58 protein-coding genes, 1 pseudogene and 1 riboswitch (1 of these 60 running past the window's edge) are annotated in these 57,671 nt (G+C 42.9%); of the genes and pseudogenes, 27 read left to right on the top strand and 32 right to left on the bottom strand.

The features are described from left to right. Positions 1 to 51 precede the first annotated feature (51 nt). From ybeD to lipA, 3 genes are all read left to right on the top strand, one after another. The gene (ybeD, locus tag EL144_RS11065; RefSeq protein WP_005704543.1) at positions 52 to 354 is read left to right on the top strand and encodes a DUF493 family protein YbeD; all 303 of its coding nucleotides are present in this window, start codon (positions 52 to 54) and stop codon (positions 352 to 354) included. Between the two features lie 45 nt (positions 355 to 399). Next, positions 400 to 1,038 (top strand): lipoyl(octanoyl) transferase LipB, encoded by a 639-nt coding sequence (gene lipB / locus EL144_RS11060; RefSeq protein ID WP_005704545.1) that lies wholly within the window; start codon positions 400 to 402, stop codon positions 1,036 to 1,038. A 66-nt stretch (positions 1,039 to 1,104) separates the two neighbouring features. Then, positions 1,105 to 2,067, top strand: coding sequence for a lipoyl synthase (gene lipA, locus EL144_RS11055; RefSeq protein ID WP_032995322.1), 963 nt, complete (start codon positions 1,105 to 1,107; stop codon positions 2,065 to 2,067). Between the two features lie 137 nt (positions 2,068 to 2,204). Here lipA and cysS read toward each other — a convergent pair whose 3' ends face one another. Beyond that, positions 2,205 to 3,584 (bottom strand): cysteine--tRNA ligase, encoded by a 1,380-nt coding sequence (cysS, locus tag EL144_RS11050; RefSeq protein WP_032995337.1) that lies wholly within the window; start codon positions 3,582 to 3,584, stop codon positions 2,205 to 2,207. Between the two features lie 99 nt (positions 3,585 to 3,683). On the opposite strand from cysS, the gene EL144_RS11045 reads away from it, so the two are divergent. The 11 genes from EL144_RS11045 to EL144_RS10995 all read left to right on the top strand — a co-directional run bounded on the left by EL144_RS11045 (position 3,684) and on the right by EL144_RS10995 (position 16,246). Beyond that, positions 3,684 to 4,196 carry a peptidylprolyl isomerase gene (locus EL144_RS11045; RefSeq protein WP_005704548.1) on the top strand — a complete coding sequence of 171 codons (513 nt, stop codon included), beginning with the start codon at positions 3,684 to 3,686 and terminating at the stop codon, positions 4,194 to 4,196. 43 nt (positions 4,197 to 4,239) lie between these two features. Beyond that, positions 4,240 to 5,031, top strand: a complete 792-nt coding sequence (locus EL144_RS11040; RefSeq protein WP_005704549.1) for a TatD family hydrolase — start codon at positions 4,240 to 4,242, stop codon at positions 5,029 to 5,031. A 135-nt stretch (positions 5,032 to 5,166) separates the two neighbouring features. Beyond that, the gene (locus EL144_RS11035; RefSeq protein WP_005704550.1) at positions 5,167 to 6,606 is read left to right on the top strand and encodes a surface lipoprotein assembly modifier; all 1,440 of its coding nucleotides are present in this window, start codon (positions 5,167 to 5,169) and stop codon (positions 6,604 to 6,606) included. Between the two features lie 23 nt (positions 6,607 to 6,629). Beyond that, positions 6,630 to 6,905 carry a YhdT family protein gene (locus EL144_RS11030; RefSeq protein ID WP_005704551.1) on the top strand — a complete coding sequence of 92 codons (276 nt, stop codon included), beginning with the start codon at positions 6,630 to 6,632 and terminating at the stop codon, positions 6,903 to 6,905. Beyond that, the gene (gene panF, locus EL144_RS11025; RefSeq protein ID WP_005704552.1) at positions 6,902 to 8,353 is read left to right on the top strand and encodes a sodium/pantothenate symporter; all 1,452 of its coding nucleotides are present in this window, start codon (positions 6,902 to 6,904) and stop codon (positions 8,351 to 8,353) included. The genes EL144_RS11030 and panF overlap by 4 nt, the downstream gene beginning before the upstream one ends. After that, the gene (gene fic, locus EL144_RS11020; protein ID WP_005704553.1) at positions 8,343 to 8,903 is read left to right on the top strand and encodes a protein adenylyltransferase Fic; all 561 of its coding nucleotides are present in this window, start codon (positions 8,343 to 8,345) and stop codon (positions 8,901 to 8,903) included. Before panF ends, fic begins: the two co-directional genes overlap by 11 nt. Positions 8,904 to 8,915: 12 nt before the next feature. Next, positions 8,916 to 9,800, top strand: coding sequence for a 50S ribosomal protein L11 methyltransferase (prmA, locus tag EL144_RS11015; protein ID WP_005704554.1), 885 nt, complete (start codon positions 8,916 to 8,918; stop codon positions 9,798 to 9,800). A gap of 295 nt (positions 9,801 to 10,095) precedes the next feature. After that, positions 10,096 to 11,058 (top strand): tRNA dihydrouridine synthase DusB, encoded by a 963-nt coding sequence (dusB, locus tag EL144_RS11010; RefSeq protein WP_005704556.1) that lies wholly within the window; start codon positions 10,096 to 10,098, stop codon positions 11,056 to 11,058. A gap of 20 nt (positions 11,059 to 11,078) precedes the next feature. After that, positions 11,079 to 11,375, top strand: coding sequence for a DNA-binding transcriptional regulator Fis (fis, locus tag EL144_RS11005; protein WP_005701282.1), 297 nt, complete (start codon positions 11,079 to 11,081; stop codon positions 11,373 to 11,375). Positions 11,376 to 11,662: 287 nt separating this feature from the next. Beyond that, a complete protein-coding gene (gene purL, locus EL144_RS11000; RefSeq protein ID WP_005704558.1) occupies positions 11,663 to 15,556 on the top strand; it encodes a phosphoribosylformylglycinamidine synthase in 3,894 nt (1,297 codons plus the stop codon). Positions 15,557 to 15,613: 57 nt separating this feature from the next. Beyond that, positions 15,614 to 16,246: a DUF6037 family protein gene (locus EL144_RS10995; protein WP_005704559.1), complete on the top strand. Its 633-nt coding sequence runs from the start codon at positions 15,614 to 15,616 to the stop codon at positions 16,244 to 16,246. A gap of 798 nt (positions 16,247 to 17,044) precedes the next feature. On the opposite strand, the pseudogene EL144_RS10985 reads toward EL144_RS10995, so the two are convergent. The 12 genes and pseudogenes from EL144_RS10985 to EL144_RS10930 form a co-directional block, all read right to left on the bottom strand. Continuing rightward, positions 17,045 to 17,938 (bottom strand): annotated as a pseudogene (locus tag EL144_RS10985) (5'-nucleotidase C-terminal domain-containing protein); the annotation flags it as partial. 136 nt (positions 17,939 to 18,074) lie between these two features. Beyond that, positions 18,075 to 18,638, bottom strand: coding sequence for a DUF5358 domain-containing protein (locus EL144_RS10980; RefSeq protein ID WP_005704561.1), 564 nt, complete (start codon positions 18,636 to 18,638; stop codon positions 18,075 to 18,077). A gap of 174 nt (positions 18,639 to 18,812) precedes the next feature. Next, positions 18,813 to 21,062 (bottom strand): nitric-oxide reductase large subunit, encoded by a 2,250-nt coding sequence (locus EL144_RS10975; RefSeq protein ID WP_032995325.1) that lies wholly within the window; start codon positions 21,060 to 21,062, stop codon positions 18,813 to 18,815. 339 nt (positions 21,063 to 21,401) lie between these two features. Next, entirely contained in the window at positions 21,402 to 21,725 is a 324-nt protein-coding gene (gene raiA, locus EL144_RS10970; RefSeq protein ID WP_005704563.1) for a ribosome-associated translation inhibitor RaiA, read from the bottom strand. Positions 21,726 to 21,951: 226 nt separating this feature from the next. Then, the gene (locus tag EL144_RS10965; protein ID WP_032995327.1) at positions 21,952 to 23,325 is read right to left on the bottom strand and encodes an alanine/glycine:cation symporter family protein; all 1,374 of its coding nucleotides are present in this window, start codon (positions 23,323 to 23,325) and stop codon (positions 21,952 to 21,954) included. Positions 23,326 to 23,428: 103 nt separating this feature from the next. Beyond that, positions 23,429 to 23,545: riboswitch (glycine riboswitch) on the bottom strand. Positions 23,546 to 23,692: 147 nt separating this feature from the next. Then, complete coding sequence (locus EL144_RS10960; RefSeq protein ID WP_005704566.1) at positions 23,693 to 23,959, bottom strand: GNAT family N-acetyltransferase; 267 nt, start codon at positions 23,957 to 23,959, stop codon at positions 23,693 to 23,695. Continuing rightward, a complete protein-coding gene (gene yacG / locus EL144_RS10955; RefSeq protein ID WP_005701268.1) occupies positions 23,959 to 24,171 on the bottom strand; it encodes a DNA gyrase inhibitor YacG in 213 nt (70 codons plus the stop codon). Before yacG ends, EL144_RS10960 begins: the two co-directional genes overlap by 1 nt. Beyond that, positions 24,164 to 24,784: a dephospho-CoA kinase gene (gene coaE / locus EL144_RS10950; protein ID WP_005704567.1), complete on the bottom strand. Its 621-nt coding sequence runs from the start codon at positions 24,782 to 24,784 to the stop codon at positions 24,164 to 24,166. The genes yacG and coaE overlap by 8 nt, the downstream gene beginning before the upstream one ends. 52 nt (positions 24,785 to 24,836) lie before the next feature. Further along, positions 24,837 to 25,529 carry a prepilin peptidase gene (locus EL144_RS10945; RefSeq protein ID WP_032995328.1) on the bottom strand — a complete coding sequence of 231 codons (693 nt, stop codon included), beginning with the start codon at positions 25,527 to 25,529 and terminating at the stop codon, positions 24,837 to 24,839. Then, positions 25,526 to 26,764 carry a type II secretion system F family protein gene (locus EL144_RS10940; RefSeq protein WP_005704569.1) on the bottom strand — a complete coding sequence of 413 codons (1,239 nt, stop codon included), beginning with the start codon at positions 26,762 to 26,764 and terminating at the stop codon, positions 25,526 to 25,528. The genes EL144_RS10945 and EL144_RS10940 overlap by 4 nt, the downstream gene beginning before the upstream one ends. Continuing rightward, positions 26,757 to 28,166, bottom strand: a complete 1,410-nt coding sequence (locus EL144_RS10935; RefSeq protein WP_005704570.1) for a GspE/PulE family protein — start codon at positions 28,164 to 28,166, stop codon at positions 26,757 to 26,759. The genes EL144_RS10940 and EL144_RS10935 overlap by 8 nt, the downstream gene beginning before the upstream one ends. Before the next feature lie 25 nt (positions 28,167 to 28,191). Beyond that, entirely contained in the window at positions 28,192 to 28,641 is a 450-nt protein-coding gene (locus EL144_RS10930; protein ID WP_005704571.1) for a pilin, read from the bottom strand. Positions 28,642 to 28,765: 124 nt separating this feature from the next. On the opposite strand from EL144_RS10930, the gene ampD reads away from it, so the two are divergent. Beyond that, complete coding sequence (gene ampD / locus EL144_RS10925; RefSeq protein WP_032995339.1) at positions 28,766 to 29,320, top strand: 1,6-anhydro-N-acetylmuramyl-L-alanine amidase AmpD; 555 nt, start codon at positions 28,766 to 28,768, stop codon at positions 29,318 to 29,320. 472 nt (positions 29,321 to 29,792) lie between these two features. Here the strand turns inward: ampD and nanQ are convergent, their stop codons facing one another. Further along, positions 29,793 to 30,263, bottom strand: a complete 471-nt coding sequence (nanQ, locus tag EL144_RS10920) for an N-acetylneuraminate anomerase (protein ID WP_005704573.1) — start codon at positions 30,261 to 30,263, stop codon at positions 29,793 to 29,795. Positions 30,264 to 30,532: 269 nt separating this feature from the next. On the opposite strand from nanQ, the gene pnp reads away from it, so the two are divergent. The 3 genes from pnp to EL144_RS10905 all read left to right on the top strand — a co-directional run bounded on the left by pnp (position 30,533) and on the right by EL144_RS10905 (position 35,564). Next, positions 30,533 to 32,662: a polyribonucleotide nucleotidyltransferase gene (pnp, locus tag EL144_RS10915; RefSeq protein ID WP_032995329.1), complete on the top strand. Its 2,130-nt coding sequence runs from the start codon at positions 30,533 to 30,535 to the stop codon at positions 32,660 to 32,662. 91 nt (positions 32,663 to 32,753) lie between these two features. Further along, entirely contained in the window at positions 32,754 to 33,656 is a 903-nt protein-coding gene (nlpI, locus tag EL144_RS10910) for a lipoprotein NlpI (protein WP_050332909.1), read from the top strand. A gap of 105 nt (positions 33,657 to 33,761) precedes the next feature. Continuing rightward, positions 33,762 to 35,564: a DEAD/DEAH box helicase gene (locus tag EL144_RS10905; protein ID WP_005704578.1), complete on the top strand. Its 1,803-nt coding sequence runs from the start codon at positions 33,762 to 33,764 to the stop codon at positions 35,562 to 35,564. 84 nt (positions 35,565 to 35,648) lie between these two features. On the opposite strand, the gene EL144_RS10900 is transcribed toward EL144_RS10905, so the two are convergent. The 9 genes from EL144_RS10900 to EL144_RS11615 all read right to left on the bottom strand — a co-directional run bounded on the left by EL144_RS10900 (position 35,649) and on the right by EL144_RS11615 (position 42,754). Beyond that, positions 35,649 to 36,125 carry a UDP binding domain-containing protein gene (locus EL144_RS10900; RefSeq protein WP_032995330.1) on the bottom strand — a complete coding sequence of 159 codons (477 nt, stop codon included), beginning with the start codon at positions 36,123 to 36,125 and terminating at the stop codon, positions 35,649 to 35,651. A gap of 570 nt (positions 36,126 to 36,695) precedes the next feature. Then, positions 36,696 to 38,066 carry a phosphotransferase family protein gene (locus tag EL144_RS10895; RefSeq protein WP_158004306.1) on the bottom strand — a complete coding sequence of 457 codons (1,371 nt, stop codon included), beginning with the start codon at positions 38,064 to 38,066 and terminating at the stop codon, positions 36,696 to 36,698. A 40-nt stretch (positions 38,067 to 38,106) separates the two neighbouring features. Continuing rightward, on the bottom strand, positions 38,107 to 38,274 hold the full coding sequence (locus EL144_RS11645; protein WP_005704582.1) for an ABC transporter ATP-binding protein/permease: 168 nt from the start codon (positions 38,272 to 38,274) through the stop codon (positions 38,107 to 38,109). 39 nt (positions 38,275 to 38,313) lie between these two features. After that, entirely contained in the window at positions 38,314 to 38,922 is a 609-nt protein-coding gene (locus EL144_RS11640) for an ABC transporter ATP-binding protein (protein ID WP_005704583.1), read from the bottom strand. Beyond that, positions 38,885 to 39,961: an ABC transporter ATP-binding protein gene (locus EL144_RS11635; protein ID WP_232010622.1), complete on the bottom strand. Its 1,077-nt coding sequence runs from the start codon at positions 39,959 to 39,961 to the stop codon at positions 38,885 to 38,887. Before EL144_RS11635 ends, EL144_RS11640 begins: the two co-directional genes overlap by 38 nt. A 336-nt stretch (positions 39,962 to 40,297) precedes the next feature. Continuing rightward, the gene (locus tag EL144_RS11630; protein ID WP_005704587.1) at positions 40,298 to 40,816 is read right to left on the bottom strand and encodes a glycosyltransferase family 4 protein; all 519 of its coding nucleotides are present in this window, start codon (positions 40,814 to 40,816) and stop codon (positions 40,298 to 40,300) included. A 4-nt stretch (positions 40,817 to 40,820) separates the two neighbouring features. After that, positions 40,821 to 41,534: a glycosyltransferase gene (locus tag EL144_RS11625; RefSeq protein WP_005704588.1), complete on the bottom strand. Its 714-nt coding sequence runs from the start codon at positions 41,532 to 41,534 to the stop codon at positions 40,821 to 40,823. A 38-nt stretch (positions 41,535 to 41,572) separates the two neighbouring features. After that, positions 41,573 to 42,142, bottom strand: coding sequence for a glycosyltransferase family protein (locus tag EL144_RS11620; RefSeq protein ID WP_232010621.1), 570 nt, complete (start codon positions 42,140 to 42,142; stop codon positions 41,573 to 41,575). A 369-nt stretch (positions 42,143 to 42,511) separates the two neighbouring features. After that, a complete protein-coding gene (locus EL144_RS11615; RefSeq protein WP_232010620.1) occupies positions 42,512 to 42,754 on the bottom strand; it encodes a hypothetical protein in 243 nt (80 codons plus the stop codon). Positions 42,755 to 42,942: 188 nt separating this feature from the next. Here EL144_RS11615 and EL144_RS10870 point away from each other — a divergent pair, with 188 nt between their 5' ends. From EL144_RS10870 to EL144_RS10860, 3 genes are all read left to right on the top strand, one after another. Next, positions 42,943 to 44,046: a sugar diacid recognition domain-containing protein gene (locus EL144_RS10870; RefSeq protein WP_032995331.1), complete on the top strand. Its 1,104-nt coding sequence runs from the start codon at positions 42,943 to 42,945 to the stop codon at positions 44,044 to 44,046. A 124-nt stretch (positions 44,047 to 44,170) separates the two neighbouring features. Continuing rightward, complete coding sequence (locus EL144_RS10865; protein ID WP_005704593.1) at positions 44,171 to 45,427, top strand: GntP family permease; 1,257 nt, start codon at positions 44,171 to 44,173, stop codon at positions 45,425 to 45,427. Positions 45,428 to 45,451: 24 nt separating this feature from the next. Further along, positions 45,452 to 46,591 carry a glycerate kinase gene (locus EL144_RS10860; RefSeq protein WP_005704594.1) on the top strand — a complete coding sequence of 380 codons (1,140 nt, stop codon included), beginning with the start codon at positions 45,452 to 45,454 and terminating at the stop codon, positions 46,589 to 46,591. A gap of 74 nt (positions 46,592 to 46,665) precedes the next feature. On the opposite strand, the gene hpt is transcribed toward EL144_RS10860, so the two are convergent. Beyond that, positions 46,666 to 47,208: a hypoxanthine phosphoribosyltransferase gene (gene hpt / locus EL144_RS10855; protein ID WP_005704595.1), complete on the bottom strand. Its 543-nt coding sequence runs from the start codon at positions 47,206 to 47,208 to the stop codon at positions 46,666 to 46,668. Between the two features lie 243 nt (positions 47,209 to 47,451). Then, a complete protein-coding gene (gene pmbA, locus EL144_RS10850; protein ID WP_005704596.1) occupies positions 47,452 to 48,813 on the bottom strand; it encodes a metalloprotease PmbA in 1,362 nt (453 codons plus the stop codon). A gap of 119 nt (positions 48,814 to 48,932) precedes the next feature. Between pmbA and yjgA the strand changes: the two genes are divergently transcribed. After that, the gene (gene yjgA / locus EL144_RS10845; RefSeq protein WP_005704598.1) at positions 48,933 to 49,466 is read left to right on the top strand and encodes a ribosome biogenesis factor YjgA; all 534 of its coding nucleotides are present in this window, start codon (positions 48,933 to 48,935) and stop codon (positions 49,464 to 49,466) included. A 74-nt stretch (positions 49,467 to 49,540) separates the two neighbouring features. On the opposite strand, the gene murA is transcribed toward yjgA, so the two are convergent. Genes murA through mlaF form a run of 7 tightly spaced genes read right to left on the bottom strand, consistent with a single transcriptional unit; the run spans position 49,541 to position 54,235 of the window. Then, positions 49,541 to 50,818, bottom strand: a complete 1,278-nt coding sequence (gene murA / locus EL144_RS10840; protein WP_005704600.1) for a UDP-N-acetylglucosamine 1-carboxyvinyltransferase — start codon at positions 50,816 to 50,818, stop codon at positions 49,541 to 49,543. Between the two features lie 19 nt (positions 50,819 to 50,837). Continuing rightward, positions 50,838 to 51,095 carry a BolA family protein gene (locus EL144_RS10835; protein ID WP_005701240.1) on the bottom strand — a complete coding sequence of 86 codons (258 nt, stop codon included), beginning with the start codon at positions 51,093 to 51,095 and terminating at the stop codon, positions 50,838 to 50,840. After that, positions 51,095 to 51,454 (bottom strand): STAS domain-containing protein, encoded by a 360-nt coding sequence (locus EL144_RS10830; RefSeq protein ID WP_005704602.1) that lies wholly within the window; start codon positions 51,452 to 51,454, stop codon positions 51,095 to 51,097. Before EL144_RS10830 ends, EL144_RS10835 begins: the two co-directional genes overlap by 1 nt. A gap of 3 nt (positions 51,455 to 51,457) precedes the next feature. After that, positions 51,458 to 52,099, bottom strand: a complete 642-nt coding sequence (gene mlaC / locus EL144_RS10825) for a phospholipid-binding protein MlaC (protein WP_005704604.1) — start codon at positions 52,097 to 52,099, stop codon at positions 51,458 to 51,460. A gap of 27 nt (positions 52,100 to 52,126) precedes the next feature. Beyond that, entirely contained in the window at positions 52,127 to 52,636 is a 510-nt protein-coding gene (gene mlaD, locus EL144_RS10820; protein ID WP_005704605.1) for an outer membrane lipid asymmetry maintenance protein MlaD, read from the bottom strand. A gap of 22 nt (positions 52,637 to 52,658) precedes the next feature. Further along, positions 52,659 to 53,444 (bottom strand): lipid asymmetry maintenance ABC transporter permease subunit MlaE, encoded by a 786-nt coding sequence (gene mlaE, locus EL144_RS10815; protein ID WP_005704606.1) that lies wholly within the window; start codon positions 53,442 to 53,444, stop codon positions 52,659 to 52,661. Next, entirely contained in the window at positions 53,438 to 54,235 is a 798-nt protein-coding gene (gene mlaF / locus EL144_RS10810) for a phospholipid ABC transporter ATP-binding protein MlaF (RefSeq protein ID WP_032995332.1), read from the bottom strand. Before mlaF ends, mlaE begins: the two co-directional genes overlap by 7 nt. Before the next feature lie 230 nt (positions 54,236 to 54,465). Between mlaF and lptC the strand changes: the two genes are divergently transcribed. The 5 genes in view from lptC to rapZ are tightly spaced (at most 21 nt apart) and all read left to right on the top strand, a layout consistent with a single transcriptional unit that may run on beyond the window. Further along, the gene (lptC, locus tag EL144_RS10805; protein WP_005704608.1) at positions 54,466 to 55,050 is read left to right on the top strand and encodes an LPS export ABC transporter periplasmic protein LptC; all 585 of its coding nucleotides are present in this window, start codon (positions 54,466 to 54,468) and stop codon (positions 55,048 to 55,050) included. Then, positions 55,031 to 55,552 (top strand): lipopolysaccharide transport periplasmic protein LptA, encoded by a 522-nt coding sequence (gene lptA, locus EL144_RS10800; RefSeq protein ID WP_005701233.1) that lies wholly within the window; start codon positions 55,031 to 55,033, stop codon positions 55,550 to 55,552. The genes lptC and lptA overlap by 20 nt, the downstream gene beginning before the upstream one ends. Positions 55,553 to 55,560: 8 nt before the next feature. Beyond that, a complete protein-coding gene (lptB, locus tag EL144_RS10795; RefSeq protein WP_005701231.1) occupies positions 55,561 to 56,286 on the top strand; it encodes an LPS export ABC transporter ATP-binding protein in 726 nt (241 codons plus the stop codon). 3 nt (positions 56,287 to 56,289) lie between these two features. Next, positions 56,290 to 56,817 (top strand): PTS IIA-like nitrogen regulatory protein PtsN, encoded by a 528-nt coding sequence (ptsN, locus tag EL144_RS10790; protein WP_005704610.1) that lies wholly within the window; start codon positions 56,290 to 56,292, stop codon positions 56,815 to 56,817. 21 nt (positions 56,818 to 56,838) lie between these two features. Continuing rightward, positions 56,839 to 57,671, top strand: partial view of an RNase adapter RapZ gene (gene rapZ, locus EL144_RS10785; protein WP_005704611.1) — the 5' portion only. 22 nt of this gene lie beyond the right edge of the window; only the first 833 of its 855 coding nucleotides appear in the window; its start codon is at positions 56,839 to 56,841; the stop codon falls past the right edge of the window.

The following is a 57,671-nucleotide window of genomic DNA, read 5'->3' as shown; positions in this document are numbered from 1 at the left end:
AACCGACCGCACTTTTCTAGGAAAGTGCGGTTAAATTTTTAGGAAAAAACAATGACTGATAAAAAAACGGTAAATTTAACCGACCTTGCACATGATAAAAAATTAAAAGATCTACTTGAATTCCCGTGTAATTTCACTTTTAAAGTAGTAGGCGCCGCACGCCCTGATTTAGTGGACGATGTGGTTCGGACAGTTCATAAAACTATCAAAGGCGATTATACGCCGACAACCAAAGAAAGTGGTAAAGGCACCTATCATTCCGTATCTATCAATGTCCGTGCAGAAAATATCGAACAAATCGAAACTCTGTATAAGGAACTGGCGGAAATTAAAGGCGTGCGCATGGTGTTGTAATCACCAAAGTGCGGTCACAAAACACAACGTTTTTAGGAAATTATCATGCAACCCCAATTAATTGTACGTCAGCTTGGTATTCGTGATTACGAGAGCGTTTGGCACGAGATGCAGGCTTTTACCGATAATCGTACGGAAGATACCACTGATGAAATTTGGTTGGTGCAACATCCGTCGGTATTTACCCAAGGCCAAGCAGGCAAGCCAGAGCATTTGTTGCAGCATACGGATATTCCGGTGGTGCAATCGGATCGTGGCGGACAAATTACCTATCATGGTTTGGGGCAGCAAATTATGTACGTGCTGATTGATATTAAACGCCATGAGAATTTAAATGTGCGTCAATTAGTGACCGCACTTGAACAATCTGTGGTGAAAACGCTGGCGGATTATGACATTGAAGGCTACCCGAAACCGGATGCGCCCGGTGTGTATATTGATGGCAGAAAAATTTGTTCTCTCGGTTTGCGTATTCGTCATGGTCGTTCTTTTCACGGCTTGGCGTTTAATATCAATATGGATTTAGCGCCTTTCCATCACATTAATCCTTGCGGCTATGCGGGGCTAGAAATGTGTCAACTGGCGGATTTTGTTAGCAACGAACAGGCGGATTGCCACAAAGTTTCCCTACAATTAGTTAAGCATTTTTCCACACTGTTAGGGTATAATGTAACAAATCATTAACACTCTCAGTTAATCACAGTTTAATCTCGTTACCCTTGCCATTTACTCGCTACATAAGGAATTTCAATGGGAACACCTTTTAAGATGGAGCGTGGCGTTAAATATCGTGACGCCGCGAAAACGTCTATTATTCCGGTAAAAAATATCGATCCTGAACAGGAATTACTTAAAAAACCGGAATGGATGAAAATCAAAATTCCCGCCAACGGAGCGCGAATTCAAAGTATTAAATCCGGTATGCGTCGTCACGGATTGCATTCTGTATGCGAAGAAGCCTCTTGTCCGAACCTGCACGAATGTTTTAATCACGGTACGGCAACCTTTATGATTCTTGGGGCGATTTGTACCCGTCGTTGTCCGTTCTGTGACGTCGCACACGGCAAACCGCTTGCACCGAATCCGGATGAGCCGCGTCAATTGGCAGAAACCATTCAGGATATGAAGTTACGTTATGTGGTTATTACTTCCGTTGACCGTGACGACTTACCTGATCGCGGTGCCGGGCATTTTGCCGATTGTGTGCGAGAAATTCGTGCGTTAAATCCGAATATTAAAATTGAGATTTTGGTGCCGGATTTCCGTGGACGCATTGAATTGGCGTTGGAAAAATTAAAAGACAATCCGCCGGATGTGTTTAACCACAACTTGGAAAATGTGCCACGTTTATATCGTGAAATTCGTCCGGGCGCAGATTATCAATGGTCGTTGCGCTTGCTGAAAGAATTTAAAGCGATGTTCCCGAATATTCCGACCAAATCAGGATTAATGGTGGGCTTAGGCGAAACCAACGAAGAAATCTTGGAAGTTATGCAGGATTTGCGTGATCACGGTGTGACAATGCTCACTGTCGGTCAATATTTACAACCAAGCCGTCACCATTTACCGGTAGCGCGTTATGTGCCGCCTGCAGAATTTGATATGTTCCGCGAAAAAGCACAAGCTATGGGCTTTGAACATGCGGCTTGCGGTCCGTTCGTACGTTCTTCCTACCACGCCGATTTACAAGCGAGCGGTGGATTAGTGAAATAATCTGAAAAGTGCGGTCGTTTTCACAGGTATTTTTCAAGGTGAAAAACGTTGCTAGAAACAACCGCACTTTATGGCGCTCAATAATAAAAAAGGAAAGTGAGTGATTCACTTTCCTTTTTGTTTTTTAACTTGTGTTCTTATTGTTTCCGCCAAGTTGTGCCGTTCGGGCCATCTTCTAACACAATACCCATTTCCGTTAAGGCGTTGCGCGCTGCATCTGCAGCTGGCCAGTCTTTGGCGGCGCGGGCTTCGTTGCGTTGTTTGATAAGTCCTTCAATTTTTGCGACTTCGTCGTCATCGGAACCGGCTTGTAGAAATTGTTCCGGATCAAGCTGAAGCAAACCAAGAATGCCGGCAAGTTCGCGTAAACGAGCCGCAAGTCCGTTGGCTTTGGCCATGTCTTCGGTTTTCAGTTTGTTCAATTCGCGCGCCATTTCAAATAGCACAGAAAGGGCATTTGGCGTATTGAAATCATCGTCCATCGCATCGCGGAAGGCGTCCACAAAATTTTCACCGCCAAAAGCCACCGCACTTTTATCAATGCCGCGTAATGCGGTGTAAAGGCGTTCCAATGCGCCATGAGCCAGATTGAGATTTTCTTCGCTGTAATTTAATTGACTGCGGTAATGAGCGGTGAGTAGGAAGTAACGTACGCTTTCCGCATCGTAGTGGCTTAATACATCGCGAATCGTGAAGAAGTTGCCGAGGGATTTCGACATTTTTTCTTTATTTACCATGATCATGCCTGAATGCAGCCAGTAGTTCACATACTGGTTACCGTGAGCGCAGCAAGATTGAGCGATTTCATTTTCGTGGTGTGGGAACATCAGGTCGGAGCCACCACCGTGAATGTCAAAATGTTCGCCAAGTTGTTTGCTGTTCATGGCGGAACATTCAATGTGCCAGCCCGGACGGCCTTTGCCCCAAGGCGAATCCCAGCTTGGTTCGTTTGGTTTGGACATTTTCCACAACACGAAATCCATTGGATTTTTCTTGATTTCATTGATTTCAATACGTGCGCCCGCTTGTAATTGTTCTAAATCTTGGCGGGATAATTTGCCGTATTCTTTGAAGCTTTCCACATCAAACATCACATCGCCGTTGTCCGCTACATAAGCATGTCCGCGTTGAATCAGTTTTTCTACAATAGCAATAATTTCAGGAATGTGATGGGTTGCGCGTGGCTCAAAGTCAGGACGCAAAATGTTCAGGGAATCAAAATCTTTATACATTTCCACGACCATGCGATCCACCAATTGATCACAGGTTTCTTTGTTTTCCAACGCGCGTTTAATGATTTTGTCATCCACGTCAGTGATGTTGCGTACATAGGTTAAATCGTAGCCTAAATAGCGTAAATAACGGGCTATGACATCGAAACAAACAAAGGTTCGTCCGTGCCCGATATGGCAGAGATCGTAAACGGTGACACCGCAAACATACATGCCGATTTTGCCTGCGTGAATCGGTTTAAAAATTTCTTTTTCGCGGGTGAGGGTATTGAAAAGTTTTAACATATTAGGATCCAAATCTTTTTGAAAACGCACCGCACTTTGTGGCGATTTGGGGCGGATTGTGAAATAATGACGCTCTTTAATTCGTATAGGAAAAGTACAATGATTACACTACACACCAATTTTGGCGACATTAAAATTGCCTTAAATCACGAAAAAGCACCGGTAACGGCGGAAAACTTCTTAACTTATTGTAAAAACGGCTTTTATGATAACACAATTTTCCACCGTGTGATTGACGGTTTTATGATTCAGGGCGGCGGCATGGAAAGCGGTATGCGCGAAAAAGCCACTAACGCGCCGATTAAAAATGAAGCTAACAACCGTTTAAGCAACAAACGTGGCACCATTGCTATGGCGCGTACTTCCGATCCGCATTCGGCGACGGCGCAATTCTTTATTAACGTTGCCGATAACACTTTCTTGGATTATCGTGCGAAAGAATTGCATGGTCGTGAAGTGGTACAAGAATGGGGCTATGCAGTATTCGGCGAAGTCGTTGAAGGCATGGACGTTGTGGATAAAATCAAAGGTGTGAAAACCGGCAACAAAGGCTTCCACCAAGACGTGCCGAATGACGATGTGGTGATTACATCTGTTACCATTGACGAATAATAATATAGGCAACTCATTGAGTTGCCTGATTTTTTAGATTGATATGTATTCCTTTTTCGACACGCATACCCACCTCGATTATTTGCAGCAAGCCACCGGTGAGCCGTTGGATCTGCTTATGCAAAATGCACAGGCGGTAGGGGTACAAAAAATGCTGATTGTGGCGGTATTGCAACGTGATTTTAAAACGATTGAAAAAATGACCGCACTTTATCCTGAACAATTGTATTACGGCTTGGGGCTACATCCGTTGTATATCAAAGAACACCAAGTACAGGATTTGGCGTTATTGGAGCAGGCATTGGCAACGCGTTCGGCAAATTGCACGGCAGTAGCGGAAATCGGCTTGGAGCGTGCCGTACCGGAATTGTTAAGCGAGCCATTATGGCGCAAGCAATGTGATTTTTTTGAAGCACAACTGTATTTGGCGAAAAAACACGATTTGCCGGTGAATATGCATTCCCGTAAGTCGCACGATCAATTGTTTTCTTTTCTTAAACGCATTGATGTGCCGAAACGTGGTGTCGTACATGGTTTTGCAGGCAGTTATGATCAGGCAAAACGTTTTGTGGATTTGGGGTATCACATTGGTGTGGGTGGCACGATTACCTATGAACGCGCCAATAAAACCCGTCAAACCATCGCCAAATTGCCTTTAAACGCGTTGCTGTTGGAAACGGATTCGCCTGATATGCCGGTGTTTGGTTTTCAAGGGCAGCCAAATCGCCCGGAACGCGTGGCGCAGGTGTTTCGCGTTTTATGTGAGTTAAGACATGAGCCTGCGGATGTCATTGCCAATACCCTTTGGCAAAACAGCATAACAAAATTTGTGTGAAATCCGTTTTTTCCTTACTTTCAACACCATATTATCCATGATAATTTTTCCGAACCTTAAAATCGTGCTAGAATCGCCCGTGTTCTTGTTTGCCGTAATGGCAATTTTTTATTCCTTAATTTAGATAACCCAATCATGAAACTAACACATCATGCTTTATTTTTGGCCGTCTTGACTTTGACGGCGACAGCCGCAGCTGAAGAAAAGGTGGCACAGCCTAAAAATAACTTGCCCGAAGAACGTATTCAAATCGCTGAACCGCAATTACCGCAGCCATTGCAGGTGGAAAAGACGGCAGATAACAAACACATCCTATCTATTACCAAAAAAGAACTGGCAAAACGACCGGATTTAATTATTCGCGGGTTGATTCCGGCGGTGCTGCAGAATAATACGGAAGCGGTGGAATTGCTGTTGCCGTTATACCAAAATCTGCCGCAGCAGGATCCATTTTTGTTAGCTTGGGCGGAGGCCATTATTGCAACAAAACAAGGGAATTATTCCCGTGCGGTGCAGGAATATCGCACCTTGTTTGCACAACGTCCCGATATTTTGCCTCTACGTTATCAATTAGCACACGTATTGTTTTTAAATAATGATAACGAAGCGGCAAAAGATCAGTTTCAAAAACTCCGTGCGGAAGTGAATGATGGGCAATCGCAGCATGTGATCGATCAGTATTTAACGGCGATCAACCAACGTGATCAATGGAGAATCAGCGGCGGTATTAGTTTTTTAAATGAATCGAACGTCAATAATGCACCAAAAGCGGGTACACGTATCGGTGGCTGGCAGGCGTGGCAGCGCGAATCGGCCCACGGACTTTCTTATTATCTCGGTAGTGAAAAAAAATGGTCGCTGCCAAAAAATATCTTCGCCAAGTTTATTTGGGACGGACAAGGCAAATATTATTGGGATAACAAGAAATATAACGAATTCAATGCACGTGTCGGGGCGGGCTTGGGCTATCAAACGGCAAATACCGAAGTGGCGTTGTTGCCTTTCACCGAACGTCGTTGGTATTCCGGCGGATCTTCCGGTAGTGATGCTATGAAGCAATTTTCCAAAAACTCCGGCGTCCGTTTTGAGTTAAGCTATTGGTTCCATAAAATGTGGCAAATTTCCACCGCACTTGAGTATGGTGAACAGCGTTATGTAAAGCGAAAGCATTTAAACGGCAATAATTATTTGTGGTCAAACACCTTGTTATTCCTGCCTTACAGCGGGCAATATTGGTTTGCCGGTGTGGATTACAACCGCGAAAATACCCGTGATAGCGATAACGCCTATCAGCGTAAAAATCTTCGTTTGGGCTGGGTACAGGAATGGCCATTGGGCATTTCTACCCGTATTTCCCTTGCCTATGCTAGACGAACTTATAACAACATTGATTTCTTTAGCATTCGCCAAAAAAACAACGAATATCAAGCCGGACTTACCGTATGGCATCGTAACCTATACTTTTTGGGCATCACTCCTAAATTAACTTGGTCGTATCAAAAAAACGACAGTAATCACCCATTTTATCGTTATGATAAAAATCGGATTTATTTAGAAATGAGCAAAACCTTTTAATCATGGATTAAGGCAAACATATCATGAAGTTACAACAACGCTATCGGCAAGCGGCTAAGGAAGCCCGTTGGACATTGGGTTTAACCATCCTTTATGTTATTGGTTGGTGCTTATGCGCCTATTTACCAAAAGGCACACAAGGGCCAATCGGTTTTCCGCTGTGGTTTGAACTCGCCTGTATTTATCTACCTATTCTCTTTATTGTGGTGGCATATTGGCTGATTAAAATTATGTTTCAGGATATTCCACTGGATGTGGAACAGAAAAATCAAGATATGACAATGGAGCGTCATCAATGAACCTAGGGATTATTTTTCCGCTCGTCATTTATTTGGCATTTGTATTCGGGGCGGCTATTTATGCTTATGTGAAACGTCAAAGAGACGGTGATTTTCTTTCCGAATATTATGTGGGCAACCGTTCTATGACGGGCTTCGTGCTCGCCATGACGACTGCCTCTACTTATGCCAGCGCCAGTTCCTTTATCGGCGGCCCCGGCGCGGCGTATAAATACGGATTAGGCTGGGTCTTGCTTGCTATGATCCAAGTGCCGGCAGTGTGGTTGGCACTCGGCGCCTTAGGGAAAAAATTTGCCTTACTTTCCCGTGAAACTAATGCGTTGACGATCAATGATTTATTGCTTTATCGCTATAAAAATAAATATTTGGTGTGGATTGCCTGTATCGCATTGTTGATCGCCTTCTTTGCGGCGATGACCGTACAATTTATCGGTGGTGCCCGTTTGTTGGAAACCACCATCGGCATTCCTTACACCCAAGCCCTGCTGATTTTCGCCTTAACCGTGGGGATTTATACCTTCATCGGTGGTTTCCGCGCAGTGGTGTTGACAGACACTATTCAAGGTACCGTGATGATTCTAGGCACGATTGTTCTTTTGATCGGCGTGATTTATCAGGTAGGCGGCGTGGAAAGTGCGGTCAAGAAATTAGCTGAAATTAACCCAAGTCTCGTCAGTCCGTACGGACCGAATGAGATGCTGGATTTCCAATTTATGGCGTCTTTCTGGATTTTGGTTTGCTTCGGTGTGGTCGGTTTACCGCACACGGCAGTGCGTTGCATGGCGTTTAAAGACAGCAAAGCTTTGCACAGCGGTATGTTTATTGGCACTATCGTATTAACGGTGGTTATGTTAGGTATGCACTTGGCAGGCGCATTGGGGCGCGCTATCGTGCCGGATTTAACGGTGTCGGATAAAGTGATTCCAAGCCTGATGTTGCAAGTGTTGCCGCCGATTGTGGCGGGGATTTTCCTTGCGGCGCCGATGTCAGCGATTATGTCCACGGTGGATGCTCAGCTGATCCAATCTTCCTCCATTTTTGTGAAGGACTTGTATTTGGCAGCAAAACCGCAGGCAGTACAAAACCAAAAACGTATTGGTCGAATCTCTTCAGTAATTACATTAATTTTGACCGCACTTTTGATTTTCGCTTCTCTCAATCCGCCGGATATGATCATTTGGTTGAATCTCTTCGCCTTTGGTGGTTTGGAAGCTGCGTTTCTATGGGTTATCGTATTAGGACTGTACTGGGATAAAGCCAATGCTTACGGCGCGATAAGCTCCATGTTGGTCGGTTTAATCTCTTTTATTTTACTCACCCAATTTGGCATTAAACTCTTGGGCTTCAATCCAATTGCACCGGCGTTAGTATTTGGCTTAGCGGCATTTTTGATTGGTAATAAAATTGGCGAGAAGCGCCATTTAAAGTGCGGTGAAAATGACAGGTAAAATACATGAAAAAATAGATCAAAAAAGCTTGGAAAATGCTTACCGCTTGTTTGAAACGAATGATATTCGTCAAATTGAAGTAGGAACGACACGGGGATTACAACAAATTCACCAATATTTATTTCAAGATTTATATGATTTTGCCGGCGTGATTCGTGAACAAAATATTTCTAAAGGCAATTTTCGTTTTGCCAATTCGTTGTATTTAAAAGAAGCGTTGGGCAAAATTGAGCAAATGCCTGAAACGACATTTGAGGAGATTATTAATAAATATGTTGAAATGAATATTGCCCATCCGTTTTTGGAAGGCAATGGACGTTCAACAAGAATTTGGTTGGATTTAATCTTAAAGAAAAATTTAGGCAAAGTTGTTAATTGGCAAAATGTAGATAAAACCTTATACCTACAAGCGATGGAGCGTAGTCCAATTAATGATTTGGAAATTCGCTTTTTACTACAAAATAATTTAACGAATGATGTTGATAACCGTGAAATCATTTTTAAAGGCATTGAGCAATCCTACTACTACGAAGGTTATGAAAAAGAATAAAAGGATAAACAAATGGCTTGGATTCAAATTCGCCTAAACAGTACTAACGAAAAGGCAGAACAAATCAGTGATTTTTTAGAAGAGATCGGATCGGTGTCCGTCACCTTCATGGACAGCCAAGACACGCCGATTTTTGAACCTCTACCGGGAGAAACACGGCTTTGGGGCAACACTGATGTGATTGCCTTGTTTGATGCGGAAACCGATATGAATGTAATCGTGGATGCACTTAAACAAGCGAAGCATTTAGACGAAAATTCCGCCTATAAAATCGAACAAATCGAAGACAAAGATTGGGAACGCGAGTGGATGGATAATTTCCATCCAATGCAATTTGGCAAGCGCCTGTGGATTTGTCCGAGTTGGCGTGAAGTGCCGGAACCGAATGCGGTCAATGTGATGTTGGATCCTGGCTTGGCGTTTGGTACCGGGACACACCCGACAACTGCCCTTTGCTTGGAATGGCTCGACAGTTTGGATTTAAAAGATAAGACGGTGATCGATTTCGGTTGTGGTTCGGGTATCCTTGCCATTGCGGCATTAAAGCTTGGTGCGAAAAGTGCGGTGGGTATTGATATTGATCCGCAAGCGATTTTAGCCAGTCGCAATAATGCGGAGCAAAACGGCGTTGCCGATCGTTTGCAGCTGTTTTTGTCGGATGAAAAACCGTCTGATTTAAAGGCTGATGTGGTGGTGGCGAATATTTTGGCGGGCCCATTAAAAGAACTTTACCCTGTAATTAGCCAATTAGTTAAGCCAAATGGCGTGTTGGGGCTGTCCGGTATTTTAGCGACACAAGCGCAGTCCGTGTGTGATGCTTATGCTAAAAGTTTTGATTTGGCGTCTGTGGCTGAGCGTGAAGAGTGGTGCAGGATTACTGGAAAGCTTAAATCTTGATAGTTTTATCAATAAGTTAATTAAAAGTGCGGTAGAAAAATATTTTGTTTTCCACCGCACTTTTTTTTAATTTTCGTGCAAGAAATGGATAAAAATCCATAAAAGTTTTATGGATAATGTCAAGGGGTAATTTCTATTTTTTCGCATAAATTTGACAAAATTAAATGAATCAAAAAAATTTACAATATTGTATAAAAAACACACTTTCCAAACGCATTAAAAGTGCGTATGATAGCACGCCTTGTCAGTTGGCAAGGGAGTTTGATTAAGTAATTGAAGCGTAGTGGAGTCGTGAGTGCATATCGGTTTTTATCAATTAAAAAATCGCATTTTGCTAGCGCCCATGGCAGGGATTACCGATCAACCTTTTCGTCGAATTTGTGCAACTTATGGCGCAGGTTTGACCTTCTCAGAAATGATGTCAACCAACCCGCATGTGTGGCATACCGAGAAATCGAAATTGCGCTTGGCTCATCACCAAGAAGCAGGCATAAATGCCGTACAAATTGCGGGTTCAGATCCTGATGAAATGGCGCAAGCCGCTCAAGTGAATGTTGAATATGGCGCTCAGATTATTGATATTAATATGGGCTGTCCGGCAAAGAAGGTGAATCGTAAAATGGCGGGCTCCGCACTTTTACAATATCCCCAACTTGTTCGACAAATTCTTGAGACTGTAGTGAAATCTGTTGAGGTTCCGGTAACCTTAAAAATTCGCACAGGTTGGGATTTGGAAAATCGAAATTGTGTAGAAATTGCCAAAATCGCGGAACAAAGTGGTATTCAAGCGTTAACCATTCATGGTCGTACCCGCGCCTGTAAATTTGAAGGCGATGCGGAATATGAACATATTCGATTGGTGAAACAACAGGTTTCCATTCCGGTGATTGCTAACGGCGATATTACTTCTGCCCAAAAAGCCAAAGCGGTGCTCGATTACACGGGCGCTGATGGCATTATGATCGGACGTGGAGCATTGGGTCGACCTTGGTTATTTCAATCTGTCGTTGGGCTAGTGGAACATGATTCGACTATTCAGGAACCAAGTTCAGAAGAAAAATGTCGTGTAATTTTGCAGCATATCCGTGAATTGCATCGCTTTTACGGAGTAGAAAAAGGCTACCGAATTGCACGCAAGCATATTGCTTGGTATTTACAGGACATTCAACCCGATTCTGTTTTTAAACAAGATTTTAATGCGATAACTTCTGCTTCGGCACAATTAGCCGCATTAGAACGATTTTTTAGTTTAATTTGATTTAATTAATGGATAGAAAAATGTTAGAACAACGTAATCCGGCGGAAGCATTAACTGTTTCAGTGCTGAATTCTCAATCTCAAGTAACCAACAAACCATTGCGCGACTCTGTAAAACAAGCGTTAAGAAATTATTTATCCCAATTAGACGGTCAAGATGTGAATGATCTGTATGAATTGGTATTGGCAGAAGTCGAACACCCAATGTTGGATATGGTTATGCAATATACTCGCGGCAATCAAACCCGCGCTGCAACAATGCTCGGCATCAACCGTGGCACCTTGCGTAAAAAATTAAAAAAATACGGTATGGGTTAGTTTTGAACTCAATTTTTGACCATCGCCCTTGTCGTTCTGGCAGGGGTTTTTTTGTGCTTTTTTTCTGGCATCATGTAGATTTCTACAAGACGTTTGCTGAGCTTATCTAAGCATTGGTCTTGCTTTACTCGAAAGGCTGAAATTTACAGTCTCAGTGACCGGAATTTCAGGTTTATAACGATCAAATTTCCCGCTTATTTTTTCTTGCGCAAACGTTTTCGTTTACCCCAAATTCCTTTATAATAGCCCGCAATTTCTGTTTCAATTCAACCTCAAAGGTAATCCTCATGTTCCAAACTTTCCGTGGCTCACCTGCCTTTTCCGAATTCCGTATTAATGGCTTAATGCAAAAATTCCAACAGCAACAATTACCGGTGAAATCCGTGTATGCGGAGTATGTGCATTTTGTGGCATTAAACTCTGCACTTTCTGCTGAACAGGAAACTAAACTGAAAGCCTTGTTGCATTACGGACCTACCCTTGCCGAACATGAAGCTAAAGGGGAAAGTTTTATTGTGATTCCGCGCGTTGGCACCATTTCTTCTTGGTCGTCTAAAGCCACCGACATCGCCCATAACTGCGGCTTAAATGAGGTGGAACGCATTGAACGTGGTTTGGCATATTACTTTGAATTGACACAGCCGTTAGATGAAAAAACAACGGAAAAACTGACCGCACTTTTACATGACCGCATGATGGAAACCGTGGTTCGCAAGGCAGACGAGGCGAAAGTGTTGTTCCGTCAACAAGAACCGAAGCCGTTCAAAACCGTGGATATTTTAAACGGTGGACGCAGTGCTTTAGAAAGTGCCAACGTGGAGCTGGGCTTGGCATTGGCGGAAGATGAAATCGATTATTTGATGGAAAATTTCACCGCACTTGGACGCAACCCGCACGACATTGAGCTGTATATGTTCGCGCAAGCCAACTCGGAACACTGCCGCCATAAAATTTTTAATGCCGACTGGATTATCGACGGTAAAAAACAGGACAAATCCCTGTTCAAAATGATCAAAAATACCTTTGAGAAAACCCCTGATTTTGTGCTTTCCGCGTATAAAGACAACGCAGCGATCATGGAAGGCTCCAAAGCGGGACGTTTCTTCTCGGATCAAGACGGCATTTACCGTTATCACAATGAAGACACCCATATTTTAATGAAGGTGGAAACCCACAACCACCCGACCGCTATTTCTCCGTTCCCGGGCGCGGCAACCGGCTCCGGTGGCGAAATCCGTGACGAAGGGGCTACCGGTCGTGGCGCCAAACCAAAAGCGGGTTTGGTGGGCTTCTCTGTATCCAACTTATGCATACCAAACTTTGAACAACCTTGGGAAGCGCCGCTTTCTAAACCGAACCGTATTGCTTCCGCCTTAGACATTATGCTGGAAGGCCCGTTAGGTGGCGCGGCGTTTAACAACGAATTTGGTCGTCCGGCATTGCTTGGTTATTTCCGTACTTACGAACAAAAAGTGACTAGCTTCAACGGTGAAGAAGTGCGCGGCTACCACAAACCAATCATGTTGGCAGGCGGTATCGGCAACATTCGTGCCGAACACGTGCAAAAAGGCGACATTCCGGTGGGCGCAAAACTGGTTGTACTTGGTGGACCGGCGATGAACATCGGCTTGGGCGGTGGTGCAGCGTCTTCGATGGCATCCGGTAAATCCAAAGAAAACTTGGATTTCGCCTCCGTACAACGGGATAACCCAGAAATGGAACGTCGTTGCCAAGAAGTGATCGACCGTTGCTGGCAGTTAGGCGAGGAGAACCCGATTGCCTTTATTCATGATGTAGGCGCAGGCGGGTTATCCAACGCCATGCCGGAATTGGTGCATGACGGCGGCCGTGGCGGTAAATTTGAACTCCGCAAAATCTTAAGTGACGAGCGTGAAATGAGCCCATTGGAAATCTGGTGTAACGAATCTCAAGAGCGTTATGTGCTTGCAATTCATCCGGAAAAACTACCGCACTTTGAGGAACTCTGCCGCCGTGAACGCGCGCCTTATGCGGTGATCGGCGAAGCCACGGAAGAAGAACACTTAACCTTACATGACGAGCATTTCAACAACAATCCGATTGATTTACCAATGGGCGTGTTGCTCGGTAAAACCCCGAAAATGACCCGCGACGTGCAAACCGCTAGCGTTAACAGCGAACCCCTTGAACAAAGCCAAATTCAATTAAAAGAAGCGTTACATCGCGTACTTCGTTTGCCGGCGGTGGCAGAAAAAACCTTCTTAATCACCATCGGTGACCGCACCGTGACCGGCATGGTGGCACGTGATCAGATGGTCGGCCCGTGGCAAGTGCCGGTGGCCGACTGCGCGGTGACCACGGCGACATTAGACAGCTACTACGGCGAAGCCATGTCCATGGGCGAACGCACGCCGGTAGCATTGCTAGATTTCGCCGCATCTGCCCGTTTAGCCGTGGCAGAATCCTTAACCAACATTGCTGCCACGAATATCGGCGACATTAAACGCATTAAATTGTCTGCCAACTGGATGTCCGCAGCAGGTCACAAAGGCGAAGACGCGGGTTTATATGCCGCGGTGAAAGCCGTGGGCGAAGAGCTTTGCCCGCAATTATGCTTAACCATTCCGGTAGGTAAAGACTCTATGTCCATGAAAACCACTTGGCAGGAAAACGGCGAGCAAAAAAGCGTGACCTCACCGCTTTCTTTGATTATCAGCGCCTTTGCACGCGTAGAAGACGTGCGCAAAACCGTCACCCCACAATTACGCACTGACAAGGGTCAATCCCGCTTGTTGTTGGTGGATTTGGGCGAAGGCAACAACCGCTTGGGCGCTACGGCGTTAGCGCAGGTGTATGCCCAACTTGGCGACAAACCTGCGGATGTGGTCAACGCCGATACACTGAAAAACTTCTTTAACGCTATGCAAGAGTTGGTGGCGCAAGAAAAATTATTGGCATACCACGACCGCTCCGACGGTGGTTTAATCGTCACCTTGGCGGAAATGGCATTTGCCGGACATTGTGGCGTGGCTGTGGATATCAGCGCCTTGGGCGACAACGATTTAGCGGTGTTATTTAATGAAGAATTGGGCGCGGTGATTCAAGTGCGCGACAGCGATTTGAGTCTTGTGCGCGATGTCTTCGCTAAACACAATGTGTTGCATTTGGTGAAAGAATTGGGCGCCGTGACTGAAGACGACGAAATCGAAATCACCCGTGGCAACAAAGTGTTGCTCAATGAAAAACGTTCCGACTTGCGTGGCATTTGGGCGGAATTGACCCATCAAATGCAACGCTTACGCGACAACCCGGAATGTGCCGACCAAGAATTTGCGGCGAAGAAAAATCCGCAGGACAAAGGCTTCTCCGCCCATTTAACCTACGACCCAAGCGAAGACATTGCTGCGCCTTATATTGCCACCGGAAAACGCCCGAAAGTGGCGGTATTGCGTGAGCAAGGCGTCAACAGCCATGTTGAAATGGCGGCAGCATTTGACCGAGCCGGCTTTGAGGCTATCGATGTTCACATGAGCGACTTGCACAATCGCCGTTATGACTTGCAACACTTCAATGCCTTGGTGGCGTGCGGCGGCTTCTCTTACGGCGACGTGCTTGGTGCCGGTGGCGGTTGGGCAAAATCCATTTTATTTAACCCGCACTTACGGGATCAATTCAGCCAATTCTTTGAACGTGAAGATACGCTCGCACTTGGCATTTGTAACGGCTGTCAAATGCTTTCCACCTTGGCGGAAATCATCCCGGGCACAGAAAACTGGCCGCGTTTCGTACGCAATAAATCCGAACGTTTTGAAGCCCGCGCCGCCTTGGTTCGTATTAATGAAAGCAACTCTCTGTGGTTCCAAGGCATGGCAGGTTCCCATATGCCAATTGCCGTTTCCCACGGCGAGGGCAGAGTAGAATTCAAAACACCTGAAAATTTAACCGCACTTCAAGCACAAAACTTGATTGTGGCGCAATACATCAATAACAACCTCAACCCGACAGAAGTGTACCCAGTGAACCCGAATGGCTCCGCCCTCGGCATCACAGCGCTTTCCAACACCAACGGTCGTGTCGCCATCATGATGCCACACCCGGAACGTGTCTTCCGTACCGTGAGCAACTCATGGCATCCGGAAGAATGGGGAGAAGATGGGGCTTGGATGCGAATTTTTAGGAATGCGAGGGTGGTGTTGGGGTAATAATTAGAAAATATACCAATATGACTTACTGTTTTCATAGTATAGAAGGACTGATAAATGCCTATTAGATTCCAAAATTTACCGTTATTACTGAACGATATGAATCGGTTAGGATGGATTATAGATTCTTTTCCTTTTGAATATAATGGTAAGCAAACTATAGTAATTCTTACTCTTTATACTCAAAAAGAAAGAAAACCGAGTAACTATGCTCAAGCAAAAATAGAATTTATCAATCAAGATGATGCCAATCATAGTATAAGGGCATATGCGGATTTTTATGAAGTTCACTTCAATTCAGCAATAGAGTTTTTTGATTTCTTTGATATAAATCGACTTGATGGAAATAGATTTCGAGAAATCTTTATAAATTTTTCTGAATGTTTTGCTAGAGTTATTCCTATGCAAAAAGTGATTAATAAGCCACTATTAGAGCGAGAGCTTATAGGGCGAAGAGCAGAGGGCAATAACCCTAATGCTATCTACTGCTTTGATGTTAAAAGAAATGGAAAAAGAGCGAATGGTACCCCAAAATCTCGTACTATAAAAAATAGTAATAAAGCTGAAATGCTAAGACCTGAGCTATACCAAAGGTATAGATATGACCCAAATTTAAGTTTTTTCTTTAGTGATAACCCTGATGAAGAAAGAACAGACGAGGAAATTATTAATCTTGTTGCTACAAGATAATGTATCCCTATGATTAAACATACTTATGAAAATAACTTAAGGAGGAATTTATGGTGTCTATATTAAATAAAATAAAAGAAAGCTTTAACGTTCAGAAAAAAAGATGGTTCGCTTAAGGGACCATATGAAGCTTCTTTTACTCGAGATGCTATTATTGTCACTGATCTACAAGCAAATATTGCAGAAGGCGATATCATTATTCGTAAATTACCAAATGAAAATGATGAATATTACTATGTTACAAAGGTAGATTGTTATTCTAAAAGTCTAGGCTGTATCCCTCCTCATTACCACATAAAATTCACCCAAACTCCTCCATCACGACCAATGGAAAAAATATACAGAATATTAACATTCATGGTTCACAAAATGTTCAAATAGGAGACTATAACGCCCAAAACATTACTAATACGTTTGATGAGTTAATTCAGAAAATAGAGAACTCTACAGCTTCTGAAGCAGAAAAAGAAAACGTAAAATCTTTACTCAAGCAATTTCTATCTCACCCTCTCGTTGTTTCTATTTTAGGCTCAGCTACCGGAGCTTTACTGTAGTCTACCATTTTCCCCATGATAGCGCGCGTCTCCTGACGCGTGCTTTTCTTTTACTGTATTGATTTGGTACGCGTCGCGGGAGACGCGCACCAGCGCTATATATCAACACTCAAGTTTGGTGTTGTATTCCAATAAATTACGGAATATTTAATACAAAAGTGCGGTTGTTTTCAGCGACGTTTTTCACATATAAAAATACCGATGGTTTTTGCCATCGGTATTTTTTCTTTCGGTTTAGGCTATCTTATTCCAAGCCGATAATTTCCCAATTGTTGTGAGAAAGACCTTGGATTTTGCTTTTTTACGTTGGTGATGTAGTTGATCATCATGTTTTGGATGATGCCTTTTCGCGTCCCATCACCACTTTGGATTCCCACACCACAGGGATGTCTTGTCCTTCAAAGATGCCGCCTTTACCGTGGAGTTGGTTGAAGCGGTAGGAGTTCATACCCACTTTCAATTTCATGTCATCGGTGATCGGTTTGCCATTGGCTAAGGTTAAATCCACGATTTTTTGTCCGCTTGGTTTGCGTAAATCAATTTTGTATTTCACGCCGCCGAATAGAGCGTAGGTGACATATTTGGATTTTTTGCGCTCTGCGTTATAGCGATAATCGGTGTCGCCCGCTTGAACGGTATCGAAATAATCCGCTGACCATTCCATGTATTGTTTGAGCTGTTTGCCCGTCATTTCATAAACGGTCACATCACCGCCAGCATAGCGATAGTTAAAGATGATGTCTTTTTTCTTGATGTCACCTTTATCCATGCGGGCGTTTTGGTGGTCAAAAGAGAAAGACACAACGTCGGCATTGCTGTAATGACGCTCAACATCGTAGATGAAAGAAGACAGACCGGTGTCTTTGGCAAAGGCAATGGCTACGCCATGTTTTTTGCCTTGTGGCACCATTTCATTCTCTGCTTGGCCGATAACTACGTTATTTAATTCACGTAATTTCTCGTGATATGGTTTGTAGATTTCCACGATTTTTTCATCGGAAGCCAGATCTTTAACCGGTACGGTTTTGGCTTCTTTTTTCAGCAATTTCACTTCTTTTTTATCGTTGATATCAAACGTTAAATCCACTTCTGAAACCACGGTGCCGTAGCGGTGTGGTTCGGTGATTAAGGTTTCCTTTTTGTGATAAATCTGCGACGAATTATATCGGTTTGTATGGCACAAGCAATATGGATTCAGCAGTATATTTGCGCAGAAAGAAAAAACGCACTTAATAAACGAAGTAAGTGCGTTTGGTTTGAGATTTGGCTTGGCATTAGAGTAGTAATGCGGAACCCCATTTGATGATGTCGAAGAAGAATTTATTTTGATTGGTGGCCACGCCGTCAGTACTTTTTATCGTGCCATCAGGGTTTTTCTGCACCTCAATCATGCCATTTCTATATTGACCTTTTACCACTTCAAGATCGTCCAAGGCATTTTTTCTTAAAATATCGCATTGGGCTTTGTCCATGTCTTCCACTTTATCCTGTTTGAATTTTTTATACTGATAAGTGGCGTAACTCATGGATTTTTCATCCTCTTGAATGATTTTCACATATTTTTCACCGATGATGTTTTCTAACGGATAGAAGAAGATGTATTGAGAATGAATGTAAGCATCTTCTTTCGGGAAGTGTTGTTGCAAAATGCGGGTTAAGTTTGGGTAGATACATTGCTCCGCCTGCTTACTGGCGAAAGCCCAACGCTGAGCATCAGCATCAGATAACAAGTAATCCGCCTGTGCATATTCTGCTGGAATAGGCGATTGCTTTGTGCCGAAAAGAGAGCAACCCGCCATCAGTAACACGGCACCGGATAAAATAATTTTTTTCAACATTGTTAAACCTTTGGTAATTCATAACGAAAAAATTGCCGCTTATTCTAGCAATAAGTAGGCGATTTATAAATGATTTGTTTAAGCGAGCGAAAAGTGCGGTGATTTTTTTACGCGTTTTTTAAATAAAAAGCTGCCGATTAAAACCGGCAGCTTTGTTGTTTTGCTCAATTTAGCTTAATTGGCCGTGTGTTTTGGTTTGAAGAAAACCATGGTGAAAATTTGCAATAAGAATGCAAGCGCACCAAAGATGAATACGACGTCACCGACTAAACGCACCCAACGTAAGGTGTCGAATAACGGTTGTTGCATGAATTCTTCACTACGGGCATACCATAAGCCTTCAGAGATACTTGCGTAACCTTGAATGATACCGATTGGTAATAGGCTGGAGACGATCATTAAGATCAAACCGCCGTTAAGCAACCAGAAGCCCCATTTCATCAATTTGTCGTTGAATGGTGTGTTTGGACGCAAGTAACGTGCAATTAAGAACACGAAACCTAATGCCAAGAAACCATATACCCCGAATAATGCCGCGTGGGCGTGTACTGCGGTGGTGTTTAAGCCTTGGATGTAGTAGAGGGAAATCGGTGGGTTGATTAAGAAACCGAACACACCCGCCCCCAACATATTCCAGAAGGCAACGGCAACGAAGCAGTAGATAGGCCATTTTAAGCGATCCATCCATGGGGCTTTTTGTTTCATTTCCCAGTGTTCCCAGGCTTCGTGACCAAGTAAAACTAATGGGACAACTTCAAGCGCGGAGAAGGAGGCGCCCACAGCGATAATTGGCGTTGTCGCACCGGCGAAGTATAAGTGGTGGAAGGTTCCCGGGATACCGCCGATTAAGAACAATGCTGCTTCGGTGATGGTTGCTACGGTCGCTGTGCGACGGGAAACTAAACCTAAACTTACGAAGATGAAGGACAGTGCCGCCACGGAGAATACTTCAAAGAAGCCTTCTACCCAAAGGTGAACTACCCACCAACGCCAGTACTCCATCACGGATAAGTGTGTGTGTTCGCCGTAGAATAATGCCGGACCATAGAATAAGCCGATGGCGATAACGGAGGCGAAGAACAAGGCAAGTAAGTTTTTATCGCCAGGTTGTTTGAAGGCATTCACGGTACCGCGTAGCATTAATACCAACCAGAACAAGATACCGGCAAATTTCACCGCTTGCCAGAAACGACCTAAGTCGATGAATTCATAACCTTGATGACCGAACAAGAAGCTCCATTCTTCAGGAATGATGTGCGCAATGGCCAAATAGCTACCGGTGAAGGAGCCAACCACCAAGACGACCAGCGCCCAGAAGAGAACATCTACGCCAAGTTTTTGGTATTTCGGATCTTTACCGCCGTTGATAATCGGTGCAAGGAATAAACCACCGGCCAAGAATGCCATGGCGATCCAGAATAATGCCGCTTGAATGTGCCAGGTACGTACTAAAGAATATGGAAGATATTGGGAAATATCCAAACCATAGAATTCCTGACCTTCAACCGTGTAGTGTGCCACAACGGCACCTAAGTTCACTTGCACGAAGAAAAGCGCAAGTACGGTAAACAAATATTTACCTAAGGCTTTTTGTGATGGCGTTAATTGCAATTTAGTTAGCGGGTCAACTTCCGGGGAAATCGGATCTTTTTCATCTTCACGACGTTTAAATGACCAAATCCACACCACGAAACCAATACCGGCAATAAGGAAGACGATACTGGCGATAGACCACATGACGTTTTCCGGTGTCGGCACGTTATTGATTAACGGCTCATGCGGCCAGTTGTTAGTGTAAGTGGCATGGGTATTCGGACGCTCTGCGGAGGCAGTCCATGCTGTCCAGAAGAAGAATTTTGCTAAATCTTGACGGGCTTCTAAGCTCGGCAAGGTATTGTCTTTCATGGCGAAGTGTTCACGCGTTGCTTTGCTCGCAGGATCATCACCATATAAAGAAATATAATATTGCGCTGTTTTATCCATTGCCGCTAAACGGTTGGCGGAAAGCACTACTGTGCCATTTTCGTCAACTTTACTGCCGCGGTATTCTTTGGTTAAACGGTTTTTTAGGATGGTTTGTTGATCATCATTTAAATCGGCGAAGTTTTTGCCGTATTCTTGATTTGCAACAATGTCTAACCAGTTGGTTAATTCACGGTGTAGCCAGTCGGCGGTCCAGTCCGGTGCTTGATATGCGCCATGGCCCCAAACGGAACCTAACTGCATACCACCGGTGGTTTGCCAAGCGGTTTGACCGTGTAAAATATTGTCATGTGTGATAACCGGTTCGCCTTGTTCCGTCACATATTGTTTCGGAATCGGCGGAGCTTCACGATAGATTTCAAACCCGTAGTAACCGAGAATAGAGAATGCTCCTATTAACACGGCAACTAACAGGAACCAGAACTTTTTATACTGTCCCATTTTATCACTCCTAGATTATTAAATAGATTAGGGTATTACGGAATTTATGCGCGCATTGCATAACTAGAATAGGAACAATGAGATACGTTAGATAACGTGAAGAGATTATTCCCACAGAAGTAATAAAAGTCAGATATGCAAAGTGGCATAAAGCAGGTTTTACATATTTCAGTAAAATACCTGAGTAATTATATCGGATTTATAATCTAAGCGTATTACCGAATAGTGGTTAATTCAAAATAACTGACGGCTTTTTGATCTAAAACAAATGACCGCACTTAGAAAAGTGCGGTCATTATTTTTAGTATTTTGGCGGTTGCCGAAATTTTGCTAGGTTTTTTAGTCTTTAAATGAGTCTTTTAAGCGTTCGTCCGCACGGCGGGCTTCGCCTTTATGTTGTAGTTTATTCAGTTGTCTTTCCAGTTTTTCTTCCACATCGTTAATGGCTTTATACATATCTTCCGATTCTGCACTGGCAAGCAAATTGCCGTTTGGCGTGCCGATTGAGGCTTCCACGGAAAAACCTTTCGGCGTTTTATTTAAAATAAAGTGGGGATTAATTAATTGGGTTTGCCATTTCTCTAATTTGGCAAGGCGATCTTCAACGTGAGCACGAATTGCAGGGGTGATATCCATTTGTTTGCTGGTGATATTTAATGTCATAGCATTTACCTCTTATTGTGAATGGGTCGAGCGACCCGGTTGAAATCCTTAGCTACAACATAGTTATGTTGATCTGATTTTTCAAGAGGTTTTTCAGTGGTTTGATGAGAAAAGTTAAAAAACATGATCCAGGTCTGAAAATTGAAAAAAGAAACTTTTTTTGCAGAGGAAAATTGTTATGATAAAGCGGATATTGCATTGAATATCCACTTTATCTTTCATGCAATTAAGCCATTTCATCACGATCCGACTTGTCGATGCTCAAGCGGGTGAAATAGTCCTTGGTTTCTTCAATAATGACTTTTCTCAGGCCGATTAATGCGATTAAGTTAGGAATCGCCATTAGGCCGTTCACAATGTCCGCCAAAATCCAAATTAAGTTTAAGTGAATGAATGAACCAAAGCCGACTAAAATGATAAATGCTATACGATAGAACTTAATGCCTTTGATGCCGACCAAATACACGAAACAGCGTTCACCGTAATAACACCATCCTAGAATCGTGGTAAAGGCGAAGAATAATAAGCCGACGGTGACAATGGTCGCACCGATAGATGAACCCAAACCTTGCGAGAAAGCGTAGTTCGTCACAGCGGCTCCCGCCATGCCAGGTGCTTGCCATGCGCCGGTAAGCACTAATACGATTCCCGTCATGGTGCAGACGATGATGGTATCAAGGAATGTCCCTGTCATAGAAATCAGTCCTTGACGTACCGGCTCTTTAGTTTGCGCGGCGGCAGCGGCGATCGGTGCGCTTCCCAAGCCGGATTCATTGGAGAAAATCCCCCGCGCCACGCCTGACTGAATAGCTTTCATTACCGTGAAACCAAGTGCACCGCCCAACGCGGCCTGAGGGTTAAAGGCGCTGTGTAAAATCAAGCCAAGTGCGGTCGGAATTTTATCTAAATTTAACAGAATGATGATGATGGATGTCGCCACATAAAATACCGCCATAAACGGTACGATGTAAGATGACACCAACGCAATGCGCTTCACACCGCCAAGAATGATTAACCCGACAAGCAAAGTAATGATGGCGGCTGTCATTTCTATCGGTACGTTGAATGTGTCGTTCATGGCGTGAGTAATGGCGTTGACTTGCGGGAAGGTGCCGATGCCGAAAAAAGCCACCAATACGCCGAAGATGGCAAATAATTTGGCTAACCAGCCTAAGCCGAGGCCGCGTTCGATGTAATACATCGGACCGCCCGCCATAAAGCCATTTTTGTCACGCACGCGATATTTCACCGCCAGTAAACATTCCGCATATTTGGTTGCCATACCGAGTAATGCGACCAACCACATCCAGAAAATGGCACCCGGACCACCGGCTTGCACGGCTGTGGCAACCCCCACGATATTCCCCGTACCGATAGTGGCGGCGAGGGCCGTACATAAGGCGGCGAAAGAGGACACATCCCCTTTTTGCTGAAGACCGTAATCTCGCTTGAATAAATAACGCAATGCGCGCGGTAACTGTGTGATTTGAATAAAACCCAGCCGTAGCGTTAAATATAATCCCGTGCCGGATAATAAAATAAGTAGGGGCGGGCCCCACACGAATGTGTTTATTGCAGATAAAACGTCTTCTAATGACATTTGAGGTTCCTCGTAAATAACCTGATTACAAGGAGGCGAAAAGAATTTTGCGGATAGATAATAAAGAAAATAACCCAATAAAATTGAGTTATGCCAACCAAAATCTCCTGCCCCTGTCCTTTTGCCTGAGCGTTTGAAAAGCCTTTTTTTATGGCTTCTTTGCGCCTTCGGCGTCCGTGAGTGCTAAATGTTGCACACGGATCTCTCCAAGGGTTCGTCCAGTAACAGTCCCTGCCATCGCGCCTGAAAGATTTTACCTCGTCGGCGTGGGGTCAATTCCCCGCTCTCCAGCTACCTTCATCCGAACAATTTATGTTTGCACATAAAGTGCGGTGGATTTTAGCAAGATAATGTCAAAATCTCAATCTTACGGGTTATCACGCTGCCATTTTTTTGCAATATAACTGCAGCTTGGTACTAATTTCAGTTGATTTTCTTGAATAAAAGCGACCAACGCTTGATATAACTTATCCGCCACACCTTGTCCGCGCAAGGTTTCGGACACATAAGTATGATTGGCATTAATCGTTTTTTCATCGATAAAATAATAGGTTAACTCCGCAACGCGTTGTTGTTGATCATCTAAAATAAAAAAGGCGCCTTGCGCGTGATTTTCTTCATGTTGAATTTGCATTAGTGTTTCACCCAATCGCTGTCTTCATTTAATAAACCGTTTTCGGCAAAATCGGCGGTATCACAAGGAATCGCTTTTTCTTCCGCCGCCCATTCTCCCAAATCAATTAACTGGCATCGTTTGCTACAAAATGGCCGGTAGAGGCTTTGTTCCGACCATTCAACCTGTTTATGACAAATCGGGCAAGGCACACTAAAGGTTTCGTCAGTCATTAAATTTCTCCGCAAGTTGTAAATAATGATGGTGCAAGTCTAACACTTTTTGCTTTAACTGCGGCAGGCTTTCGCTTAAATCCGCATCATTATTGATGACATCATCGGCGTGTTGTAGGCGCTCCGAGCGGCTGACTTGCGATTGCATGATATTTTTGATTAACGCTAATTGATTGTTATCGCGTTGACTTGCCCGCGTCAGTTGGGTTTGTTCGCTCACATCCACTACCAACACCCGTTGGCAAAGTGCGGTCAGTTTATTTTCTATTAATAGAGGCACCATAAAAATGCAATAAGGCGCACGTTGTTGTGCCAGTTGGTTAAGCATTTCGGTGCGAATGGCGGGGTGTAATAATTGATTCAGCCATTGCTTTTCGGTTTCGTGATTAAACACCTTTTCTCGCAAGGCGGCGCGATTGAGTTCGCCGTTTTCTAACAGCATTTCCCTGCCAAAGTGTGCAACGATTTGTTGTAACAAAGGCGAGCCTTTTTCTACTACCTGACGCGCCACAATATCGGCGTCAATGACCGGTACACCAAGTTCGGCGAATAATTTGGCGATGGTGCTTTTGCCGCTACCGATTCCCCCTGTGAGACCTACCACATAAGTCATGTTGATTTCCTGAAAAGCCTATTGAGAATGTGCAGATCATAAGGCCATGGACTCAATTAAGCAACCGACACAGTACTCCGGACAAGGAAAGAAACGGGCCGAAAGGAATGGTCGTTAAGTGACGTTTGTTTAGCTTGCCGTAAAGCGCATAAACCAAGCCCGAAAGGCAGGCAAGTAATAAAAAGGCGGGTAATTGCTCATAAGAGAAAAACGCGCCTAATCCCAAGGCGAGCCAACAATCGCCACGCCCGAAGGCTTCTTGTTTGTAATACCCTTTGGCGCCGTAGTAGATAAGAGAAAAAACGGCGAAAAAAATGACCGCACTTTGCAGGCTTTGTTCCAGTGTGAGGGGTGTAATTTGCCAATAGGCTGCGCCTAATCCGAGGGCAAACAGGTTTTGGCATAGGGCGGGTGAAATTAAGCGATAATACCCATCTACCACCGAGATGGCGAATAATAAACTACAAAAACACGCCCAACATATCGCCGTGAAGATGTCCTCGTTTAGCCAATAGCAAAGGGCAAATAACAAGGCGAAAAAGAGGCAGTAATAAGGTTGGGAAATCTTGGTTTTCATGGGCGTTAATATGGATTTCTCCGGCGCAAAGTGCGGTGGGTTTTCTGGGTAGATTTCAATGTAGGCGGCATGAATTTCTTGGCTTAAACGAAAAGCAAAGTGATGCACATAGCCATAAATCACGCGCCCTATAAGCCAGCCTGCGAATACAAATGCTATGCCTATCATTGTACCAACGCGCCCATATTGAAAATCGGCAAATACATTCCGAGCATAATTAAGCCGATAAGCCCACCGATAATGACCATCAATAGCGGCTCCAGCATTTGTGACAACAGATCGATCTGATAGTCCAATTGTTGTTGATGGTCGTTGGCAATAAATTGCAACATTTTAGGGAGCTGACCACTTTGTTCGCCCACCTGTAGCATTTGTTGTGCCGCCAACGGAAAAATATGACCGCTCACACTGGCGGAGAAGGCATAACCTTGTTGTAGCCAGTGTAAAATGGATTGCACTTCTTCGATTAACAGCCAATTGCCTTGCACGTTTGGCGATCTTTGCCAACTTGGATTTTGTGGTAAAAACGACTGCAAAGCCTGATTCAGCGGCACGCCCGCCTGTAACATTAAAAATAAACTGCGGCTAAATCCCACCAAACGGGAAAGTTGCACGATGCGATTCACTACAGGCATGGCATTGATTAATCGAATTTTTTGCCGATTAAACCAAGGGGAGTGCTTTAGGCGGGCGCGAATAAATAGAGTAGTCAATGCCATACAAATCAACAGATGCAGCCAATAATCCTGTAATCCTTGCGACAGTGTGAGTAGCACCTGTGTGAAAGTCGGGAGTTGCGCGCTGCTATTGTCATACATCGCGGCGAATTGCGGCACGATAAACAGCAGTAAAAGTGCGGTTAAAATCAGCGATATGCCAAGTACCAACACTGGGTAAAGCAGAATTTTTTGAATCTTGCGTTGCAACGCCAATGCCTGCTGTTTGTGTTGCGCGATTTCATGGCATACGGTGGGTAACTTGCCCGTCATTTCACCGACTTTAAGCAATTGGCGATCTTGATAGGTCAAATATTGATTTTGTTTTTCTACGTTTTGTTTTTCTAAGGCTTGGGAAAATGCCAAACCGCTTTCAATATCCTTTAAAAGTTGGCGCAACCAAGCGTTTAGCGCAATATTGGTGCAATGTTGTAATAAAATTTGCAGACTATTTTTTAACGGAACCGCCGCTTGTAATAAGGTCGCCAACTGAGAAAGCAACGCACAGACTTCGGCGTTTTTAGGCTTGCTGTTTAATTGCCAATTTTGTTGCAGTTTAATATGTTGTAAACCGCGTGACATCAGCTGTTGTTGTGCTATCACGGGGCTTTCCGCCACGATAGTGCCTTTCTGCTTTTGCTGTAAACGGTTAACCCCGTGCCAGTTAAATAATTTCAGTTTACGCATTCGGTTGCCCCAATACCCGTTGCACTTCTGCTAAATCCGTCACTTGCGACTTCACTTTTTCTAAGGCGCTGGCATATAAATTCTGAAAATCTAATTGATAACTTTGGTTTTGTGACACATCAGGCTGAAGGAATTGATAAACACCGATTCGACCTTTGTAACCTTGATGACAATCGCAAAAACGCGTGGAATTTTCACCGCACTTTTGGCATCGTTTACGCACCAAGCGTTGGGCGATAACCAATAATAAACTGCTGTCGATTTCGTGTTGTTGAATGCCAAGCTGTTGTAGGCGTGAGATGGCTGAGGCAGCGTCATTGGTGTGTAACGTCGATAATACCAGATGCCCGGTTTGTGCCGCCCGTAAGGCCATAGCGGCACTTTCTTCGTCACGAATTTCACCCAGCATAATAATGTCGGGGTCTTGACGCAAAAAAGTGCGTAACAAACGACTGAAATCCAAGCCGATTTGAGGATTCACTTGGCTTTGTATAATGCCCGGCAATTGAATTTCAATGGGATCTTCTGCCGTCATAATATGCTTGTCGGGGGTATTGAGCCATTGTAATGCCGTATATAAAGAAATACTTTTACCGCTTCCCGTGGGGCCGGTGACTAAAATTAACCCTTGCGGTTGGCTAAGCGCATGACGAAATGTTTGTTGCTGTTGTTCCGTCATGCCCAGTTCGCTAAAAGCCAGTTGCACGGGGCGGTTCTGTTGTAAACGCAATACGGCTTTTTCACCAAAATGCGTAGCGAGTGTGGATAAGCGAAAATCCAAAATATCGGAAAACGTCGTTTTAAACTGAAACCGTCCGTCTTGCGGCAGGCGGGTTTCGCTGATGTCTAATTTAGCCAGTAATTTCAGACGGGAAATCAGTCGATTGGCGAGTGTCTGCGCAATGGTGTTTTGCACTTGTAATACGCCGTCAATACGAAAACGGACTTGTAAAAAATCCGCTTGCGGTTCTAAATGAATATCGGAGGCTTTTTTTGTTGTGGCGTTTTCAAAAATTTGATTAAGCAATTGAATCGTCGGCTCATCGGAGGATTGTTCTTGTTGCTCCTGAGGCGTGACGGAATAAAAGAGCGGTTGATTTTCATCGAGTTTTTCTCGATGTGGCGCCAAATCTTGCAGTGCCGTTTTTAACACGGCACTTTCAATGAGTACCGGCTCGATATTTTTCCCTGTTAAAAAGGAAAACGCTTCACAAGCGGCAAGGTTGGTTAAGGAATCCAATCCCAGCCATAATTTTTGTGGTTCTTCTTTTAATGGTAGCGCCAAATAACGCAAAAGGACGGTTTGCTGCTGTTGGTTTTGTTGCCATAACTCGGGCGTAATAGTAAATATGTCACCCTGTTGGCTACAGATAGAATAAGGTTGTTCCATCGAATGTTGCATCAAATCACCGTCCTTTTATCGGCAGTTATGAACAGAAGCCGGCCGGGAAGATGTCGGCGTTAGTGCTGCAAGAGGCTGTCCATGTGACGCCAGCAGTTGCAGAACCTGCCGCGGTTAGTGTGTAAGATACTTTATCCAAGCTGCCTTTTCCGACCACGGTAATGATGCCGCCTTTCACTGCGGTTGATTTCACATATTTTGCGGTAGCGTCGGCGACATCGGCTTGAATGCCATTTTTTCCGCCGGTGCAGTTCTCAACACTGCCCGTATTGTAAATGCACAGTTCGACTTCGGAACGAAGTGGAGCAGAGGCTTGTAACAATTCGGAAACTGCCGCTTTTTTGGTGTAATTTTGGTAAGATGGAATCGCGACAGTAGCCAAAATGGCGACAATCGCAATCACGATCATTAATTCAATTAATGTAAATCCTTTTTTAACGGATTTCACAGAAAGAAATGCTGACTGAATTTTCATAAAAAATACCTTTGTTAAAAAATAAAATGCACAAAATTTGGCAGGAGTATTTTGGCGGGCAAAGAAAACGCAGTGAAATTTCACCGCACTTTTGTGGGATCCTGATCGCAAAAATAAAATTCTCATGATGAAAAACACACTAAAAATTGATAAGGGTTGGTTGACCAATACGCGTAAAGTGGTTTCCCCCCATTTTGATGCGCGTCCCAATCCGCAAGATATTTCTTTATTGATTATTCATTACATCAGCCTTCCGCCGGAGCAGTTTGGCGGCAGTTACATTGATGATTTTTTTCAAGGCAAATTGGATCCCAATCGTCATCCTTATTTTGCCGAGATCAGTACACTTCGGGTGTCTGCGCATTGTTTGATTAATCGGGCAGGCGAGATAACCCAGTATGTGAATTTTAATGATCGTGCTTGGCACGCGGGCATTTCCTGTTTTGAGGGGCGGGAAAAATGTAATGATTTTGCCATCGGTATTGAATTGGAAGGGAGCAATGAACAGCCGTTTACGACACAACAATACGCGTCTTTACAGCGTTTAACACTGGAGATTATGCGGGCTTATCCGTTAATTACCAAAGAACGTATTGTCGGACATTGTGATGTCTCGCCGGAGCGGAAAATCGATCCCGGTCAGTATTTTGATTGGGCGACATATTTAGGTCAGTTATAAATTGAATAATAAATAGACAGCATAAAACGGCATTTGTAGGTTACCTAAAAATGCCGTTTGTTTTTTAGCATCTTAATGACCAATAAAGAAAATTTTTTATCAATTTTTTTCAAGGGATAAATGCCTCAAATTTATTTTGAGTTATCCCTTAACAAGAACACAAATTTATCCACAGAAATACTGAATAACTCACAAACCGGTTAAAAATAATCCCTTATGAAATCATGGAAAATGACGATGTTTATTTGCTAAACATGATTTGTTCAAAAAATACGAAGAAAATGGATAAAGTGTATCAGGTGGTTTTTTCTGTTTAAGATTTAAACAAAATGCCATTCATAGTGTTGCTATGAGATTTCATGAAAAATAAATGACAAATTATTGTGAATTTTTGCAGAGATATTCACAAGGTTATGCACAGCATGTGAATAAGTAAAAAAATACCTCAAGGGTTGCCTTGAGGTATTGGCGTTTATTTGACAAGTTCCACGGGCACTTTGACCACCAATTTTTTAATTTTGGCGGATTTACCGTCGACATTACAGCAAGGCTTGTGCGGCTCGTACGGATAGAAGACCACAAACATATTCGGCACTAACGTGAGGGTGCTTTTGTTTTCAATTTGTGGGGTAAGTTGATAATCGTCATCTTCACAGTAAGCATCATATTTGGCTAAATCAGGATAGGTCACACCGAATTCAATGTTTTCTACCCCTTGAATCAACACTTGAATATCCAAATACTTATGATGCAATTCCGCTTGTTTGCTATCAGCCTCGGCCAATTGAGGTTCCATCACGTTCATATAAATTTGATCGGTAATGTCATGACGACCAACGTCTAATTTTTCTAAATCCAAACCTTTTAAATACTCACAGGTTTCAGCAATGACTTTTGGTAAACCGAGCTTGAAATCGACGCGGGTTAAATCTCCAATTAACATAGTTTCTCCTTTTTTTTTTGAAAACTGGAGTGATTTTATCATTATCCTTATTTTTCAGGTAGTAATAAATCGGAAATACGCAAAAAAGTTACCCATCAAGACAAAAGCCCTGTATAATGCACGCGTTTTATTTTCTGGATTAGCGTGCGGCTAACAAAAATGATTTTGTGTCGTAGCCGATAAAAGTGCGGTCATTTTTGAGATTATTTTTGCTAGTCGCAAATTGGAAAATAAAACATTGTTATTATTCATTTAAAAAGGAAAACATTGTGAATCCAATTGTTAAACAATTTAAATACGGTCAACATACCGTAACCTTAGAAACCGGCGCCATTGCCCGTCAAGCAACTGCTGCTGTGATGGCCAGCATGGATGATACCACCGTATTCGTTACCGTGGTGGCAAAAAAAGATGTTAAAGAAGGTCAAGATTTCTTTCCGTTAACTGTTAACTATCAAGAGCGTACTTACGCTGCCGGTCGTATCCCGGGCGGTTTCTTCAAGCGTGAAGGTCGTCCGTCTGAAGGCGAAACTTTAATTGCCCGTTTAATCGACCGTCCGATTCGTCCATTATTCCCGGAAGGTTTTTTCAATGAAATCCAAGTGGTTGCTACGGTTGTTTCCGTGAACCCGCAAATCAGCCCGGATTTAGTGGCCATGATTGGTGCTTCTGCTGCGTTAACCTTATCCGGCGTGCCGTTTAATGGCCCGATTGGTGCGGCGCGTGTCGGTTTCATCAACGATCAATTCGTATTAAACCCAACCATCAACGAACAAAAACAAAGCCGTTTGGATTTAGTCGTTGCAGGTACTGACAAAGCCGTATTAATGGTGGAATCCGAAGCGGGTATTCTCACTGAAGAACAAATGTTAGCGGCAGTGGTATTCGGTCATCAGCAACAACAAGTGGTGGTGGAAGCGATTAAAGAATTTGCAAAAGAAGCCGGCAAGCCACGTTGGGATTGGGTTGCACCTGAACCAAATACTGATTTAATCAACAAAGTGAAAGCCATTGCGGAAGCTCGTTTAGGCGACGCATATCGTATTACCGAGAAACAAGCCCGTTATGAGCAAATCGATGCTATTAAAGCGGATGTTATTGCACAGATTAGCGCTGAAGATGAAGAGGTTGCGGAAGGAAAAATTATTGATATTTTCACCGCACTTGAAAGCCAAATCGTGCGTGGACGTATTATCGCAGGTGAGCCGCGTATTGATGGTCGTACCGTGGATACCGTGCGTGCATTAGATATTTGCACCGGCGTATTACCGCGTACTCACGGTTCTGCGATTTTCACCCGTGGTGAAACCCAAGCGTTGGCTGTTGCCACTTTAGGGACTGAACGCGATGCGCAAATCATTGATGAATTAACCGGTGAGCGTTCAGATCACTTCTTATTCCATTATAACTTCCCTCCGTATTCCGTGGGCGAAACCGGTATGATCGGTTCACCAAAACGTCGTGAAATCGGTCACGGTCGTTTAGCAAAACGTGGTGTGGCGGCAGTGATGCCAACTTTAGCGGAATTCCCGTATGTGGTACGTGTGGTATCTGAAATTACCGAATCCAACGGTTCTTCTTCTATGGCTTCCGTGTGCGGTGCTTCCTTAGCTCTAATGGATGCAGGTGTACCGATTAAAGCGGCAGTAGCAGGTATTGCGATGGGCTTGGTGAAAGAAGATGAAAAATTTGTCGTGCTTTCCGATATTCTTGGTGATGAAGACCACTTAGGTGATATGGACTTTAAAGTGGCCGGTACGCGTCAAGGTGTGACCGCACTTCAAATGGACATCAAAATTGAAGGCATCACTGCTGAAATCATGCAAATTGCATTAAATCAAGCGAAAAGCGCGCGTATGCACATTCTTGGTGTTATGGAACAAGCAATCCCGGCACCACGTGCAGATATTTCCGATTTTGCTCCGCGTATTTACACCATGAAAATTGATCCGAAGAAAATCAAAGATGTTATCGGTAAAGGTGGTGCGGTTATTCGTGCATTGACCGAAGAAACCGGTACTTCGATTGATATTGATGACGATGGTACAGTAAAAATCGCTGCGGTTGATAAGAATGCCGTACAAGATGTGATGGCACGTATCGAAGACATCACTGCTGAAGTAGAAGCGGGTGCCATTTACAAAGGTAAAGTGACTCGTTTAGCGGATTTCGGAGCATTCGTATCTATTGTAGGTAATAAAGAGGGCTTGGTTCACATTTCTCAAATAGCAGAAGAGCGTGTGGAAAAAGTCAGTGATTATCTACAAGTAGGGCAAGAAGTGATGGTTAAAGTGGTGGAAATCGATCGTCAAGGTCGTATTCGTTTAACCATGAAAGAACTTGCACCGAAAGAAGAAGCTGTTCAACAATCTTCTGATGATGTTGTAGAACAGGAATAATTTAAATTTTTCAAAATGTTACGGTATGTTATGTGCCGTAACATTTATTTTTCAGCAAGCAATTTTATGCTTTAAGGCTTATAAAGAAATGATGCAACGTAATGGGTTGTTTAATTTCGCGGTTTTCTTAACGATTTTATTTTCGGTCTTTGTGTTATCAGGCTGCGTTAGCTTGAGTGATGCTTTTGTGTCTAAAAATAAAGTTGTGTTAGCCGAGCAAAATCCAAGCCAGCATTTTGAACAGGAAGTGATGATTGTTCGAATTAGCCAAGTATTGCTTGTGGGAAAAATGAGTAATGAAGAACGTGCATCTCTCCATTTCGAACGAGGAGTGCTTTACGATAGTTTGGGGCTTTGGGCTTTAGCGCGTTATGATTTTACTCAAGCACTTGCATTGCAACCCAAAATGGCGGCAGTGTATAACTATCTAGGGCTTTATTTATTACTTGATGAAGACTATGACGGTGCCTTAGAGGCCTTTAATACGGTTTTCAGCCTTGATCCCGACTATGAATATACCTTCCTTAATCGAGCATTAAATTTCTATTATGTGGAGCGATATAACCTGGCCGAACAGGATTTCTTAGCATTTTATCAACGTAATAAATCTGATCCTTATCGTGTCTTATGGCTTTACTTGAATGAATTGAAATTCAAACCGGCCGAAGCGCAAAAAAATTTGGCTCAACGTGCAATTGGGCTTTCTAATGATTATTGGGGTACCTATATTGTCCAGTATTATTTGGGCAAGTTATCAGTACAAGAATTGCAAAATAAAGCACAACATTTTGCGGCGCAGACTTCTACGCAATATGCGGAAATTCTTACTGAAACCTACTTCTATCTAGCAAAACAAAAACTCAATATGGGACAAACGGACGAGGCGGAAACCTTATTTAAATTGTCCATTGCAAATCAGGTGTATAACTTTGTGGAGTATCGTTTTGCGGTGTTTGAGCTGGCAAAATTAGGACAGCAGGCGCAAACGGAATAACGGTTAGTCGATTTAACCGAGCGCGTTGTATAGCGTAAAACGACACATTGTAATTAACCTGAAAGCCTCCATTGAGCTTTCCTTTTATACATTCGAGTATTTTTAATGACTGAAACTAAAATGACTTTCGCGGATTTAGGCTTGCCTGAATTCATCCTTAATGCTGTTTCCGATCTTGGCTTTGAAACACCTTCGCCAATTCAACAAATTTGTATACCGCACTTATTAGAAGGCCGTGATGTACTGGGCATGGCGCAAACCGGTAGTGGGAAAACCGCTGCGTTTTCTTTACCGATTTTGGCAAAAATTGATCCGGCTGAAAAACACCCGCAATTATTGGTGATGGCGCCGACTCGAGAATTGGCAATTCAAGTTGCCGATGCATGCGAACACTTTGTGAAATATGCTAAAGGTATTAACGTCGTCACCCTATATGGCGGCCAACGTTATGACATCCAATTACGTGCGTTAAAACAAGGTGCACAAGTCGTGGTGGGGACACCAGGACGTATTTTGGATCATCTACGCCGTGGAACCTTAAGGCTTGCTGAGCTTAAAGCGATCGTGTTAGACGAAGCGGACGAAATGTTGCGCATGGGCTTTATTGATGATGTAGAAACCGTGATGGCAGAATTACCGGAACATCACCAAACTGCACTTTTCTCTGCCACAATGCCGGAGCCGATTCGTCGAATCACCAAACGCTTTATGAAAGATCCGCAAGAAGTCAAAATTAAAGCGACCCAACAAAGTGCACCGGATATTGCGCAAAGCTGTTGGTATGTCCATGGTTTCCGTAAAAATGACGCTTTATTACGTTTCCTGGAAGTGGAAGATTTCGATGCGGCGATTATTTTCACCCGTACCAAAACCGGCACGTTAGACGTGACCGAATTATTAGAAAAACACGGTTTCCGTGCGGCGGCATTGAATGGCGATATGACTCAACAGTTACGCGAACAAACCTTAGATCGTTTACGTAGTGGCAGTTTAGATATTGTTGTGGCGACAGACGTTGCGGCGCGTGGTATTGATATTGAACGTATTAGCCTTGTGGTGAACTATAATATCCCGCTCGATGCAGAATCTTATGTACACCGTATCGGTCGTACCGGCCGTGCAGGACGTTCTGGTCGTGCGTTATTATTCGTGGAACCGCGTGAGCGTCGTTTGTTGCGTAATGTTGAACACCTGATCAAGAAAAATATTGAAGAGGTGGAATTGCCGAATCATGAAGTCTTACAAGCCTGTCGTCGTAAAAAATTCAAAGATAAAATTACCACGCAGTTGGAACACCATGATTTAGAGCTTTATCGTGAATTGTTGGAAGATATGTTTACTGCCGACCAATCACAAGAAGACATTGCAGCCGCTATGATGATGTTGCTACAAGGCAAACAAAAACTGATTCTTCCGCCGGATCCGGTGGTGGATAAAAAAGCCCGTCGTGATCGTGGCGAGCGCGGTGATCGTCGTGAAAATCCACGTTCGGCAGAACGTCGTGGTGAACGTAAAGGTTATGGCAATCCGCAACCGATGGATTTATATCGCATTGAAGTCGGACGCGGTGACGGTGTGGAAGTACGCCACATTGTCGGTGCCATTGCTAATGAAGGCGATATTAACAGTCGCTACATTGGCCACATTAAACTTTATGACGACTATTCCACTATCGAATTGCCACAAGGCATGCCGAAAGAATTGTTACAACAATTTGGGAAAACCCGTGTGTTGAATAAACAAATGCGTATGTCCTTTATCGGAGAAGCGAAAGGTGACCGCGGCGGTGATAATTTCGGCGCTAAACGCCACGCAGGCCGTTTTGAAGAAAAAGGCTTCAAAGGAGATCGTAAATTTAAAGAAAAATCTCACCGCACTTTTAAAGAGAAACGCGAGTTTAGAAAGTAAGAATGAAGACCGTATCTTAAGTGCGGTCGTTTTTTCAGATGAATTTTACGGCTTATCGTTAGATAAGCCGTTTTTTATGGAAGGTTATAAATCGTTGCCTTTGAGATCGCGGGTGTAAACTTTGCCGAGCACATCCTCAATATCTGTGGTCAGGCGGTTGGCTAAAATTACATCGGATTGTTGCTTAAAGTGATTTAAGTCGCCGATGACTTTGCAATCAAGAAATTCTTGTCCGCTGTATTCCGGTTCATACACAATCACTTCTACGCCTTGCTCTTTAATTCTTTGCATAACGCATTGAATACTGGAGCTGCGGAAATTATCAGAACCGGATTTCATGGTTAAGCGATAAATACCAACAGTGGATGGTTTTCTTTTTAATACTTCACTGGCAATAAAATCTTTTCGAGTATCGTTAGATTGCACGATAGCACTGATTAAGTTTTGTGGAACATTTTTGTAGTTGGCTAACAATTGTTTGGTATCTTTTGGTAAGCAATAGCCACCATAACCAAAAGATGGATTGTTGTAATGTGTCCCAATGTACTGATACCGTTTCAAGTACGGTTAAAAAATTTATTGAATTTGGCGTTGTATTTAAATTTTTAGCTATCTTTTCACAGCCTGATAGTACTCGGTCAATGCATTCGGCTAAGGCTGGCAATAAAGTTTGTGCTTGGGTTAAACGATCACGCAAAATGGCCAGTTCATTATCCGTTGTCCAAATAGGCAACCCCAACTGTTGTGCCACTTTGCTTTTATGTAATTGATTCAATGCCAGTGCAACAGACTCGCCTAAAAAAGCAAGGCGTTTGTTATTTTGGACAAGCAAATTGCCAAGACATTGCCCGTTCACTTTTCGTTGTAGCCAAGTATGTTGTTCGAGTAGTGTGGCTAGTGGCTCAGTAACACTGATATGTGCTTGATCGTTAAAGCCTTCTTGCCAAAGAGCTTGTTGGATGTTAAATGCGCGGGAATCCAATCCTTTGCGACGGTATTTACCGATAATACATTGTTGTTCCAATTCCTCGGTGTTGATAACATAATCTACCATGGCGCGTCGCTGTGGTTTGTAACGTTGTACCTCAGCCGTGATTAACTGCCCTTGATATGCCGGAGGTAAAACCTTCATTAGGCGAGTTTGCATGTGATCCAAATGAGTGAGATCTCCAAGTAGTGGATCGTTTTCAAAAAAGAAGTTTTTTTCTCTAGGGATAAATACGAAGGATCTTTTTCGTTGAGCAAACAACTTACCCGTTGTAATAGTTGCAAGGTATATTCTGCCCATTGTGATGTACGTCCGCGGAACGGTTCTGTTGCTAAGCGTAATAGTGCAGAGGCGACAAAATAGGTTAGACCGCTTAAATCGCCATGGGCGTTTTGTTGATAGTGGTAAAGAAAAGTCTGTACCAATCTATTGGCTTGCCAGCCCGGTAAAAATCCCTCAATAACTTGAAATTCCAGTCTTGCGATGAAAGTAGCTAAATCCATCAACGGATTTCCTGCTGCACAGCGATCCCAATCAAGAAGATGTAATTTGCCCTGATTTTCTACAACTTGATCTAAAGAAAAATCCCCGTGAATTAATTGGAAAACATCTTTTTGGCGCTGTAATCCTTGCACAGTTTGTTCCATTAATTCAGCAAACCATGTGGCTTGTTGAGGCAAAATGGCATTAAACGTCAACAACACGCCTTGCATCGACTGAATTTCATCAGCAATACCATATTTTATCGGTGGTTGATAGCTGCTATGGTGCAGTTGATAGAGCTTATTTGCCAATTGTGCAAGTATGTCATCTGAGGCGATAGCCTGCTCTTCCGGACATAGACTACGCCCCTCTAACCAACAGGTTGCTAAGGTACAATTTGTACCATCTACACCAAGTAGCTGTAATTCATTTTGTGCTATGCCAAATGCGGAGGCACTTAATATTTTTCCGAAATCTTTCGGGTGAATGCAACGTACTACCGCCACGTAACGACTGTTATAACGAACACCTGCTACTAATCGGCGTTCCGGTTTGTAACGTAAGATATTAATATCCACAGCATCACTTTGATTTTTTTCTAAACCGCATAACTGCAGAATTTGCCCGCGTGCTTGTGGATCAACTAACCAACCCAAATAACGGATGCTGCGATCGTGAGCTGGGTGTAACAACATAATGTAGAGATCAAACAAGGCCAACGGTGCATTCGGATTCTTCTCTTGAATTAGCTTTTGACGCTTGGGATTGTTCCAAGATTCGGCAAAGCGTTCAGGCGTTAGGGCTTTGGCAAAATAATATTGCATAGAGCCATCAGCCAGTTGTACCTTTAATGTACAAGCGCAACTATTGGCAGGTTTGTAGCGCAAATATTTAACTTGAATTTTGACCGCACTTTGTAAGCGCGGTAGCTGTTGCAATTTGCTTAACAGCAAGTTGGAATCGAGCAATGCAGCCAAGCCGGGCAATGCCATATCACCGGCAATAATTTGTTTGTCAGCGTGAGTAAGCATATTGTCCATCCTTCTATTCATTCAAATCTAATTTGGGCTATTAACTCAGTTGTAATTTCCACCAATTAGCGTAGTTACCACCCTGTGCCAACAATTGTTGATGGTTGCCTTGTTCTTCAATCGTTCCATTGTTGATGAATAAAATACGATCGGTTTTGGCGGCTAACGCTAAATCATGGGTAATCATTAATGTCGTACGATTTTGCATAAGGTTTTCCAAGGCGCTAATGACATGCGCCTCATTTTCTTAGTCTAAGCCAACAGTTGGTTCATCCAAAATTAATACCGCACTTTTATTCATTGCTGCACGAGCAATAGCAATACGCTGACGCTGTCCACCGGAAAGCGAGCCGCCTCGTTCACTAAGAATGGTGTCGTAGCCTTGTGGTAAGGCTGTAATAAAATCATGTGCGTTAGCTAATTTTGCAGCTTGAATAATTTCTTCATCGGTAATTTTCTCAGCCTGATTAACGGCGCCTAACGCGATGTTTTCACGTACACTTAGACCGAATAACAAATTATCTTGTGGCACGATAGCAATTTGAGAGCGCAAGCTGGCGATGGTGTAATCTTGAATATTTTTACCATCTAGGCAAACGCAGCCTTCTTTAGGTTCATAGAGCCTTAATAAGAGGCTGGTAATAGTTGATTTCCCTGCACCGGAAGGACCGACAATGGCAATTTTTTCGCCCGGTTTGATGAGGAAATCCATGTCCTTTAATACGGCCAAAGGTTCTTCATCTTGCATGTCATAGCTGAATTTGACGTGATCAAAACGAATTTCACCTCTCGCAGAAGTTAATACTTCAGCATTTGGCTTATCGTGAATATCCGGTTGTTCGTCTAATAAATTCACCACGCGTTCCCCGGCTGCCAAAGCTTTTGAATAATCTGCCGGTGTATTTGGCATATTCACGCACAGGACGGAAAGAGTTATTTAAGTAAGACATAAAAATAATCAGATCACCGGTGGACATATCTCCGTGCAAGACGGAATAGGAGCCGTTTAATAAGACTAATGCAGAAATGACGGCGATGATTATATCGACGCGACGCTCTAAACCGGCAGAAAGTCGTTTAGATTGTACGTTTTGTTTACGACTTTCTGCATCATCACCGGCAAAGCTACGCATCGTTTCCTGTTCAAGGGAAAGGGATTGCACAGTCCGAATAGAGGCGATATATTCCGCTGCTTTAGAGGCCATGGAGCCTTCCCGTTTGCGTTGTGCGCGACTGACCTCATGAATTTTACGGCTGGCACGGGTGGTGCTCCACCACATCAGCGGAACAGCCAATAAAGCTAGAGAAGTTAAGCGCCAGTTTAGATATAACATCATGCCGAACATACCCAATAGAATAAAAATATTCGCTAACATTGGCATAAGTGCGGTAATTACGGCTTCCCTTAACATTGCGATATCATTGATTAAGCGCATGGTTAAATCGCCAGTACGGGCTTGAGAGTGGAATCGCAAAGAAAGACGTTGTAAATGCGCAAATAAATCTTTACGCACATGGCTTAAAATATGACTGCCTGCTAAGGCTAATCCGACTGTGCTGATATAGCTAGCTGCTGCCATGAGCAAGGCAATGACAATAACGGCAGCAGCGCAACCCCATAATAAATATGTGGTATTCACAGAAGCTAATAACGTATCAATTAAACCTTGGTGCGCCGGTGCTTGTTGTGCTGCCGCGTGAGATGCCTCATCAGCTGATAATTTGACGCCGTCGAGTAACACATGGTCCACTACAAAAGCTAAGGGGAGTGGTTTAAGCAGACGCATTGCCGTAGAAAGCAATAATGCCACTAACGATCCGATGACAATCATGCGTTCCGGTCGAATATAGTCTCTCAGTCGGTAAGCTACCGACCACCATGCATTTTTACTCATTGATTTTGCTCCGTTAAGTTATGCGTGGGTTTTACATTGTTCTGCAATTTGCAATACACGATCCACCACAGCTAACCAACTGTGTTGTTCTGCCGTCTTATTTGCAGCTAAGGCTGCTGTAGCTCTTCTGTGGCTAATTCGGGTAACGTACGAATTTTGCTCTCTTTTAACTCAGATGGTGGTTCATCACCTAAACGTTGAGCAAATAGAATGACATCCAAGTCGCGTATGTAACATACCTTTAATCACTTCTTGCACATGCACTGAAGTGCCTTTGGTTCCAACTACTGGAATGCTAGGATCCGCACAGATATAAGCTACTCGCATGATTTCTCCTTAATTTGTACCGTTAGTATTTGAATGTTGCGCGATTGCCTGGCGGAAGACCTCTCTCAGCTCTGCAGCATTTTTATCTTCATCATACTCACGCTCAATTAACGCTCGGGCATTTTGTGATAAGGTTTGACACAACACATAGTCAGTTAATAATTTCTCTATGGCGTAAGCGAGGCGTTGCGGGTTTTGTGGTGGTACACATAAACCGGTATTTTCATTTTGTACTAACTCCGGAATCCCTGCGACTTGTGTTGAAATTACAGGCGTACCTAGTGCCATTGATTCAAGCAATACTGTAGGTAAGCCGTCACGATCACCATCTTCACTGATCACGCATGGTGCGACTAACATCTTGGCATTTTGAACTAATTCAATAATTTCAGGTTGTGGCATTGGTCCGACCATGTGAACGCGATCGGCAATATCTAAGGCGTTAATCTTGGCTTCTAATTCCTGTCTTAGAGCTCCGTCACCTACCAAGGTGCAATCAACATTTAATATTGCCACTGCTTCTAACAATACGCTAAAGCCTTTTTTCGGTACTAAATCGGCCCACAGCCAAAATATGTGAGGGTTGTCGAGCACCTGTATGGTAAGGAAATTTGCGTAAATCCATACCATTATAAATTCGCACGGTTTTTTCTGCGTCATTGCCGTATTGCTCACGCAAGTAAGTTAAGTTGTAATCGGAAACGGTAACCGTCATTGCCGCATCACGCATTTTGCGATCAAGTGCGGTAGATTTTTCATATGAAAAATAGATGTCTTTAGCATGCGCGGTAAAGGTATAGCTTATATCAGCAAAAATTGCCGCCTGTCTTGCAACAGTGGTAGCCTGTGTACCGAAATGGGCGTGTAAGTGTTGAATACCTTTATCTAATACTTTTAACGCTAAAATAATACTTTGTCCGATTTCATGTACATCCCCCTGTGCTTGCGCTAATTTTGCAGCAAAATTCGGTAAGCGCTGAAAGCCTTGTTCAAGCAATGCCCAGAAATTTTCCGGATTACGTTGTTTATCCATTAACCGATTAACCGGTGCGCGAACATGTGAAATTCCATCTTGGAAATGAGTTTCCATCACCGGTCCAAGAGCAAAAATATCAATTTGGGTACCAGCGCGTTCATGAGCTAAGATTTCATTTACTACGAAGGTTTCGGAAAACCGCGGATAGCGTTTTAGCACATAGCCGATATACATTGGGGATTGTTCTTTTGGGTTTAATGGTGTGTTCATAATGTCATCCGTTAAAGTATGAGTTTATGTTGTTAAGTTTATTTGAGTAAAATGTGGCGGATTTGGTTGACCACATTATCTAACCCATTGAAATTTAGGGTATCGCGTGCATTGATCGTAGAATTGTTTTTCTGTAACCAATGAGTTAACGCTTGTGGTGTGAGATCGTTAGGGTGCATATAATCTATTACACCCATTTCAGCTAATCGGGAAGCGCGAATCCATTGTTCTTTACGCGGCGTGATACGAGGCACGATTAACGCGCGCTTATTAAATGACAGGATTTCGGTTGTTGTGTTGTAACCACCCATCGAAATTACACGTTCTGCATTTTGTAACAGTTTGAGAGGTTCGGTCACAAAATCCAACACATGAATGTCTGGGCGTTGTTGATTCATAGCATGCAATTCCTCGCATTGTGCTTCAGGCATTAATGCGCCGGTAATTAATAAACCCTGATGATTTTTCGGTAATTCTGCTTGCATAAAGGCTTTGGCTAATTGAAAGCCATCTTGCCCTCCGCCCATAACACAAAGTACATAAGGTTGTTCAATTTCAATGTCGTAGTTATTTGGGCCATGATGTTCTTCTCGGCGTTTTTGATCCAAGTATCCCACGTAATTTAGTTTATCGGCAATGTCGCTAGCTAGATTATATTCTTTAGCGAAATCAAAGAGATTAGGATCACCATAGACCCAAAGAGATGAAAAATATAAACGAATAATTTCTAAATTTTGTAGTTTTTTCCATTGTTGGAGAACTACGGGAGGTTCATCGATAATGTCGCGTAAGCCTAGTACAATATGGGTTCCGCGATTAGTTAAGACGGGTAATATGCTATCTAATTCATTGCGCCGCGCGGCACGTTGTCAACGATAAAAATATCCGGCTCAAAGGCATCGAGTGCAGCATGAATTGTCTGTCGCCTGATTTTGACCAATCGCTGAGTTTCAGTACCTAATGAACGGGGGATATACTCACACTGTGCCGTTTTGAAATAGGTTGGTATAGTAAACGCTATCCGCACCTTTAGGTAATTTGTATGCACCGGATTCGCGCACACCGGATAGTAATAACACTTCTGCATTAGGATAGGCTTGTAGTACTGATTGGGCCAGTAACATATTTCGGCGAATATGACCTAGTCCCATAGTGTCGTGAGAATAGAACGCTATTCTCGGTACTTTTGAGGCAGAATGAGACGCTAATATCTTCTGCATAGCGAGGGGCTCCGGAACAATAAATGATGATTTTGACTGGTTTGTCTGTTTATTAAAATAACTTTGCTATTCAGACAGATGACAATTTATTTAGTTCATAAAATAAATTCTTTTTTATTATTTTTAGGGCAAAAAGTGCGGTCATTTTTTTAACGAATTTAACAAATAAAAAATGAATGGTGACAATTATGCAGTTAGATAAAGTTATTGCACAAAATATCGTGAAAAGAACGATGAGCATTATTAACTGTTCGGTGAATGTCATGGATCATCGTGGCGTGATTATTGCATCAGGCAATCCCGCCCGTTTGAATCAATTACATACCGGTGCAGTGCTCGCGTTGAGACAAAACCGTGTGGTGGAAGTGGATGAAAAATTAGCAGAAAAATGGAATTTTGAAGCGCAACCAGGGATTAATGTGCCGATTCAATATCTTGGGCATAATATCGGCGTTATTGGTGTTTCTGGTGTTCCTGAGCAGGTGAAATCTTATGCGGAATTAGTAAAAATGACTGCTGAATTAATTGTTGAGCAGCATGTTTTATTAGAAAAAGAAAGTTGGAATCGACGTTATAAAGAAGAATTTATTTTGCAGTTGGTAAAAGGCAATTTATCTTTAACAGAGATGGAAGAGCAGGCTAAATTCTTCTCTTTTTCTTTAGCGATTCCGCGCGTAGTGATTATTATTAAATTATTAAAACCGAGTATAGATTCTTTGCAGCAATTAGTCAGTTATTTAGAACAACCTCAATTTGAACAAGAAGTTGCCATTTTATCACTCGATCAAATTATTATTTTGCAGCCTTTCAGCATTTTTTCACAATTTGATAAACAACTTAAAAAATTATTACCGGAACATTATTTACAACAGGATTATAAAATTGCCATTGGGGCACAACTTGAGCGCTCTGTTCACGAACAATTAAAGGTATCTTACCATACTGCGATGGGCACCTTGCACTATGGCTTGAAGCACTATCCGCGTAAAACATTGTATGTCTTTGAACAATATCGCCTGCCAGTATTGCTGGCAGGCATTGCTGATAGTTGGCAGGCAGAGGAGTTATTAAAACCATTAAAAGCCTTATTTCAGCAAGAAAATGCTCAGCTACTTAAAACCTTGCAGTATTATTTTTTGTCAAATTGTGATCTGACTCTCACTGCGCAGAAATTGTTCATGCACCCCAACACGTTGCGTTATCGCTTAGCTAAAATTGAGCAAGTAACCAACTTATCTTTCAATAAGATAGAAGATAAATTAAGTCTCTATTTAAGTACTGTATTAGCTTAGTGGGTTGTATTAATCTACAAAAAATTAAATTTTTTAAAGTGTATTTTTGTATCTTTATCTAAAGTAATTTTCTCCGCAAAGCATAATAATCTTTTCTGGTTATTTCATGACAGAGGAGAGAATCATGACGACAGTATCTGCCTTAGGCGCGATTATTGCATTAGCGGTCGCAATCTTTTTAATTTTGAAAAAAGTATCACCGGCTTATGGTATGTTAGCCGGCGCATTAATTGGCGGGTTAATTGGTGGTGCGGATCTAACACAAACCGTCATCCTGATGATTGGTGGCGCGCAAGGGATTACTACAGCGGTAATGCGTATTCTGGCTGCCGGTGTATTGGCTGGGGTATTGATTGACTCGGGTGCGGCGAATACCATTGCTGAAAGCATCACCAATAAATTAGGGGAAACCCGTGCTTTATTGGCACTGGCATTAGCTACGCTGATTTTAACGGCTGTTGGCGTGTTTGTTGATGTGGCGGTCATTACGGTTTCGCCTATTGCATTGGCACTTGCTCGTCGTACCGATTTATCAAAACCGGCGATTTTATTGGCAATGATTGGTGGTGGAAAGGCCGGAAATATTATCTCTCCTAATCCAAATGCCATTGCTGCCGCTGATACCTTCCATTTGCCGTTAACTTCGGTCATGATGGCGGGAATTATTCCTGCTGTATTTGGTTTGATCTTAACTTATTTCCTTGCCAAACGTTTGGTGAAAAAAGGCAGTAGAGTGTCAGAACAAGAAGTGATTGTGGTGGATAAACAGGATTTACCGCACTTCGGTACAGCAATGATTGCCCCTCTTTGTGCCATTTTGTTACTTGCCTTACGTCCGTTATTTGATATTAAAGTGGATCCATTGATTGCCTTGCCGGTCGGCGGTTTGGTTGGTGCACTATGTATGGGCAAAATACGTCATGCTAATCGTTATGCCATAAGTGGGTTAGGAAAAATGGCACCGGTTGCTATCATGTTGCTTGGTACCGGGGCGTTAGCAGGTATTATTGCCAATTCAGGCTTAAAAGACGTATTAATTCAAGGCTTGGAACATTCCGGTTTACCTTCTTATATCTTAGCCCCAATTTCCGGTGCGTTAATGTCCTTAGCGACAGCCTCCACTACAGCTGGGACGGCGGTAGCATCCAATGTATTTAGCGGCACCTTATTAGAATTAGGAGTGAGCGGATTAGCCGCTGCAGCGATGATTCATGCCGGTGCCACCGTTTTTGACCATATGCCACATGGTTCTTTCTTCCATGCCACCGGTGGTAGTGTGAACATGGATATTAAAGAGCGCTTAAAGCTTATTCCTTATGAAAGTGCGGTCGGTTTAATCATGACTATTGTTTCAACCCTTATCTTCGGCGTCTTTGCCTAATATCATTACCATCAGGAGGTTAGTATGAAAATTGTAATTGCTCCCGATTCTTTTAAAGAAAGTTTAACGGCGTTGGAAGTTGCCGAAGCCATTGAAACCGGATTCAAAAAAGTTTTTCCGCAGGCGGAATATGTCAAATTACCTATGGCTGACGGCGGAGAAGGCACCGTACAATCGTTGGTAGATGCTACTGGCGGTAAATTAGTGAAATGCGATGTTGTCGCGCCGCTAGGTAACCGTGTGCAAAGTTTCTTTGGGCTTTCGGGGGATGGAAAAACCGCCATTATTGAAATGGCAGCAGCCTCCGGTTTGCATTTAGTGCCGAAGGATGAACGTAATCCATTAAATACCACCAGTTACGGCACCGGTGAATTAATTAAATGCGCATTGGAGCTTGGTGTACAACACATTATTCTTGGTATTGGCGGAAGTGCGACAAATGATGGAGGTGTTGGGATGTTACAGGCCTTAGGCGTCCGATTCCTCAATAAGCAACAACAAGACATTGGCTATGGCGGAGCTCAGTTAGCGGAAATTGAACTAATTGATACCGGTGAGCTAGATAGCCGCTTGGCTCAAGTGCATATTGAGGTAGCGTGTGATGTGAATAATCCTCTTTGTGGTGAACGGGGCGCTTCGGCGATTTTCGGCCCGCAAAAAGGTGCAACGCCGCAAATGGTGACACAACTTGATGCTGCATTAGCGCATTTTGCCGAGATAGCTCAACGGGATTGTGGCAAAAATATTAAGGAGCAGGCTGGTGCCGGTGCAGCCGGTGGTATGGGTGGCGGATTGTTATTATTGCCAAATGTGGTACTGAAAGCCGGTGTGCAAATCGTGTTGGATAATTTGCAATTGGCAGAAAGCGTGCGGGAGGCCGATTTGGTGATTACCGGCGAAGGCAGAATGGACGCGCAAAGCATTTTAGGCAAAACCCCTATTGGTGTGGCGCGTACGGCAAAACAGTTTAATAAACCGGTGATTGCCATAGTGGGTTGCCTGCGTGAGGATTATGAGGTGGTGTACGAACATGGCATTGATGCGGTGTTCCCGATTATTCGCCAGTTGGCCGACTTGTCAGAAATTCTACAACAAGGACGTGAGAATCTTACGTCAAGCGCGCAAAATATTGCCCGATTATTGGCGTTAAAAGACGCATTTTAGTGCAAAAGTGCGGTTGATTTTTGGGATGAATTTACGGCTTATCATTTGATAAGCCGTTTTCGTTATGCTGATAGCTATTCTTCTAAAATGACTTTGCCGATGTAACCAAGATTACGATGATGTTGGGCGTAGTCAATGCCATAGCCAACAACGAATTCATCAGGAATGGTGAAACCCACCCAGTCTACCGGCACATCTACTTCGCGACGTGAAGGTTTGTCCAATAATGTACAAATCGTCAGTGAGAGAGGTTCGCGTAAATTTAGAATTTCACGCACTTTTTGTAAGGTGTAACCGGTATCGATAATGTCTTCCACGATCAAAACGTGTTTGCCTTTAATGTCACCATCAAGATCTTTGCGAATACGTACATCATGACTGGTACTCATGGAGTCTCCATAACTTGATGTGGTCATGAAGTCGATTTCCACCGGCAGGTTAATTTCACGTACTAAATCCGCCATGAACATGAAGGAACCACGCAGTAAACCTACAACAACCAGTGGCGTATCAGTATTTTTATGTTGATAGAAACAGGTAATTTCTTGACCTAATTCACTAATGCGGGAGCGAACATCCTGTTCGGAAATGAGAGTTTCAACATGGTGTTTTTTCATAAAATGGTTGCCTTTAAACGATGTAACGTACGGATATTTTAGCAAAAAAAAAGACTGAAGTTTAAACTTCAGTCTTTTAAATACCCTAACGAATTTACTTTCTACTCTACCTGTTATGGAGTACTATGCAAACTTAAAAATGACTACCAATCATCTCCACTGCAATACTTAACAGATGGAGCTAATCATATCAGAGTTTTTATTGTTGTCAATAAGAATTATTATCATTTTATTAAAGATTTCTTAATTTCCGGAAATTTTCATATTTTCCAGTAGGATAGAACCGGTCTGGATATTTGACCGATGTTCAATATCATCACCTACCGCCACAATATTACGTAGCATATCCTGCAATCTTCCTGCAGTAGTGATTTCTGCCACCGGATATTGAATTTCACCATTTTCCACCCAGAATCCAGCTGCGCCGCGTGAGTAGTCGCCCGTGACCAAATTCACACCTTGCCCCATCACTTCGGTAACCAATAATCCGCGTTCCATTTGGCGTAAAAGTGCGGTCAGTTTTCCTGATGAATTGGGCTGTACCAACCAATTATGAATGCCGCCTGCGTGCCCTGTGCTTTGCATACCTAGCTTGCGACCGCTATAACTGGTGAGTAAATAGGTTTGCAAAATTCCTTGGCGAATAACCTCCAGATCCTGCGTTCTGACGCCTTCGCTATCAAATGGTGTAGAGGCCAATCGACCGATTAAATGGGGCTTTTCGTTAATATGAAACCAATCGGGCAATACTTGTTTGCCGAGGTGATCCAATAAAAAACTGGCTTTACGATACAAGCTGCCCCCACTAATCGCTGCCGCCAAATGACTGATTAATCCTGTCGCCACATCATTTAAGAAAATAACCGGCGCCTGCTGCGTGGCAATTTTTTGTGGTTGTAAACGGGCAATAGTTTTCTGTGCTGCATTTTCCCCCACCCATTGCGCACTTTCTAACGAATTGATATTACGGGAAACCGTGTATTCATAATCCCGTTCCAGTTGATTTTCATGTTCGGCAATGACCGAGCAAGACAATGAATAGTGGCTGGATAAATAGCTTTGCAACATTCCATGGCTATTGCCATACACCCGTACGCCGGTATGAGCATTGAAAGACGCCCCTTCGCTGTTGACAATACGTTTGTCGAATTCCAATGCCGCTTTTTCTGTTTCTAATGCCAATTGCGCAACGCGATCAACATCAATATCGGCGGCGTGGTATAAATCTAAATCTGGTGCATCAAACGCCATTAATTCTTTATCGGCTAAGCCTGCGCAATCATCAGGGGATGTGTATTTTGCGATCGCCAAGGCTGCTTCTACGGTATTTTTAATGGCCTCCGGGCTTAAGTCTGAGGTGGACGCGTTGCCTTTTTGTTGACCTAAATAAACCGAAATGCCTAATGCCCCATCATTATTAAATTCAACGTTTTCAATTTCTTTTAAACGGGTAGAAACCGATAATCCACCGGATTTCGTGACCCCCACTTCGGCGGCAGCGCCGGCTTTTTGTGCAATTTCAATGGCGAGACTGACTGCATCGCGTAATTGTTGTTCTTGTTGCTGTAAAAGTGCGGTCTGATTTTCAAGTGTTTTTGCTGACATAAATGGATTTCTCGTGGTTAAAAATGCCCTAATTTTAGCCTATTTTTCTTTTTAAGGCTAACCTCGACTTTTGTGCTAAAATGCCCGCATTTTTACGCAGATAGAAGATAGGAAAGATTATGGCAAAACGTAAACAAGATGATTTTGATTGGCAGGATGAAGAACAGGAAGAGATTATTTGGGTGAGCAAAAGCGAAATTAAACGCGATGCGGAAGCCTTAAAAAAAGTGGGTGAAAAATTGGTGGATTTAACTAAAACCCAGTTAGACAAAATTCCTTTGGAAGACACATTGCTAGAGGCGATTAATTTAGCGCAACGTTTGCAAAAAGAAGCCCGTCGTCGTCAGTTGCAATATATCGGTAAGTTGTTGCGCAGCATGGACGTAGAGCCGATTCAAGAGGCTTTAGATAAGCTCGAAAACAAACATCAGCAACAACAAGCCATGTTACATAAATTAGAATTATTGCGTGATGAATTGATCGAGCAGGGCGACAATGCATTAACCAAGTTCTTAACCGATTACCCGCAAGGGGATCGTCAACAGCTACGCAATCTCATTCGTGTCGCTAAGAAAGAAAAAGAGCAAGATAAACCCGCGAAAGCCTATCGAGAAATTTTTCAATATTTAAAAGATTTGATACTAGACGTGTAACATATTGATGTAAAAAAGGCGGAGTTTATACCCGCCTGTTTTTACATTTTTGGACTCGTTATTTAATTAATGAATTAAATCTCTTCGTTTTCTTCCGAAAAACGTTCAATGTGGGCTCCGAGGCCGCGTAGTTTTTCCTCAATGCGTTCATAGCCACGGTCAATATGGTAAATACGATCGACGATGGTTTCACCTGTGGCAATACAACCGGCGAGAACTAAGCTGATAGAGGCGCGTAAATCAGTTGCCATCACTTCTGCACCGGACAAGTGTTCAACGCCGTGGCAGATTGCTGTGTTACCTTCGATTTCTGCTTTACCGCCCATACGAATCAGTTCAGGAATGTGCATGAAACGGTTTTCAAAGATAGTTTCGGTGATGATACTGGTACCGTTTGCTATCATGTTTAGCAAGGTGAATTGTGCTTGCATATCTGTTGGAAAACCCGGGTAAGGTGCGGTGCGAATATTTACTGCTTTCGGACGATTACCAAGCATATCTAGCGTGACAGTATCTTCGGTCACGTCTACTTGAGCACCGGCTTCACGTAGTTTATCAATAACGGCGTCTAGGGTGCCAGCTTTAGTATTTTTGCATAGAATGCGACCACCGGAAATCGCTGCAGCAACCAAGAATGTCCCGGTTTCAATGCGATCGGGAACAATACTATGTTGGCAACCGGTTAAGCGTTCTACACCCTCGATAGTAATTGCATCAGAACCTGCACCGCTGATTTTCGCACCCATTTTATTTAAGAATTCTGCAGTATCGGCAATTTCCGGTTCGCGTGCGGCATTTTCAATTACCGTTGTGCCTTTGGCTAGGGTTGCAGCAATCATAATGGAGAGTGTAGCTCCTACGCTGACTTTCTCCATCACAATGCGAGTACCGGTTAAACAACCATTTACATGAGCTTTTACATAACCGTCTTCAAGCACAATTTGAGCGCCGAGGCGTTCTAAGCCGCTAATATGTAAATCCACAGGACGTGCGCCAATAGAACAACCTCCCGGTAGTGAGACCTGTCCTTGGTTAAAACGGGCAACTAATGGTGCGAGCGCCCAAATGGAGGCTCGCATGGTTTTAACCAGTTCGTAAGGTGCAACAAAATGATCGATTTTAGATGCATCTAAATGCACGATACCTTGTTCATTACGCTCAACGAAAACGCCTAATTGGCGTAAGATTTTTAGTGTGGTTTCAATATCTTTGAGATCGGGCACATTGGTTAATGTTACGGGTTCTGTGGCTAAAATTGCGGCGAAAAGAATTGGTAACGCGGCATTTTTAGCGCCGGAAACCTCTACTGTGCCTTTTAAACAAGACTGTCCGTAAACACGAAATTTTTGCATGGTAATTTCCTATTGGGAACTAGGCAGGATGATTAAGTAAGCGTTCACGTTTCCATTTTTCAACGGTATAAGTACGAATGGAAAGTGCATGTATTTCATTGCTTGAAATATGACTTAATAGTGGTGCATAAATCATTTGTTGTTGTTTAACCTTAGATAAACCGGCAAATTGATCGCTTACTGCAATCACGCCGTAATGTACGTCCTCACCTTGGACGTAAACTTCATCAAGGTTGAGGGCCTCTTTTAAAATGCGTTCTATTTCTTGAGTTTCCATTAACGATTTCCATTTTGTGGGATAAATTGTGCAATCCAGTCGGATAATCCAAAAAGATCAGCTAACGTTAGTAATTGTGATGGTGGGTTTTGTAAAATTTGTGTCTGCTCTTTTACTAACAGCGTTTGATTATATTGTAAAAATTCACAGAGTAATGCAAAACCGGCGGAGTCGATACGGGTTATTTGAGTTAAATCCCAAAGAATAGTTTGCCCACTCGATTGTCCTTCCAATAAAAAAGAAGCACGTTGTTGCCAAAGCGGCAACAACGTGTTATGAGATAACTCTCCTGATAATTGGAGCGTCATTTTACCATCATTTACCTGTGATTCCCAATGTAAACTTTGTATCTCTTGCATGGATTATTTGCTCAAGGTAATTGGGGTGTCAGCAGATTTTTGTAGCTGTGCAGTCAATGCGTCAAGCCCTTGTTTGCGAATAATCGGACTCCATTCTTGCTGTTTTGTATTGACCATGCTAGCACCGCCGGCAGTCATGTCATACACTTGCCATTGACCGGTTTTGCTGTTTTTATACCAATAGAAGTCCACATTTAAAGGCGGTTGATTATTTGGTTGGGCAACCTTGACGTTCACGATAGCAAGGCTAGCAGACTCCTCTTTAATTTTTCCGATTTGGATACTTTGATCACTATACATGGTTAACACTTGTGCATAAACTTGTTCGATGTATTTGTCCAATACAGCGAAGTAGCGATCCCGTTCTTCTTGTGTTACGGTTTTATAATTTTGTCCTAAGATTTTGGAGCCGGCGTATTTCACGTGAACATACGGCATTAAATCTTGGCGTACAATCGTTTTGAGATAATTCGGGTTCTGTTTGATTTTGCTTTGGCTTGATTTAATGTCACTAAACAATTTGTCGGAAACTTGTTTAGTTAAATCATATGGTGTATCCTCCGCCATGACTTGTTGCACAGCAAAAAGTGCGGTGAAAATTACTAACGTTTTTGCTAAGCAGCGTTTTACATTGAGTTTTAACATACATCCTTCTCCTGTAGGTTGTTTGAATTAGTTACTTGTGGCTGCGTCATTTTCTTCGCCTTCCGTTTTCTTATCTTTATTGCCGTATAAGAATTGGCCGATAAGATCTTCCAGCACTATCGCAGATTTTGTATCGACAATTTTGTCACCATCTTTCAACATTGCAATATCGCCATCATCAAAGCCGATGTTTAATGCAATGTATTGTTCGCCTAATAATCCTGATGTTTTAATTGATAATGAACTGGTTTCAGGAATCTTATTGTATTCTTGGTTAATCACAATAGTCACTTTCGGTAAATAGGTTTTTGGATCCAATTCAATATTAGATACTCGTCCGACGACTACGCCACCTACTTTAAGTGGAGCTCGCACTTTTAGTCCGCCGATATTATCGAAAGTTGCATAAACTTGGTAAGATTTTGTGTTACTAAAGCCTTGTACATTAGCAACTTTTAGGCCTAAAAAGACAAGAGAGGCAATGCCTAATAGCAAAAATAAACCTACCCAAAATTCATATTTAATTGTTTGTCGCATAATATTTCCTTACAAACAGAGGTTAATTAGCGCCGAACATAATAGCTGTCAGCACAAAGTCTAAACCCAATACCACTAATGATGCATGAACCACTGTTCTGGTGGTGGCTTTGCTAATACCTTCGGAGGTTGGCATGCAGTCATAACCGTTAAATAATGCAATCCATACGACGGCAATGGCAAAAAATAAACTTTTAATTGAGCCATTTAGAATATCGTGTCCCCAGGTTACTGAGTTTTGCATTACGGACCAAAAACTACCGGCATCAATACCTTTCCAATCTACACCGACTAAAGAACCACCCCAAATCCCAATTGCGATAAAAATAATGGAAAGGATCGGCATAGCGATAATACCTGCCCAAAAACGCGGTGCAATTACTCGACGCAATGGATCTACTGCCATCATTTCTAAGCTGGATAACTGTTCGGTGGCTTTCATTAAACCAATTTCGGCAGTAAGTGCGGAGCCTGCTCGACCAGCAAATAAAAGTGCGGTCACAACAGGGCCTAATTCTCGCAGTAGGGATAAGGCAACTAATTGGCCTAAGCTGGTTTCTGCGGAGAAATCAACTAGTACCACATAGCCTTGCAAACCAAGCACCATACCAATAAATAAACCGGAGAGCATGATGATTAATAGCGACTGCACGCCGAGTACGTGTAATTGTTTAATAAAGAGAGGGAAATGCTTACTTACTTGCGGTTTACCGACTAACGCGCCAAATAATAAAAAACCGGCACGACCCAGTGCTCGACCGAAATTAATGGCATTGCGTCCGAGGGCTGAAATGAAATTGACTAACATTTAAACAACTCCTCAAGATAATTTTGTACCGGATAATGGAAATGTACCGGGCCGTCGGCTTGTCCCTGTAAAAACTGAGTGACTTGCGGATCTTGGCTTGCTAAAAGCTGCTCCGAGGTGCCTTCGGCGATGACGTGTTTATCCGCGATAATATAAGCATAATCTGCAATACTTAACACTTCTTGCACATCATGTGAAACCACGATAGAAGTGAGATTCAATGCTTCGTTTAAGCGTTTGATTAGGCTGAGAATGACGCCCATACTAATAGGATCTTGACCAGCGAAAGGTTCATCGAACATCATTAAATCAGGGTCTAGGGCAATCGCGCGGGCCAGTGCTGCACGCCGCGCCATCCCGCCGGAAAGTTCGGAGGGCATTAAGTCTGCTGCACCACGTAAACCAACGGCCTCTAGTTTCATTAATACGATTTTGCGGATTAATGACGGCGGCAAATTAGTGTGCTCTCGGATGGCAAATGCTACGTTATCGAAGGTAGAAATATCCGTAAATAATGCACCGGATTGGAATAACATTCCCATGCGTTTGCGTACTTCATAAAGTTCGCGATTCGATAGTTTGCAAATGTCTTGCCCATCGAGAAGAATTTCGCCCTCAGTCGGCATAAGTTGTCCACCAATAAGTTTTAAGAGCGTGGTTTTACCAATTCCGGAGGGTCCCATAATGGCGGTGATTTTGCCTTTTGGAACGCGCAGGTTGAGATCGTTATAAATAATTCGATCACCACGCTTAAATGTCAGGTGTTTAACTTCAATTAAAGATTCGTTCATAAAATCTAATCTAGGCAAAGAGTTAGGTGCCTTTTGAGTTAATAAAAATAAGCTGTGATATTCTATTAATTTACAATGAATGTCAAATAGAATGTTCGCCTTGGACTGCTTTTCATTGCAAATGTTCCCACAATAAATCCTCGGAAAACTCACCGCACTTTTAAGCGTTTTTAACAAAATTGTGCTATGATTGCGCCCTATTATTAATTGAGGTGACTTAATATAGGCTTATGAATATTCGTTGGACTGTTATTTTATCGGTAATTGCGCTGGGTTTATTGGCTTGGTTTTATAGTTTGAATCAAGAAGATGAAGGCTTGAATGGGTTAATTAAAAAAGCGGATAGTCCAGAATATATTGGGCAAAAAATGAATACCACTGTGTATTCTCCCACTGGTAAAAAGCAATATTTAGCTACTTCCGAAAAAGTGGAGCATTATACTTCCGACGGGCATACCGACTTCCAAAAGCCCAAAGTGCGGTTGTTAGATCTTGAAATTCAAAATTCTGGTTCGACAGATAAAGAAAGTTGGGAATTAAGCGCTGATAAAGCAAAACTAACTAAAGATAATATGTTGTATTTAGACGGTAATGTGGTGGCACAAAGTCTCTCTCCGTTATCCCGTTTGCAACGTATTGAGACCGAAAGTGCGGTGGTGAATTTAACAACACAAGATATTCGTTCGGACAAAATGGTGAAGCTAAATGGGCAGAATTTTAGTTCGACAGGTTTAAAATTAACGGGTAATTTGCAACAGCAAGTAGCTAATTTAAAAGAACAGGTGAAAACGCATTATGAAATCAGTAAGCAGTAAAATTCTTCTTGTTTCTGCAGTAACTTTTATGTCCCTATCTGCATTGGCGTTGAAAGACGATACCAATCAACCTATTAACATCGTGTCCGACAATCAATCTTTGGATATGAGCAACCGCGTGGTGACGTTTACCGATAACGTAGTGATTACACAAGGTTCCATCGTGGTAAAAGCGAATAAAGTTATCATCACCCGCCCAGAGGAGAACTCGAAGAAAAAAGATACTGTTGAGGCCTTTGGTAATCCGGTAACTTTCCATCAAATGATGGATGACGGCAAACCGGTGGATGGCAAAGCCAATAAAGTATTTTACGATTTGGGCACGGAGTTTTTAACCTTAACCGGCAATGCGGAATTAAAGCAATTAGATAGCAAAATCAATGGTAATGTCATTACTTATGATGTGAAGAAACAACAGTTGAAAGCAAATGGCTCTTCCGGCTCCCGCGTGAAAACCGTATTAATTCCAAGTCAATTAAATGATGCCAAAGGCAAGAAATAGGGTGAAAAATGGCGATTCTGTATGCTGAAAATTTAGCGAAAAGCTATAAAAAACGCCAAGTGGTTTCTGATGTTAGTTTAACCGTAAATTCCGGTGAAATTGTCGGTTTGCTTGGGCCTAATGGGGCCGGAAAAACGACGACTTTCTATATGGTCGTTGGCTTGGTGAATCATGATCAAGGCAAAATTCGAATTGACGATGAGGACATTAGTTTGTTGCCAATGCATAATCGAGCACAAAAAGGCGTGGGCTATTTGCCACAAGAGGCGTCTATTTTTCGTCGCTTAAGCGTGTATGAAAATTTAATGGCTGTATTAGAAATACGGAAAGATTTGACCGCACTTCAACGTCGCGAGCGTGCAGATGAGTTGATTGATGAGTTCAATATTGGTCATATTCGAGACAATTTGGGCCAATCATTATCCGGTGGTGAACGTCGTCGTGTGGAAATCGCTCGTGCATTGGCTGCGAATCCGAAGTTTATTTTATTGGACGAACCTTTTGCTGGCGTCGACCCTATTTCGGTGATTGATATTAAGAAAATTATCAAAGACTTGCGCGATCGTGGTTTGGGTGTGCTGATCACCGATCACAATGTGCGGGAGACGCTGGATGTATGTGAACGCGCTTATATTGTGAGTTCCGGTAAAATGATTGCCACAGGAACGCCAACCGAAATTATGAATAACAAATTGGTAAAAGACGTATATTTAGGTGCCGATTTCCAACTGTAGCTTATGAAATTTACCGAATTATTAACACCTCAGACCATTCGCCAGGGAATGATTTCTTCTAGCAAAAAACGCGTGTTTGAATCTATTGCGCGTATTGTGGAAGAACAACTGCAAATGGAAAATGGGGAACAATGCTGTTTTGATTGTTTATTTAACCGTGAAAAATTAGGCAACTCCGGTTTAGGCGGTGGCGTAGCGATGCCAAAAGATCGCTTGCCACAAGGTACAAAATCCGTTGGTGTATTTATTCAATTGGAAACTCCCATTGATTACGATGCTGCTGATAAACGGGATGTTGATTTGATTTTTGCAGTATTGATTCCTGAAAATATGTGTGGCGACTATGTGCGCTGTCTTCCGACATTAGCTGAACATTTAACGGATAAATCATTGTGTAAGCAATTGCGTGCTGCCAAAAGTGCGGATGAAATTTGGCAAATTTTTTTGCATTATGATCAATGCGAGGTTGTGCAGGTAGAACCGGCAGAGACAGAGACGTCAATATCAATGCAGGGCGGTTCGGAAGAATAAGTTGAATAATTGAGAAACATTATGGAAATTATCATCATTAGTGGTCGTTCGGGCGGAGGTAAATCCGTAGCGTTAAGAGCGTTAGAAGATATGGGTTATTATTGCGTAGATAATTTGCCATTGGATTTACTACCGAAACTGATTGAAATTCTGTCTGTTAACCAGTCGGCCGTGGCGATTAGTTTGGATATTCGCAATTTACCCACTTCTCCACAAGTATTGGAAAATACTATTAACGATATTCAGCAACAGCACAATGTCAAAATTATTTTCTTAGATGCCAATAACAGCACCTTAGTTCGCCGCTACAGTGATTCCCGTCGCTTGCATCCGCTTTCCACCAAAGATCTTTCTCTTGAATCCGCCATTGAAGAAGAAACAAAGCATCTTGAACCTTTGATTCAACAAGCCAATTTGATTATTGATACGGGCTCTTTATCTACCCATGAATTAGCGGAACATTTGCGCGAGTTTTTGCGTGGCCACTCTGACACTGAGTTGAAGATTGTGGTGGAGTCTTTCGGTTTTAAATATGGTATTCCGCTTGATGCGGACTATGTGTTTGATGTTCGCTTCTTACCGAATCCGCATTGGAACCACGCTTTGCGTCCTATGACAGGCTTAGATGAACCGGTCGCAGAATTTTTAAATAAACATAATGACGTACATCAGTTTATTTATTTAACCCGTTCTTATATTGAAACTTGGTTGCCTTTGCTAGAACAAAACAATCGTAGCTATTTAACGATTGCTATTGGGTGTACCGGTGGCAAGCATCGCTCAGTTTATATTGCCGAACAGTTGGGAAGATATTTCCAAGATAAAGGCAAAAACGTTAAAATTTTACACCGCTC

The sequence above is a fragment of the Aggregatibacter aphrophilus ATCC 33389 genome, from assembly GCF_900636915.1.
GTDB classification, from domain to species: domain Bacteria; phylum Pseudomonadota; class Gammaproteobacteria; order Enterobacterales; family Pasteurellaceae; genus Aggregatibacter; species Aggregatibacter aphrophilus.
This window is presented reverse-complemented; position numbering and strand designations above follow the sequence as displayed.

Coding starts and splice junctions, on each gene's coding strand:
- EL144_RS10975 (WP_032995325.1), bottom strand. CDS start 21,062: ATGGGACAGTATAAAAAGTTCTGGTTCCTGTTAGTTGCCGTGTTAATA.
- EL144_RS11625 (WP_005704588.1), bottom strand. CDS start 41,534: ATGAACACACCATTAAACCCAAAAGAACAATCCCCAATGTATATCGGC.
- EL144_RS10930 (WP_005704571.1), bottom strand. CDS start 28,641: ATGAAAATTCAGTCAGCATTTCTTTCTGTGAAATCCGTTAAAAAAGGA.
- nlpI (WP_050332909.1), top strand. CDS start 32,754: ATGCAACGTAATGGGTTGTTTAATTTCGCGGTTTTCTTAACGATTTTA.
- EL144_RS10870 (WP_032995331.1), top strand. CDS start 42,943: ATGCAGTTAGATAAAGTTATTGCACAAAATATCGTGAAAAGAACGATG.
- fic (WP_005704553.1), top strand. CDS start 8,343: ATGACAGGTAAAATACATGAAAAAATAGATCAAAAAAGCTTGGAAAAT.
- EL144_RS11645 (WP_005704582.1), bottom strand. CDS start 38,274: ATGCAAAATCGTACGACATTAATGATTACCCATGATTTAGCGTTAGCC.
- mlaF (WP_032995332.1), bottom strand. CDS start 54,235: ATGAACGAATCTTTAATTGAAGTTAAACACCTGACATTTAAGCGTGGT.
- EL144_RS11635 (WP_232010622.1), bottom strand. CDS start 39,961: ATGAGTAAAAATGCATGGTGGTCGGTAGCTTACCGACTGAGAGACTAT.
- ptsN (WP_005704610.1), top strand. CDS start 56,290: ATGAAATTTACCGAATTATTAACACCTCAGACCATTCGCCAGGGAATG.
- ybeD (WP_005704543.1), top strand. CDS start 52: ATGACTGATAAAAAAACGGTAAATTTAACCGACCTTGCACATGATAAA.
- EL144_RS10965 (WP_032995327.1), bottom strand. CDS start 23,325: ATGTCATTAGAAGACGTTTTATCTGCAATAAACACATTCGTGTGGGGC.
- EL144_RS10860 (WP_005704594.1), top strand. CDS start 45,452: ATGAAAATTGTAATTGCTCCCGATTCTTTTAAAGAAAGTTTAACGGCG.
- ampD (WP_032995339.1), top strand. CDS start 28,766: ATGATGAAAAACACACTAAAAATTGATAAGGGTTGGTTGACCAATACG.
- hpt (WP_005704595.1), bottom strand. CDS start 47,208: ATGAAAAAACACCATGTTGAAACTCTCATTTCCGAACAGGATGTTCGC.
- EL144_RS10980 (WP_005704561.1), bottom strand. CDS start 18,638: ATGTTGAAAAAAATTATTTTATCCGGTGCCGTGTTACTGATGGCGGGT.
- EL144_RS10835 (WP_005701240.1), bottom strand. CDS start 51,095: ATGGAAACTCAAGAAATAGAACGCATTTTAAAAGAGGCCCTCAACCTT.
- pmbA (WP_005704596.1), bottom strand. CDS start 48,813: ATGTCAGCAAAAACACTTGAAAATCAGACCGCACTTTTACAGCAACAA.
- EL144_RS11040 (WP_005704549.1), top strand. CDS start 4,240: ATGTATTCCTTTTTCGACACGCATACCCACCTCGATTATTTGCAGCAA.
- EL144_RS10995 (WP_005704559.1), top strand. CDS start 15,614: ATGCCTATTAGATTCCAAAATTTACCGTTATTACTGAACGATATGAAT.
- mlaE (WP_005704606.1), bottom strand. CDS start 53,444: ATGTTAGTCAATTTCATTTCAGCCCTCGGACGCAATGCCATTAATTTC.
- EL144_RS11045 (WP_005704548.1), top strand. CDS start 3,684: ATGATTACACTACACACCAATTTTGGCGACATTAAAATTGCCTTAAAT.
- coaE (WP_005704567.1), bottom strand. CDS start 24,784: ATGACTTATGTGGTAGGTCTCACAGGGGGAATCGGTAGCGGCAAAAGC.
- EL144_RS11030 (WP_005704551.1), top strand. CDS start 6,630: ATGAAGTTACAACAACGCTATCGGCAAGCGGCTAAGGAAGCCCGTTGG.
- EL144_RS10830 (WP_005704602.1), bottom strand. CDS start 51,454: ATGCAAGAGATACAAAGTTTACATTGGGAATCACAGGTAAATGATGGT.
- mlaC (WP_005704604.1), bottom strand. CDS start 52,099: ATGTTAAAACTCAATGTAAAACGCTGCTTAGCAAAAACGTTAGTAATT.
- EL144_RS10935 (WP_005704570.1), bottom strand. CDS start 28,166: ATGCAACATTCGATGGAACAACCTTATTCTATCTGTAGCCAACAGGGT.
- lptB (WP_005701231.1), top strand. CDS start 55,561: ATGGCGATTCTGTATGCTGAAAATTTAGCGAAAAGCTATAAAAAACGC.
- lipA (WP_032995322.1), top strand. CDS start 1,105: ATGGGAACACCTTTTAAGATGGAGCGTGGCGTTAAATATCGTGACGCC.
- yjgA (WP_005704598.1), top strand. CDS start 48,933: ATGGCAAAACGTAAACAAGATGATTTTGATTGGCAGGATGAAGAACAG.
- lipB (WP_005704545.1), top strand. CDS start 400: ATGCAACCCCAATTAATTGTACGTCAGCTTGGTATTCGTGATTACGAG.
- lptC (WP_005704608.1), top strand. CDS start 54,466: ATGAATATTCGTTGGACTGTTATTTTATCGGTAATTGCGCTGGGTTTA.
- panF (WP_005704552.1), top strand. CDS start 6,902: ATGAACCTAGGGATTATTTTTCCGCTCGTCATTTATTTGGCATTTGTA.
- lptA (WP_005701233.1), top strand. CDS start 55,031: ATGAAATCAGTAAGCAGTAAAATTCTTCTTGTTTCTGCAGTAACTTTT.
- cysS (WP_032995337.1), bottom strand. CDS start 3,584: ATGTTAAAACTTTTCAATACCCTCACCCGCGAAAAAGAAATTTTTAAA.
- EL144_RS10960 (WP_005704566.1), bottom strand. CDS start 23,959: ATGCAAATTCAACATGAAGAAAATCACGCGCAAGGCGCCTTTTTTATT.
- purL (WP_005704558.1), top strand. CDS start 11,663: ATGTTCCAAACTTTCCGTGGCTCACCTGCCTTTTCCGAATTCCGTATT.
- nanQ (WP_005704573.1), bottom strand. CDS start 30,263: ATGTTAATTGGAGATTTAACCCGCGTCGATTTCAAGCTCGGTTTACCA.
- murA (WP_005704600.1), bottom strand. CDS start 50,818: ATGCAAAAATTTCGTGTTTACGGACAGTCTTGTTTAAAAGGCACAGTA.
- yacG (WP_005701268.1), bottom strand. CDS start 24,171: ATGACTGACGAAACCTTTAGTGTGCCTTGCCCGATTTGTCATAAACAG.
- EL144_RS11615 (WP_232010620.1), bottom strand. CDS start 42,754: ATGCAGAAGATATTAGCGTCTCATTCTGCCTCAAAAGTACCGAGAATA.
- fis (WP_005701282.1), top strand. CDS start 11,079: ATGTTAGAACAACGTAATCCGGCGGAAGCATTAACTGTTTCAGTGCTG.
- EL144_RS10865 (WP_005704593.1), top strand. CDS start 44,171: ATGACGACAGTATCTGCCTTAGGCGCGATTATTGCATTAGCGGTCGCA.
- EL144_RS10905 (WP_005704578.1), top strand. CDS start 33,762: ATGACTGAAACTAAAATGACTTTCGCGGATTTAGGCTTGCCTGAATTC.
- EL144_RS10895 (WP_158004306.1), bottom strand. CDS start 38,066: ATGCTTACTCACGCTGACAAACAAATTATTGCCGGTGATATGGCATTG.
- EL144_RS11035 (WP_005704550.1), top strand. CDS start 5,167: ATGAAACTAACACATCATGCTTTATTTTTGGCCGTCTTGACTTTGACG.
- mlaD (WP_005704605.1), bottom strand. CDS start 52,636: ATGCGACAAACAATTAAATATGAATTTTGGGTAGGTTTATTTTTGCTA.
- EL144_RS10945 (WP_032995328.1), bottom strand. CDS start 25,529: ATGATAGGCATAGCATTTGTATTCGCAGGCTGGCTTATAGGGCGCGTG.
- raiA (WP_005704563.1), bottom strand. CDS start 21,725: ATGACATTAAATATCACCAGCAAACAAATGGATATCACCCCTGCAATT.
- prmA (WP_005704554.1), top strand. CDS start 8,916: ATGGCTTGGATTCAAATTCGCCTAAACAGTACTAACGAAAAGGCAGAA.
- EL144_RS10940 (WP_005704569.1), bottom strand. CDS start 26,764: ATGCGTAAACTGAAATTATTTAACTGGCACGGGGTTAACCGTTTACAG.